43 protein-coding genes and 1 riboswitch (2 of these 44 running past the window's edge) are annotated in these 57,671 nt (G+C 35.7%); of the genes, 39 read left to right on the forward strand and 4 right to left on the reverse strand.

The genetic code is table 11. From position 1 onward, the window contains the following. From BN1058_RS02600 to BN1058_RS02675, 16 genes are all read left to right on the forward strand, one after another. Window positions 1–61, forward strand: the end of a protein-coding gene (locus BN1058_RS02600; protein WP_090852448.1) for an SGNH/GDSL hydrolase family protein. It extends 1,052 nt beyond the left edge of the window; 61 of the gene's 1,113 nt are visible here — the last part of the coding sequence; its start codon lies off the left edge, out of view; its stop codon occupies window positions 59–61. A gap of 125 nt (window positions 62–186) precedes the next feature. Beyond that, window positions 187–666 (forward strand): VanZ family protein, encoded by a 480-nt coding sequence (locus BN1058_RS02605; protein ID WP_176694426.1) that lies wholly within the window; start codon window positions 187–189, stop codon window positions 664–666. Window positions 667–896: 230 nt separating this feature from the next. Continuing rightward, on the forward strand, window positions 897–1,664 hold the full coding sequence (locus BN1058_RS02610; protein WP_090852454.1) for a transposase: 768 nt from the start codon (window positions 897–899) through the stop codon (window positions 1,662–1,664). 274 nt (window positions 1,665–1,938) lie between these two features. Beyond that, window positions 1,939–2,283, forward strand: coding sequence for a helix-turn-helix domain-containing protein (locus BN1058_RS02615; RefSeq protein WP_090852482.1), 345 nt, complete (start codon window positions 1,939–1,941; stop codon window positions 2,281–2,283). 44 nt (window positions 2,284–2,327) lie between these two features. Beyond that, a complete protein-coding gene (locus tag BN1058_RS02620) occupies window positions 2,328–3,149 on the forward strand; it encodes an IS3 family transposase (protein WP_255307037.1) in 822 nt (273 codons plus the stop codon). A gap of 78 nt (window positions 3,150–3,227) precedes the next feature. Further along, the gene (locus tag BN1058_RS02625; RefSeq protein WP_176694427.1) at window positions 3,228–5,855 is read left to right on the forward strand and encodes an ATP-binding protein; all 2,628 of its coding nucleotides are present in this window, start codon (window positions 3,228–3,230) and stop codon (window positions 5,853–5,855) included. After that, on the forward strand, window positions 5,852–6,550 hold the full coding sequence (locus BN1058_RS02630) for a response regulator transcription factor (RefSeq protein ID WP_090852465.1): 699 nt from the start codon (window positions 5,852–5,854) through the stop codon (window positions 6,548–6,550). The genes BN1058_RS02625 and BN1058_RS02630 overlap by 4 nt, the downstream gene beginning before the upstream one ends. A 174-nt stretch (window positions 6,551–6,724) precedes the next feature. After that, window positions 6,725–7,966: an MFS transporter gene (locus BN1058_RS02635; protein WP_090852468.1), complete on the forward strand. Its 1,242-nt coding sequence runs from the start codon at window positions 6,725–6,727 to the stop codon at window positions 7,964–7,966. Window positions 7,967–7,993: 27 nt separating this feature from the next. Next, complete coding sequence (gene fdrA / locus BN1058_RS02640; protein WP_090852471.1) at window positions 7,994–9,736, forward strand: acyl-CoA synthetase FdrA; 1,743 nt, start codon at window positions 7,994–7,996, stop codon at window positions 9,734–9,736. Window positions 9,737–9,814: 78 nt separating this feature from the next. Continuing rightward, entirely contained in the window at window positions 9,815–11,077 is a 1,263-nt protein-coding gene (locus BN1058_RS02645; protein WP_090852474.1) for a YlbE family protein, read from the forward strand. Between the two features lie 5 nt (window positions 11,078–11,082). Continuing rightward, window positions 11,083–11,958, forward strand: a complete 876-nt coding sequence (locus tag BN1058_RS02650; protein ID WP_090852477.1) for an oxamate carbamoyltransferase subunit AllH family protein — start codon at window positions 11,083–11,085, stop codon at window positions 11,956–11,958. A 4-nt stretch (window positions 11,959–11,962) separates the two neighbouring features. Further along, the gene (arcC, locus tag BN1058_RS02655) at window positions 11,963–12,925 is read left to right on the forward strand and encodes a carbamate kinase (protein WP_090852479.1); all 963 of its coding nucleotides are present in this window, start codon (window positions 11,963–11,965) and stop codon (window positions 12,923–12,925) included. Between the two features lie 169 nt (window positions 12,926–13,094). Next, window positions 13,095–13,439 (forward strand): helix-turn-helix domain-containing protein, encoded by a 345-nt coding sequence (locus tag BN1058_RS02660; protein WP_090852482.1) that lies wholly within the window; start codon window positions 13,095–13,097, stop codon window positions 13,437–13,439. 44 nt (window positions 13,440–13,483) lie between these two features. Continuing rightward, window positions 13,484–14,305, forward strand: a complete 822-nt coding sequence (locus BN1058_RS02665; protein ID WP_255307037.1) for an IS3 family transposase — start codon at window positions 13,484–13,486, stop codon at window positions 14,303–14,305. 338 nt (window positions 14,306–14,643) lie between these two features. Then, the gene (locus BN1058_RS02670) at window positions 14,644–16,857 is read left to right on the forward strand and encodes a beta-N-acetylglucosaminidase domain-containing protein (RefSeq protein WP_255306960.1); all 2,214 of its coding nucleotides are present in this window, start codon (window positions 14,644–14,646) and stop codon (window positions 16,855–16,857) included. Window positions 16,858–17,050: 193 nt separating this feature from the next. After that, window positions 17,051–19,606: a beta-N-acetylglucosaminidase domain-containing protein gene (locus BN1058_RS02675; protein ID WP_090852485.1), complete on the forward strand. Its 2,556-nt coding sequence runs from the start codon at window positions 17,051–17,053 to the stop codon at window positions 19,604–19,606. Window positions 19,607–19,644: 38 nt separating this feature from the next. Here BN1058_RS02675 and BN1058_RS02680 read toward each other — a convergent pair whose 3' ends face one another. After that, window positions 19,645–20,877: an NRAMP family divalent metal transporter gene (locus tag BN1058_RS02680; protein WP_090852488.1), complete on the reverse strand. Its 1,233-nt coding sequence runs from the start codon at window positions 20,875–20,877 to the stop codon at window positions 19,645–19,647. Between the two features lie 568 nt (window positions 20,878–21,445). On the opposite strand from BN1058_RS02680, the gene BN1058_RS02685 reads away from it, so the two are divergent. From BN1058_RS02685 to BN1058_RS02760, 16 genes are all read left to right on the forward strand, one after another. Further along, window positions 21,446–21,925, forward strand: a complete 480-nt coding sequence (locus BN1058_RS02685) for a PTS sugar transporter subunit IIA (RefSeq protein WP_090852491.1) — start codon at window positions 21,446–21,448, stop codon at window positions 21,923–21,925. 373 nt (window positions 21,926–22,298) lie between these two features. After that, window positions 22,299–23,750 carry an N-acetylglucosamine-specific PTS transporter subunit IIBC gene (nagE, locus tag BN1058_RS02690; protein ID WP_090852495.1) on the forward strand — a complete coding sequence of 484 codons (1,452 nt, stop codon included), beginning with the start codon at window positions 22,299–22,301 and terminating at the stop codon, window positions 23,748–23,750. Window positions 23,751–23,973: 223 nt separating this feature from the next. Next, on the forward strand, window positions 23,974–29,874 hold the full coding sequence (locus BN1058_RS02695; RefSeq protein WP_090852498.1) for a beta-N-acetylglucosaminidase domain-containing protein: 5,901 nt from the start codon (window positions 23,974–23,976) through the stop codon (window positions 29,872–29,874). Between the two features lie 572 nt (window positions 29,875–30,446). Next, window positions 30,447–31,262 carry a PRD domain-containing protein gene (locus BN1058_RS02700; protein ID WP_090852501.1) on the forward strand — a complete coding sequence of 272 codons (816 nt, stop codon included), beginning with the start codon at window positions 30,447–30,449 and terminating at the stop codon, window positions 31,260–31,262. A gap of 130 nt (window positions 31,263–31,392) precedes the next feature. Continuing rightward, on the forward strand, window positions 31,393–32,310 hold the full coding sequence (locus BN1058_RS02705; protein WP_090852503.1) for an LCP family glycopolymer transferase: 918 nt from the start codon (window positions 31,393–31,395) through the stop codon (window positions 32,308–32,310). A gap of 162 nt (window positions 32,311–32,472) precedes the next feature. Then, window positions 32,473–33,009 carry a TetR/AcrR family transcriptional regulator gene (locus BN1058_RS02710; protein ID WP_090852506.1) on the forward strand — a complete coding sequence of 179 codons (537 nt, stop codon included), beginning with the start codon at window positions 32,473–32,475 and terminating at the stop codon, window positions 33,007–33,009. Between the two features lie 388 nt (window positions 33,010–33,397). Continuing rightward, window positions 33,398–34,294: a beta-keto acid cleavage family enzyme gene (locus BN1058_RS02715; protein ID WP_090852509.1), complete on the forward strand. Its 897-nt coding sequence runs from the start codon at window positions 33,398–33,400 to the stop codon at window positions 34,292–34,294. After that, window positions 34,291–35,235: an L-carnitine dehydrogenase gene (locus BN1058_RS02720; RefSeq protein ID WP_090852513.1), complete on the forward strand. Its 945-nt coding sequence runs from the start codon at window positions 34,291–34,293 to the stop codon at window positions 35,233–35,235. Before BN1058_RS02715 ends, BN1058_RS02720 begins: the two co-directional genes overlap by 4 nt. A gap of 26 nt (window positions 35,236–35,261) precedes the next feature. Then, complete coding sequence (locus BN1058_RS02725; RefSeq protein WP_090852516.1) at window positions 35,262–35,738, forward strand: thioesterase family protein; 477 nt, start codon at window positions 35,262–35,264, stop codon at window positions 35,736–35,738. 28 nt (window positions 35,739–35,766) lie between these two features. Next, on the forward strand, window positions 35,767–36,969 hold the full coding sequence (locus BN1058_RS02730; RefSeq protein ID WP_090852519.1) for a quaternary amine ABC transporter ATP-binding protein: 1,203 nt from the start codon (window positions 35,767–35,769) through the stop codon (window positions 36,967–36,969). Further along, a complete protein-coding gene (locus tag BN1058_RS02735) occupies window positions 36,966–37,796 on the forward strand; it encodes an ABC transporter permease (RefSeq protein ID WP_090852522.1) in 831 nt (276 codons plus the stop codon). Before BN1058_RS02730 ends, BN1058_RS02735 begins: the two co-directional genes overlap by 4 nt. A 14-nt stretch (window positions 37,797–37,810) precedes the next feature. Then, window positions 37,811–38,689, forward strand: a complete 879-nt coding sequence (locus BN1058_RS02740) for a glycine betaine ABC transporter substrate-binding protein (protein WP_090852525.1) — start codon at window positions 37,811–37,813, stop codon at window positions 38,687–38,689. An 81-nt stretch (window positions 38,690–38,770) separates the two neighbouring features. Continuing rightward, a complete protein-coding gene (locus BN1058_RS02745) occupies window positions 38,771–40,489 on the forward strand; it encodes a CocE/NonD family hydrolase (RefSeq protein ID WP_090852528.1) in 1,719 nt (572 codons plus the stop codon). A gap of 338 nt (window positions 40,490–40,827) precedes the next feature. After that, window positions 40,828–41,592, forward strand: a complete 765-nt coding sequence (locus BN1058_RS02750; RefSeq protein WP_090852531.1) for a formate/nitrite transporter family protein — start codon at window positions 40,828–40,830, stop codon at window positions 41,590–41,592. 283 nt (window positions 41,593–41,875) lie between these two features. Further along, on the forward strand, window positions 41,876–43,369 hold the full coding sequence (locus BN1058_RS02755) for a PTS transporter subunit EIIC (protein WP_090855916.1): 1,494 nt from the start codon (window positions 41,876–41,878) through the stop codon (window positions 43,367–43,369). Between the two features lie 2 nt (window positions 43,370–43,371). Next, on the forward strand, window positions 43,372–44,055 hold the full coding sequence (locus tag BN1058_RS02760) for an N-acetylmannosamine-6-phosphate 2-epimerase (protein ID WP_090852534.1): 684 nt from the start codon (window positions 43,372–43,374) through the stop codon (window positions 44,053–44,055). Between the two features lie 145 nt (window positions 44,056–44,200). Here the strand turns inward: BN1058_RS02760 and BN1058_RS02765 are convergent, their stop codons facing one another. Beyond that, window positions 44,201–45,007, reverse strand: a complete 807-nt coding sequence (locus tag BN1058_RS02765; protein ID WP_090852537.1) for a MurR/RpiR family transcriptional regulator — start codon at window positions 45,005–45,007, stop codon at window positions 44,201–44,203. A gap of 191 nt (window positions 45,008–45,198) precedes the next feature. Here BN1058_RS02765 and BN1058_RS02770 point away from each other — a divergent pair, with 191 nt between their 5' ends. Next, complete coding sequence (locus BN1058_RS02770; protein WP_090852539.1) at window positions 45,199–46,896, forward strand: methyl-accepting chemotaxis protein; 1,698 nt, start codon at window positions 45,199–45,201, stop codon at window positions 46,894–46,896. A gap of 30 nt (window positions 46,897–46,926) precedes the next feature. Here the strand turns inward: BN1058_RS02770 and BN1058_RS02775 are convergent, their stop codons facing one another. Both BN1058_RS02775 and BN1058_RS02780 read right to left on the reverse strand, forming a co-directional pair. Beyond that, window positions 46,927–48,759, reverse strand: coding sequence for a YhgE/Pip domain-containing protein (locus BN1058_RS02775; protein ID WP_176694429.1), 1,833 nt, complete (start codon window positions 48,757–48,759; stop codon window positions 46,927–46,929). A gap of 2 nt (window positions 48,760–48,761) precedes the next feature. After that, complete coding sequence (locus BN1058_RS02780; protein ID WP_090852545.1) at window positions 48,762–50,825, reverse strand: efflux RND transporter permease subunit; 2,064 nt, start codon at window positions 50,823–50,825, stop codon at window positions 48,762–48,764. A gap of 133 nt (window positions 50,826–50,958) precedes the next feature. Between BN1058_RS02780 and BN1058_RS02785 the strand changes: the two genes are divergently transcribed. From BN1058_RS02785 to BN1058_RS02810, 6 genes are all read left to right on the forward strand, one after another. Beyond that, window positions 50,959–51,522, forward strand: coding sequence for a TetR/AcrR family transcriptional regulator (locus BN1058_RS02785; protein WP_090852548.1), 564 nt, complete (start codon window positions 50,959–50,961; stop codon window positions 51,520–51,522). A 119-nt stretch (window positions 51,523–51,641) separates the two neighbouring features. Next, window positions 51,642–52,865 carry an NAD-dependent epimerase/dehydratase family protein gene (locus BN1058_RS02790; RefSeq protein WP_255306961.1) on the forward strand — a complete coding sequence of 408 codons (1,224 nt, stop codon included), beginning with the start codon at window positions 51,642–51,644 and terminating at the stop codon, window positions 52,863–52,865. Between the two features lie 235 nt (window positions 52,866–53,100). Then, window positions 53,101–54,840 (forward strand): methyl-accepting chemotaxis protein, encoded by a 1,740-nt coding sequence (locus tag BN1058_RS02795; RefSeq protein WP_090852550.1) that lies wholly within the window; start codon window positions 53,101–53,103, stop codon window positions 54,838–54,840. A 317-nt stretch (window positions 54,841–55,157) separates the two neighbouring features. Beyond that, window positions 55,158–56,381, forward strand: a complete 1,224-nt coding sequence (locus BN1058_RS02800; RefSeq protein WP_090852553.1) for a dicarboxylate/amino acid:cation symporter — start codon at window positions 55,158–55,160, stop codon at window positions 56,379–56,381. Between the two features lie 131 nt (window positions 56,382–56,512). After that, a complete protein-coding gene (locus BN1058_RS02805) occupies window positions 56,513–57,157 on the forward strand; it encodes a DUF3889 domain-containing protein (protein ID WP_090852556.1) in 645 nt (214 codons plus the stop codon). 207 nt (window positions 57,158–57,364) lie between these two features. Beyond that, a riboswitch (cyclic di-GMP riboswitch) is annotated at window positions 57,365–57,442 on the forward strand. 74 nt (window positions 57,443–57,516) lie between these two features. Continuing rightward, window positions 57,517–57,671: the 5' portion of a putative bifunctional diguanylate cyclase/phosphodiesterase gene (locus tag BN1058_RS02810; RefSeq protein WP_176694430.1), read on the forward strand. 2,080 nt of this gene lie beyond the right edge of the window; only the first 155 of its 2,235 coding nucleotides appear in the window; it begins with the start codon at window positions 57,517–57,519; its stop codon lies off the right edge, out of view.

Raw genomic sequence — 57,671 nt, forward strand, 5'->3', positions numbered from 1 at the left:
GCAGATTTTTGTTAGAGAAGCTGGAAAAACAATTCAAATTAAATCACTCATAACAAAATAGGTGGGACAAGGGGTCAGACGCCATGTCCCACTTCGGCTTGAATGGGACAAAGCGCCTGACCCCATGTCCCATTTAGGTCTACAAAGATGTGAATTTGGTAACCCTGTTGTTGAGGGGTGATGATAATGCAACTAAATTATGAATTAATGTTTGGTGTAGATAAGCAAATGCATTTTTTAAGTTATGGGTTGATTGCGCTATTATTAGGGATTGTAATTATTGTCTTATCAAACGAGCATACTGTTAACAGACGGATTGGTTATATCTGGATGGTGTTGGTTAGCTTTGGTGTTTTTGAAGAGTATAGACAATATATGGTCCCTAATAGAAGTGCAGAATTTTTAGATGCTATCGCCAATATGTTAGGTGTTACTACTGGACTGATCATACCATTACTTATTACATATCTAATTAAATATCTAACTAGATTTGTACCTAAGTATTTCACTATATATAGTATGGTTTTAATTTCATTACTTGTAGGACTGATCTTTATTAATGAACGGCCATTCGTCACCCTACCAACAAATGATGTGAAACGGAATAGTGAGGATTTGGGACAGGGGGTCAGGCTCCTTGTCCCATTTATAGACTTGGATGAATAATGAGACATGGGGACTGCCCCCTTGTCCCATTTAATTTTCCCTTTTGTCTGTATTAAAATATTTCATATTTGTATTTTCACATACTATTAATTAATTTTTACTAGTTTTTCAGGCAATAAAGTCAATTTTTTTTCTTTTGACATCTATATGATTCTCCAATAACTTATTGAATAAAGGAGAAATTAATTGGGACACAGGGTCTGACCCCCTGTCCCAAAGGAGGAGTATAGATGGCTAGAAAGCCGAGGGGAAAAAGTAGTAGTGGCATTTATCATGTGATGTTTCGAGGAATTAACAAACAGATTGTTTTTGAAGATGACGATGATCGATTTAATTTTTTAGCTACTTTAAAAAAATATAAAATGATTAGCGGATATACGATCTATGGCTATTGCATCATGGACAATCATGTTCATTTGTTAATAAAAGAATCTGCTGAAGAAAATCTATCAAAAGCAATACAGCGAATTAGTTCGAGTTTTGTGCTCTGGTATAACAAAAAATATGATCGAACAGGACATTTATTTCAGGGTCGTTTCAAAAGTGTAAATATAGAGGATGAGCGAGCTTTTTTGACAGTACTTCGTTATATTCATCAGAATCCTCTTAAAGCAGGACTAACGACAAATGTGTTTACAAGTAAGTGGACAAGTATAGTTGATTATCTTTATGGATCAACGCTTGTTTCTGTCGATTATGCTTTCAAATTATTTTCTTCTAATAAAGATAATGCCTATTACTTATTTAATGAATATATGCAATTATCTGATGATACATATACATGCTTGAATTTTGCCACAATCAATCGCGCAAAAGATGCCGAATTGATTGAATTACTTAAACGAAAGGGAATAGTGCAATTAAGTGAATTAAAAAAATTGGATAAAGAACAAAGGAACAAAATCATAATTGAATTAAAAAATATGAATGGCGTTTCTACAAGACAATTATCAAGAATAACTGGTATTCCTAAAACTACGATCAGTCGAATACACTAATGGGACAGGGGGTCAGACTCTCTGTCCCATTTTTTGATGTGTGATGTGTAATGGGACAAGGCGCCTGACCCCACGTCCCACCCCCCCGTCCCATCTATGAACTTTTTGAAAACGCTGACAATTTTTCTTTATTATTTTGTCGAATAGTAATATAATTGCACTATTAGAAATGTTGATTGAGGTGAAATGGGACACGGGGTCTGTGATATTATCCCCTTATAGTAGACACATAAATTATTGGGTGTTATGTTTTCGCTATAAGGGGAGATTTTTTATGACAAAAAGATATTCAAAAGAATTTAAAGAGAAAGTTGTGCAATATTACCATGATCATGAAGGTTTAGGTTATTTAAGTGTTGCAAGAGTTTTTGATATTCCCAGTGATGAAACCGTTCGAACATGGATTAAAAAGGTGGAAAAGGAAGGTTCTAATGCATTTGATTCTAAACCGAGAAAAAGTAAGATAGAACGTAAAAAACAAATAAAAAAGAATACAAAGCCAATTTCTGCAGATAAGTGGGAAGATCCCAAGACCATGGCTGAACGGATCGCATTTTTAGAAGCTGAGAATGCTTATATAAAAAAGTTAATACAGCTCAGAGAGGAGGGAAAGAAGTAAAACGAGCTAAGGATAAATTTAAGATAATTTATGATCTAGCAGCTATTTATCTTATTATTGATTTATGCTTAATAGCGAATGTATCCAAAAGTGGATATTACAAATGGAAAAAAAGAAAATCAAGGCCTATGACTGTGAAAGAAAAAGACGAAGAGAGTTTAAAGAAACTTATTTCAAAAATATATAAAGAAACAAGCTATACCTATGGTTATCCTAGAATTACGGATGAGATTAAAGAAAGCTACAAACAGAAGGTTAATCATAAACGTGTTTATAGACTGATGAAAGAAATGAATATTCAGGCTCTTAGTTTTCGGAAGAAACACAAGTATAAACAAGAGGGAAATACAGCTGAGAATATCCTCAATCGAGAGTTTGATGTAGATAAACCATTTAAAAAGTTGGCTACGGACATTACATATTTGTATGTAGGTCGTACACGCCTATACCTGTGCGCTATTTTAGATTTATATAATAATGAAATAGTTTCCTATCACATTAGTGATAAGAATGATAATGCATTGGTACTGAAAGCCTTAGAGATAGCAACAAAAAAAGGAGACGTGAAAGATACCTTAATTCATAGTGATCAAGGGCATCAATTCACGTCTTATGCTTACACTTATCAATTAAAATCATATCAAATGAAAAAGAGTATGTCTAACAAAGGTAATTGTTGGGATAACGCACCGATTGAAAGCTTTTTTGGCCGACTGAAAGAGGAATCTATTCGTATTCAGAAGCCGAGAACCAAAGAAGAAGTTTATCGTACAGTAGAATGGTATATAGATTTCTATAACAACAAAAGAAGACAAAAAGGCTTAGGATCATTAGCGCCGGTACAATACAAAGAGAGAATAGCATAATGACCCCAAACTTTTTGTGTCTACTTGACAGGGGTATGCTTACTGACCCCGTGTCCCACTGGAAGGGTGTGTTGGTATTTGCTTAGATTTTTGCGGAAGACTTCGTTAAAGCAGCAATTAATCATTTCTTTTGCTACGATTGCAGTTATTTCGATAAGCATTTTAGGTATTATTCAGATATATCAGTTAAAAGCTTTAATCGATGAAAGTAAAAATAATCAGGTTTTTTCTACAGAGCAGTTGAATTCAAGTGTGGACGACTTTGTTGGAGAACATCGGCGCGCAATTGAGACATTGGCTTTACAATTAGGTGTGCTGGAAGATGCTGATTACGAAAAAAAATTAGAATTACTTTCAACCATCAAAAAGAAGTTACCAAGTTTTAAGAATATGTATATTGGAGATACGAAAGGAACAGCGGTCGTTTTTTACCCCGAGATGAATGATCAAGGCCAGCGCAACGCTGGTAATAATTTTAGTGACCGGGATTATTATAAAAATGTTGTAGAAAATGAAAAAACCGTTGTTTCAGGAGTATTTGAAGGAAGAGTAGGGTTTGACGGACCAATTATTACTATTGTTTCTCCTATATTTGATAAAGAAGGTAACTTTGATGGATATGTTTTAGGGGCTTTGGATTTAAAAGCACTTGAAAATAAGATTGTAGCGTTTGACTATGGAGAGGGATATCCCGTTGTTGTTGATCAATCCAACCGTGTTGTCTATCATCCTAACTATAATTATCGACAACAGATTCGTAACTTATCCGATGAAGAAGTTCTTCGTAATAAAGGTGATAGTTTAAGAGGAAGCGGCTATTATTTTTCTGATTACAAAGACCAAGAAGAGTACATTAGTTATGAAACGATTCCTTCCCTAGGCTGGACTGTACTTGTTAGTAAACCAGCTTCTATCGTCATCAATGCATTTAAAGATTCCATTTTTACCATTCTTTATTTTATGGTTGTTACCACATTATTTATGATAGGTGTAGGGACATTAATTGCTACAAAATTTGATAAAACGGTTTCTGTATTACTAAATTACACGCAAAGAGTAACGGTAGAAGGAGATTCGGCTAGTAAAGAGTTACAAAAGTTAGAGGGTCAGCGACTTCCTAAAGAAATGGTTCTTTTAGCCAATCATTTTCATAAAATGGCTATGCAGATTAACGATAGTAAAAAGCAACTAGTTTATTGGAATAATCAATTAGAAAAAAGAGTAAAAGAACGTACGTCTAGCTTGGAGATGAAAAACGATGAATTAAGAGCGATTAGTCAATTAATAGGCAGTATATCTTCAAAAGAGGATATTGCTCAATTTATCCAAGTATCGTTAGAAAAGATTAAACCGATTATTAGTTACCCCATCTTATTTCTAAATCAGGATTTCTCGGTATCATCACAAGGAGTTGTACAAAATGAGAATATCCATGATTATTTTAGTCAGCAAACGAAAGGGGATAAACTGCATATAGAGCCAATTTTCGCTGAAGAAGAAAGAGTTGGTTACTTAATTGTAGATTTATTAGAAAAAGATACGATTTCTGAAAATGATCAACAATTCTTACAAACATTAGCTAGTTCTTTCGGTGTTGTGTTAAAGAATAAATTACTATTTGAGAAACAACGAACGAAACACGCGGAACTAAATGCAGTATTAACAAGTATGTCAGAAGGTGTTTTACTAGTTAAAAAGAATTCTAAAATATTATATACGAACGAATTTTTTAAGAACTTAAACAGAAATAATATTCCGAATTTTGAGGGAGAACATGAAGATGTATTTAATGATTGGATTCAGCAAGCTTTTCAATATGATGAAGATGAGTTAGATGCATATCTTAAAGAGCAGTGTGATCAATTAAAGGTTACTTTAGAAACAGAAAATCAGAAATTAGTATATATCATTTACCGATTTAATGTATTGGATGATGGCGAATTGCTTGGTAAGGGCTATCTCATACGAGACATCACCCAGCAAGAGGAAATTGATTTTCTGAAAGATAACCTTATTTCGATGGCATCCCACGAGTTCAAAACACCAATTACAAGTATTCGCGGGAGTGTAGAAACGCTATTACGAAAAGATACAGATTGGGATAAAGCTTTTCAGTTAGAGTTATTAGAAGGTGTCCATGAAGATATTGCTAGAATTGAAGAATTGATTAATGATTGGTTAGATATTTCAAAGATTGATTCTAAATCATTATATGTTAATCGAATACCAACCAAAATTAGTAAAGTAATAGAAGAAACAATACTAAGTTTTTCTGATCGTGAAGCAGTATCCATTTCGTATAATCCTGAGGCATTAAATAAATTACCTATTGTTTCTGTTGATAAAAATCGCTTTAAACAAGTATTATTAAATATTTTTACCAATGCCATTCGTTACAATGATGAAGAACAAAAGCAGATTCAAATTGAAACAGCATGTATAGATGGTGAAGTTCGTATTCGGATTTCAGATAATGGGATTGGTATCCCGGTTGAACATACGAAAAAAGTATTTGATCGTTTTTATCGAGTTGATTCTTCTGCAACAACAAGAACAGGTGGAACCGGACTTGGTCTTGCCATATGTAAAGGGATAATGGCTGCCCATGGTGGAGATATTTGGGTTGAGCCACAAGTCCATGGTAGTGGAACTACTTTTATATTAGCTTTGCCGATAACCGGTGAAAAAGGAGAGGATCAAGCATGAATCAACAAGTCGTTGTAGTAGATGATGAAAGAAAAATAGCACGGTTTATCTCTGCCAATTTAAAGTCCGTAGGTTATAAAGTAACCACTTATTTATCAGGGGTTGAACTGTTAGAGAATTTTGATTTAATTCAACCAGATATTATTTTATTAGATGTCATGATGCCCGAGATGGATGGATTTGAAGTACTCGCTAGATTAAGAAAATTTACATCCACACCTGTGATTGTACTTACCGCTAGAAGCCAAGCAAAGGATAAAGTGGAAGGACTTAATCTGGGGGCAGATGATTACTTAACGAAACCATTTTCATTAGATGAGTTGTTTGCAAGGGTAAAAGCAGTATTACGTCGAACACAACCGATAGAGCAAATGACTAATGATCAGACAGCCTTAGTTTGTGGGGCATTTAAGATTGATTTTCCTAAGCGTCGATGTTGGATTGCAGATCAGGAGTTAAAATTAACAAACACAGAGTATTCCATATTAGAACTGTTAGCTATGAATAGTGATAAAGTGGTCACGCATGAGCAGGTATTATCTGATATCTGGGGGCCAGAATATAGAGATGAAGTGGAATATTTACGTGTTGCGATTGCTAGAATCCGAGGGAAGTTAAAAAAAGTCGATAAAGAAGTTGCAAAGTTAATTGTTACTTATCCTGGAGCTGGATATTTATTGACGACTAATATATAAGCGGGACAGGGGGTCAGGCCCCCTGTCCCGTTTTTTTGGGACAAGGCGCCTGACCCCTTGCCCCAAAAATTTTAATGTTTTTGAAATGTAAGCGCTTTTATTTTTATTCGATTGTAATGGCGTATATTTTATATTTGATTTGTAAACAGAAAACGAAATAAGGGAGAGATAAATATGTCACAGTTAGAACACAATAGCGCACCAGAAGTGAAGAAAGAATTCATTCCTTACTGGTGGAAAGTAGTTTTTGTATTCTCATTAGGTTGGGCCATTATGTACGCCGATCGAACGATATTGAATCCGGTCATGCCTAACTTGGCAGCAGAATTTGGATTGACCAACTCGCAATTAGGTCTATTAAATTCAGTCTTCTTCTTAACTTATGCCGTATTACAAATGCCGTCGGGTGCATTAGGTGATAAGTTTGGTAGAAAATACGTCCTTGTTCCTGGTTTTATCTTATTTGGTGTTTTTACAGCTATATCAGGGATCGCAACTAGCTTTGCTTTTCTATTAATTGCACGTGCGATTACAGGTCTAGGAGAAGGAACGTACTACGGACCGCAATATGCCCTATCATCAGATGCAATTCCAAAGAAAAACCTTACTGTTGGTACAGCAATTATCAATAGTGGGATGGCGATTGGTATTTCGGGCGGTTATATCCTTTCGAGTTATTTAACATTGGAAATGGGCTATAGTTGGAGAGCGCCATTCTATGTGATGTCCGTTCCAACCGTTTTAGTCGGTATCATGATTTGGTTTATCATTCGTGAAAAGAGAAGAACCAATAAACAAGTTGAAGAAAATACAACAGTGGAGAAAGAGAAAATTGATTGGAGCTTCTTAAAAAATAGAAATATTATTGCCGTTCTTATTATGGTCTTTTGTTCATTATACGGATTTTTCATGGTTATCACATGGTTACCACAATATCTTCAAGTAGAACGTGGTTTTCAAGGTAGTGACGTTGGATTCATTTCTTCCCTAATTCCATGGGCGTCCATACCTGGTGCATTAATTTTTGCTTATTTATCAGATAAGCTTGGTAGACGTAAACCGTTAATCTTTTTCTTAGTACCTATTGCTGCTATTTCAATCTTTGCAGTTGCTTATATTCAAAGTATTCCACTTATGATTGTCGCTTTAATCGTTTATGGTCTAACTGGTAAGTTAGCACTTGATCCAGTATTGATTGCATTTGTTGCTGATAATGCACCTAAAAAAGTATATAGTACAATATTTGGTATTTATAACTTTGTTGGGATGTCATCATCCATCTTGGCACCTTATATTACAGGCGCAATCGTTGACGTTGCAGGAACAATGAAAACTGGTTTCTTCGTTTCGATGGTACTGCTTGGAATTGGATTTGTAGCAATGTTATTTACAACAGAAAAAAAGACAACTGTATAAGTCTAGATAAATGAAAGGAGAACATACATGTTACACACCATTATTAAGCCTAATCTATATCAAGATTCAGTAAGTTTAATGTTACTGGCAAACAAACTCTCATCAATGGATGGCGTAGAGCAAATTTCTATTATGATGGGAACACCAGCTAACAAGGATATTTTCAAGAATACAGGTCTGTATACACCAGAACTAGATGATGCCAAACCATCTGATATGTGTATTGTTATTCGAACAGAGGACCCTGAAATTATCGATACTGTATTAGAGCAGATTGATAGTTTTATACAAGATCAATCCTCATCTGGTTCAGCCAATGATTATGAAAATGTTCGTACATGGGATCGTGCACTACAACAATTACCAGATGCAAATATGGCCTTACTATCTATTCCTGGTCAGCATGCAGCAACTGAAGCGCATAAAGCATTAGATCGTGGATTACATGTATTCATGTTCAGTGATAACGTATCCAAAGAAGATGAGAAGGAATTGAAAGACAAAGCGCATGATAAAGGGCTCTTAGTGATGGGACCTGACTGTGGTACCGGCATTTTATCTGGTGTGCCATTAGCTTTTGCCAATGTCGTTGAAGAAGGCAATATCGGTATTGTAGGGGCTTCTGGAACAGGGATACAAGAAGTATCATCCTTGATTGATCGTCTAGGTGGAGGTATTACTCATGCTATTGGTACAGGTGGACGTGACCTAAAAGGGGATATTGGAGCAGTAACGATGTTGGATGGAATTGCTGCACTTGAACAAGACCCTAATACGAAAGTAATCGTTGTGATTTCTAAACCACCAGAAAAAGCAGTACGTGAACAAGTTGTGCAAAAGCTTAGAGGATTATCCAAACCAGCAGTAGCTGTGTTTATGGGGGAAAAGCCAGAAGCACATGAAACAAATATCCAATATGCATACACCTTAGAAGAAACAGCACGATATGCAATTGAATTAGCAAAAGGACAAAAGGTGGATGCCTTTGATGAAGCAAAACGTCCTAATTTAACATTACATGCGAACCAAACGGCAATAAAAGGGCTCTATTCAGGAGGAACACTAGCGTCCGAAGCAGCAATGTTATTATATGAAGTTTTAGGTATTGAAAAATCGAATAATGAAGAAGGATATTTATTAAAAGCAGCCAATCACGAGGTTATTGATCTTGGGGATGACAAGTATACCAAAAATAAACCGCATCCGATGATTGATCCATCTACACGTAATACATTTATTGAAGAGGCAGCTCGTGATGAAGCGACTGGTGTGATTCTCTTTGATACTGTATTGGGTTATGGTTCACATGATGATCCAGCAGGAGAAGTCGTGAAAGCTGTAAATAATGCAAAAAGTATTGCTTCTGAACAAGGAAAGGAACTTTATTTTGTAACATCAATCTGTGGTACATCGAAAGACCCTCAAACTTTTGAAGAACAAAAAAATAAATTAATTGCGGCTAATGTCATCGTAGAGGAAAGTAATGTGAGAGCAGTTAAAACCTCTTTAGAGTTACTTGGGAAGGAGTTACCAACAACGACAACCGATTTACCTGTAGAAGAGAAAGCTGCACAACCAGAAGCAGAAGTTAGTGAAGTTTCTCAAAAAATTATGGATCTTTTAGTTAATAAACCACGTGTTGTAAATGTTGGATTGGCATCATTTGCACCTACAGTCATCAATCATGGTGGAAAGGTAGTCCAATATGATTGGCAACCAGTTGCTGGCGGTAATGAACGGTTAGCAAAAATACTTGCGAAGTTACAATAAATGATCAATTGATGCTGTTATCTTTCTGCTAGTGGATAACAGCATGATATAAAAAGAAAAATCAGAGGAGGAATTTTCATGTATAACACCATTCAAGAAGCAAACGAAGCAGTTGTAGAAAAGATGAAAAATGCCCAACCATTTTTAATAGATGTTGTCCCAGCGCATACAGTAATTCCGGAGCATAATGAAGGGAAATTATTGACACATGCTGGGCCACCAATTGCATGGGAAGATATGACAGGTCCGATGAAAGGTTCTTGTATTGGCGCTGTTCTTTTTGAAGAATGGGCAAGTGATGAAAAAGAAGCAATCGCCATGCTTGAAGGTGGCGAAATTAAGTTTATGCCAAATCATCATGTCAATTCAGTTGGGCCAATGGGTGGAATTACATCTGCCAATATGCCTGTGCTTGTTGTTGAAAACCGTGAAGAAGGAAATCGTGCCTACTGTACAATGAATGAAGGAATTGGTAAAGTACTTCGATTTGGTGCGTACAGTGAAGAAGTAGTTAATCGCCTTCAATGGATGAAAGATGTGTTAGGGCCTGCTTTATCACAAGCATTAAAACTAACACCTGAAGGATTGAATTTAAATGTAATGATGTCGAAAGCAATCACAATGGGAGATGAGTTCCACCAGAGAAATATTGCTGCTTCACTCATTTTTCTAAAAGAAGCATTACCATACTTATTAAAAATCGATATGGAAGAAGAGAAGCGTTCGGAAGTAATTAAATTTTTAGCAGATACGGATCAATTCTTCTTAAATATTATGATGGCTACTGGTAAAGCGGTAATGGATGCAGCGCGTACGATTGAAGCAGGTACCATTATTACTGCGTTAACTCGAAATGGTAAAGATGTTGGTATCCGAATGAGTGGAACTGGTGATCAGTGGTTTACTGCACCGGTAAATACACCACAAGGGCTTTTCTTTACTGGCTATACGCAAGAAGATGCAAACCCAGATATCGGTGATAGTGCAATAGCTGAAGTATTAGGAATGGGTGGATTTGCAATGATCGCAGCTCCTGCCGTAACAAGATTTGTTGGAGCTGGCGGATTTGATGATGCATTATCAACAAGTAATGAAATGTCAGAAATAGGATTTGACCGTAATCCTAACTTCCCAATTCCAACATGGGATTTCCAAGGGGCAATATTAGGGATCGATGCGCGTAAAGTTGTTGAAACTGGTATTGAGCCAGTTATTAATACAGGTATTGCTCACAAGGAACCAGGTATTGGTCAAGTAGGAGCAGGTACTGTTCGTGCGCCATTAAACTGTTTTGAACAAGCGATTGAAGCATTAGCAGAAAAACTGAATATTGAAGCATAGGCCACATGGCACATATTATAACTGCACAGGGATATAGCTCCTTTATCCCTGTGCTACTTTCTAAAGATACAAAAGGAAAAGTACTTAATAAATATGAAACGGGGTTCAATATTTTAGCAGGATCACGTTTGATTTTTATTGGTACCGAAAAAAATGGCTACTCACCGTTTGGTATTCATTTATCAAGTCAAGACTATTTACCTTATTCGAAGAAGGTAAATATCGGGGCATCTGTGACTTTCGGACCGCGCGAATTAATAATAGAAGATCTTTTTTCCATTACATTAAGAGACGATAAGGCATATGATCCTATTGTACCTATTGAGAGGGAAAAGATTACAACAGCATGGAAACAAATGATTCCAAAGGTATGGCTAGAAAGAGGTTATACGAAAATTCTTTCAACAGATTTAGCAGTGGCAATGGAAGTAATATGGGAAATGAAGGAACCAACAACTGTGGAACAAAAGATGATTAGACGATTAATTAATTGTTGTTCCCCTCATGTTTCTAATGAAGAAATGGATGCTGTATGCCATTATTTTGTTGGCAGAGGTGTTGGTCTTACACCAAGTGGTGATGATGTGCTTGTTGGTGTGGCTGCTATTTTATATGGGAAATATGGACCTCGTCATCCTTTTATAAAGGGGATTAAAAAGGTTAAAGACAAAGACAGAACGACAATGGTTAGTCAAACGTTCTATCAATATGCATCAATAGGAGCATTTCAATCTACGATTCTATCAACCATGCATGCTCTATCTAGTACAAATGAATCGTTAGTGGCTGCTGTTAATCAATTATTAGAAAGTGGGCATAGTTCGGGTTTTGATACGTCGTTTGGTATGTACGTTGGACTAATAGGTAGACAGGAGGAATAGTGAAATGAACAAAAAGCGTATTTTGATTGCGCTAGGTGGTAATGCTATCTTGCAATCAAAACAAGAAGCAACGTATGAAGTACAACGAAATAATATTCAGCAAAGTTGTGAGATCATTGCTGATTTAATTGAACAAGGTCACGAAATTGTTGTAACACATGGTAATGGCCCACAAGTAGGGAATATTTTGCGTCAACAAGAGGAAGCAAAGGATGTTGTACCGCCATTTCCATTGGATGTTTGTAATGCCGAGAGTCAAGGATTTATTGGCTATATGTTAGAACAAGCTCTGCGAAACGAGATGATCAAACGAGGTATAAACAAGGATGTCACAACGGTATTAACAGAATCAGAGGTTTCATCAAATGATAGCGCTTTCTCTAATCCCGAAAAACCAATTGGCGTTTTTTATTCTGAAGTAGAGGCGAAACAATTATCCCAGGACAAAGGTTGGGTCATGAAGGAAGATAGTAATCGCGGTTATCGTCGTGTGGTCCCATCCCCTAAGCCTATGAAAATTATTGGAAGTCAATTAATACAAGAGTTGGTAAATAACGAAAAGATCGTTATTGCTGCTGGTGGTGGCGGTATTCCAGTTGTGAAACAGGAAGATGGCACGTATAAAGGGATTGAAGCAGTTATTGACAAAGATAGAAGTGGCAGTCAATTAGCGAAAGAAGTAAACGCTGATGTATTTATGATTGTAACTGATGTTGATCATGTGTTTGTACATTATGGAACACCAAAACAAAAAGCATTGAGCGACGTTAGTGTAGAAGAAATCAAACAATATATTGCTGATGGGGAATTTAGCGCAGGAAGTATGGGCCCTAAGGTAGAAGCAGCACTATCGTTTGCTGAAAATAACGGACATTCCATCATCTGTTCCCTAAACAAAGCACATCAAGCAATCAACGGCTCAACAGGAACTCATATGGGAGAGAGGGACAGACACCTTGTTCCATAAAAAGAAATAATGGGACAAAGTGCCTGACCCCTTGTCCCAATCCAAAAAATGACCTGAAGTTTAATTCAGTGTCATTTTTTTGTGTTTAGAGGGGTCAGTGATATTATCCCCTTATAGTAGACACATAAATTATTGGGTGTTATGTTTTCGCTATAAGGGGAGATTTTTTATGACAAAAAGATATTCAAAAGAATTTAAAGAGAAAGTTGTGCAATATTACCATGATCATGAAGGTTTAGGTTATTTAAGTGTTGCAAGAGTTTTTGATATTCCCAGTGATGAAACCGTTCGAACATGGATTAAAAAGGTGGAAAAGGAAGGTTCTAATGCATTTGATTCTAAACCGAGAAAAAGTAAGATAGAACGTAAAAAACAAATAAAAAAGAATACAAAGCCAATTTCTGCAGATAAGTGGGAAGATCCCAAGACCATGGCTGAACGGATCGCATTTTTAGAAGCTGAGAATGCTTATATAAAAAAGTTAATACAGCTCAGAGAGGAGGGAAAGAAGTAAAACGAGCTAAGGATAAATTTAAGATAATTTATGATCTAGCAGCTATTTATCTTATTATTGATTTATGCTTAATAGCGAATGTATCCAAAAGTGGATATTACAAATGGAAAAAAAGAAAATCAAGGCCTATGACTGTGAAAGAAAAAGACGAAGAGAGTTTAAAGAAACTTATTTCAAAAATATATAAAGAAACAAGCTATACCTATGGTTATCCTAGAATTACGGATGAGATTAAAGAAAGCTACAAACAGAAGGTTAATCATAAACGTGTTTATAGACTGATGAAAGAAATGAATATTCAGGCTCTTAGTTTTCGGAAGAAACACAAGTATAAACAAGAGGGAAATACAGCTGAGAATATCCTCAATCGAGAGTTTGATGTAGATAAACCATTTAAAAAGTTGGCTACGGACATTACATATTTGTATGTAGGTCGTACACGCCTATACCTGTGCGCTATTTTAGATTTATATAATAATGAAATAGTTTCCTATCACATTAGTGATAAGAATGATAATGCATTGGTACTGAAAGCCTTAGAGATAGCAACAAAAAAAGGAGACGTGAAAGATACCTTAATTCATAGTGATCAAGGGCATCAATTCACGTCTTATGCTTACACTTATCAATTAAAATCATATCAAATGAAAAAGAGTATGTCTAACAAAGGTAATTGTTGGGATAACGCACCGATTGAAAGCTTTTTTGGCCGACTGAAAGAGGAATCTATTCGTATTCAGAAGCCGAGAACCAAAGAAGAAGTTTATCGTACAGTAGAATGGTATATAGATTTCTATAACAACAAAAGAAGACAAAAAGGCTTAGGATCATTAGCGCCGGTACAATACAAAGAGAGAATAGCATAATGACCCCAAACTTTTTGTGTCTACTTGACAGGGGTATGCTTACAGACCCCCTGTCCCAAATCACGAAAATTTCTATCGACATACAGATAGCATAATACGGCTACGAATGCATATATTAAACAGTGTGATGAAAGGATAAAGGAAAATTAGGGATTAGAGGGTAAATATCGCTTTTTCGAAAAAAAAAGGAATTAAGTTAAAAGCAGGTGTGTCATAGTATGAACGCTAAAATACGATGATATGGGTTGTTAACCACATGTTGACAACGTAATTTTCCTTGAATAGAATGAAAGTGAAAAATTTAGTTTCATAGTATAAAAATCCAAAGGAGGGAAAGTGTGAATACTAATTTAGTTGATTTCTCGAAAAAAATGTTGTTTTCAAGTTTGGCTTTACTAACTTTTGTGTTTTTATTCACAGGTGTAAACCAAGCATCAGCAAAAGATGTGGGTGAGATTACTATCAATCCTAAACCACAGGAAATTCAAAAGGGAGATAAAGGGTTCCCACTAACACCACGCGTCGGCATCGTAGTTGGAGAAGAGACAGATGAACATGCAGTAAGTGAGCTAGAGGCTGTTTTGAAAGATTCCGATGTCAAAAAAATCAACCGCTTTCAACCGGGTGAAAAAGTAAATACGCCAGTGACGATTTGGGTAGGTGGTCCATCAGAAAATGAAGCATCTGTAGATGTATTGGAAAACTTGGATGTGAATGGACCAGAAGCCTTAAAAGAAGAAGGTTATGTACTTGCTACGGGCAAAAATAAAATTGTGCTAGCAGGGAAAGACAAGACTGGAACCTACTATGCAGTCAAATCGTTTAAACAACTTATTCAAGCAAAAGAAGGTAGAAACTGGGTTCCGGAAGTGGAAATAAGAGATTGGCCTGAAATGCCAATTCGAGGATCAATTGAAGGTTTTTATGGCCCACCTTGGACACATGAAGATCGTTTAAAACAAATTGAATTTTATGGTGAAAACAAATTAAACACGTATATCTATGCACCAAAAGATGATCCATATCATCGGGAAGACTGGAGAGAACCTTATCCAGAAGAAGAGCTAGCAAAGCTTACAGAGTTGATTGACAAGGCGAATGAAAACCATGTGAAGTTTACCTTTTCTCTATCACCTGGACAGTCGATCTGTTATTCCGGTGACGAGGATTTTGAAAAACTAACTGCTAAGATGGAAAAGATGTGGGATTTAGGTGTAACATCCTATGCTATTTTCCTGGATGATATTAGTCAAGAGTTACATTGTGAAGCAGATGTAGAGAAATTTAGTGATGATGAAGATCCAATTGCCGCTGCGCATGCTTACTTGTTAAACCGATTTAACGAAGAGTTTATCCAAACACATGAAGGAGCAGAGCGTTTAATTACCGTACCTACGGAATACGCAGGAAATGGAACGACACTTTATCGCGAGCGATTCGCTGATTTGCTTAACAATGAGACCGTTATCATGTGGACTGGCCCGGATGTCGTATCCGAACAGATCACAGCAGAAGGAGCAGAGGAAGCGCATAATGTTTTCAAACATGACTTACTTCTATGGGACAATTACCCAGTAAATGATTTCGATCGTAATAGCCTGTTCCTTGGTCCATTAGTGAAAAGAGATAGTAATTTAACAGAACACGGTGTGGTAGGCGTAACGGCAAATCCAATGAATGAAGCGGAAGCATCCAAAATTCCATTGTTCACCATTGCTGACTATACATGGAACCCATTTAACTATGATCCAAAAGACTCTTGGAATCGAAGCATTGAATCATTTGGTGGAGATGCGGCAGAAGCGTTAAAAGCTTTTGCAGAAAACACGTATTCTTCTACAATCAACGATCAAGAATCGTTAACATTAAAGCCGTTAATGGAAGCATTTTGGCAAGCTTATTTATCAGATGATTCAGATAATGGCGCAGAACAAATAGCGAATAAGCTAATCGAAGAGTTTAAATATTTACAGCAGGTACCTGCTGAGTTGAATCAAAAGATGGAAAACGAGAAGTTTCTATCAGAGGTTGAGCTTTACTTAGAGAAGCTAAAACTGTTTGGAGAAGCAGGGGAGCTAGCTGTCAAACATCTAACAACAGATGACGAAGAGAAAAAAGAAGAATACAAAGCGTCGATAAAATCTCTATTACAGCAAACCGATGACATGCCGCAAAAAATTGGTGATGAAGTCATTCGACCATTCATTGCACAAAGTATTTGGGGATACAATGTAAAAATAAGATCATTAGACGGTATAAACACTTATCGTGGAGCAGATGAATTAATCTTATATACACCTGAACACGGAGACACAACGCAATCTAATCCGTATGGGTATGAGGTAACAGTTGAAGATGGTGTAGTTGTAAAAAGAGGAGGAAACAATTCTGTAATCCCTGATAACGGTTTTGTACTAAGTATTCACAACAGCAATTGGATGGAAAAGAATTGGCTAGACAAATATGCAACCATTGGATCTGAAGTGCGTATTGTTGACGGCCAAGTTCTCATTACTCCGCCTGAAGATGAAAATGATACCACAAACGAATAGGTTAGCAAAAGAACTCAGAATAGCTTTTCACTGCTATATCTAACTATTCACCTATCTATATTACTAGATAGGTAGAAAATAGTAATAATCAGAATATGATCTCAAGCTTGAGTGATTACAGACTAGTTATCTGGTGAAACAAGCGCTCAAGTTTGAGATTAAAATAATAGACTATGAGTAAAGGAGATGGAGAATGAGTAGTATATGCGATAGTATTCATAAAAAGATTGCATTATGCGGTATGGTTTTACTAGCTTGTGTGTCTGTATTCGCAGGAGTAAACCAAGCATCAGCAAAGGATGTGGGTGAGATCAACATCAATCCTACACCTCAGGAGATGGAAAAGGGAGATAAAGGATTCCCATTAACACCACGCGTAGGCATCGTAGTTGGAGAAGAGACGGATGAACACGCTGTAAATGAGCTAGAGGCTGTTTTGAAAGATTCCGATGTCAAAAAAATCAATCGTTTTCAACCGGGTGAAAAAGTAAATACTCCGGTTACGATTTGGGTAGGTGGTCCATCAGAAAATGAAGCATCTGCAAATGTGTTAGAAAACATGGATGTGAATGGACCAGAAGCATTAAAAGAAGAAGGTTATGTACTCGCTACGGGCAAAAATAAAATTGTGCTAGCAGGGAAAGACCAGACTGGAACGTACTATGCGGTCAAATCATTTAAACAATTAATTCAAGAGAAAAAGGGTAGAAACTGGATTCCCCAAGTGCAAATAAGAGACTGGCCTGAAATGCCAATTCGAGGATCAATTGAAGGTTTTTATGGTCCACCTTGGACACATGAAGATCGCTTAAAACAAATTGAATTTTATGGTGAGAACAAATTAAACACGTATATCTATGCACCAAAAGATGATCCATATCATCGTGAAGACTGGAGAGAACCGTATCCAGAAGAGGAACTAGCAAAGCTTAAAGAGCTGATTGACAAAGCAAATGAAAATCATGTGAAGTTCACTTTCTCTGTATCTCCAGGTGAAACCATATGCTACTCCGGTGACAAAGATTTTGAATTGTTAACTGCGAAGATGGAAAAGATGTGGGATTTAGGTGTAACCTCTTACGCTATTTTCCTGGATGATATTAGTCAAACGTTGAATTGTGAAGCAGATATCGAAAAATTCGGTGATGATGAAGAGCCAGTTGCGGCTGCTCATGCTTACTTGTTAAACCGTTTCAATGAAGAATTCATACAAACACATGAAGGAGCAGAGCGGTTAATCACGGTACCTACAGAGTATTCTGGTAATGGAACAACATTTTATCGTGAGCGTTTTGCTGAGTTACTAAACCAAGATACGGTTGTTATGTGGACAGGTTCAAAAGTAGTACCTGAACAAGTCACAGCAGAAGGAGCAGAGGAAGCGCATAACGTTTTCAAACATGACTTACTTCTGTGGGATAATTACCCAGTAAATGATTTCGATCGTAATAGTTTATTTCTTGGCCCACTGGTAAACAGAGATAAGCATTTAACAGAGCATGGGGTTAACGGAGTAACGGCAAATCCAATGAATGAAGCGGAAGCATCCAAAATTCCATTGTTCACAATTGCTGACTATACATGGAATCCATTTAACTATGATCCAAAAGATTCTTGGAATCGAAGCATTGAATCATTTGGTGGAGATGCAGTAGAAGCGTTAACAGCGTTTGCAGAAAATTCCTATTCTTCTCCAATCAATGATCAAGAATCATTAACATTAAAGCCATTAATCGATGCATTCTGGCAAGCCTATGTATCAGGTGAAAATGTTGATGAAAAAGCCGCTGATTTGATTGATGAGTTTACGTATCTGCAAGATGTTCCAAATATATTAAATGAAAAGATGGAGAATGAAAAATTCTTATCAGAAATTGATCCATATTTAGAGAAATTAAAAGTATATGGTGAAGCTGGGGAAGTTGCTGTGAAATATGTAATGGCAACAAAAAATGAAGAAACAGAACAAGCTAATCAGTATAGAGAAGAGCTAATACGTCTGTTTAATCAATCGGAGGAAATCCCTCAAAAGATGGGTACAGGTGTCATTAAACCTTTCCTAATTAAAAGCGCATTAGAATTAGCTCCATTAGAATTAACGTTAGATCCATCTATTGATCAGTTTTGGGATGCTTATAAAGCAAATGATGTAAATAATGAAGCAGAAATGCTAATTGAACAATTTGTAGAATTGAAACAAATCCCTGAAAACATTCGCCAAAAGGTAGATAATCAAGCATTCTTGAATAGTATGGAAGATTATCTAAATAATTTAGATGTTTACGGTGAAGCTGGTGAAGTCGCTGTGAAATATGTAATGGCGAAAAAACAAGATGAAGAAACAGTAAGTGATTACAGAGATCAATTATATCAATTAATGATGGAAGCTTATCAGATGCCACAAAAAGTTGGCGATCAAGTGATTAAACCATTCTTAATTGATAGTATGTGGAGCGATTTGAATGTTGTTGACTATCGTATGTTAGACGGTGTCAATCAACCTCGTGGTGGAGGAGAATTAATTCAGTATACACCAGAATACGGAGAACGTACTGGAACAAATCAATGGGGATATGAAGTAACAGTGGTAGATGGAAAAGTAGTAAAAGCAGGAGGAAGTAACTCTATCATTCCAGAAAACGGCTATGTACTAAGTATCCACGCAAATGATTGGTTAAGAGACAATGCAACAATTGGTAAGACCATTCGCATAGAAGATAATGTTGTACTTGTTACCAATCCACAATAAATAAATGGGACGAGGGGGCAGCCCCTTCGTCCCATTTTTTAAAATAATTGTGGTAGTGTCTCGATTAAGGTATTTACCCCAAAGTAAGTAGTAAGTATGACCACAATCACGCCAAAAATGGTTAACCATATTGGATGCTTATAATCACCAATAATACGTTTATTATGTGCTGCCAGAAGTATCGATGCTAATGTAATAGGTAAAATTAGGCCATTAAATGAACTAGCTAAGATCAACAATAATACAGGACGACCGATCGAGATAAGAACGGAACAAGTGAAAATTAAAAAAATAATAATCCAAAGTTTTCGATACTTACTTAATTTTAAGTGAAAGGTTGTAAAAAATGAGATAGTTGTATAAGATGCCCCAATGGCAGAAGTGATTCCAGCTGCCCATAAAACAAGCCCAAACAAACGATAACCTATCTCTCCGGCTGCGTAAAAGAAAGCAGAAGCTGTCGGGTTACTTGGATCTAATGAAAACCCTTTGGATACTACCCCTAAAACGGCTAAATATAAAAGGATATGCATAATAGCGGTAACGCTTATCCCAAATACAGAAGACTTAGTCACTCTAGAAAGATTCTCAGGTCCACTTATTCCAGCATCAAGTAATCGATGTGCACCCGCAAATGTGATAAACCCGCCTACTGTACCCCCTACAATTGTAATAATTGAATAAAAACTTAGTTCTAATGGTACAAAGGTTCGTAATGTTGCTTCAGCAATAGGTGGATCACTTACAATTACAATATATCCAGTTAACACTATCATTAAAAGACCTAACCATCTTACAACAAAGTCCATTGCAAACCCTGCTTCTTTGGACAAAAAAATGAATATACAAAGAAGCGCTGTGATAGCTGATCCGATGTTAGCATCTATCCCTGTGAGTGCATTTAATCCTAAACCAGCCCCGGCTAAATTTCCCATATTAAAGGCAATACCGCCAAGAATGATTAAAGAAGTGATAAAATACCCTAATCCAGGGAATACAGCATTGGCTATATCTTGCCCTTTTAGTTTGGCAATCGAAATGATACGCCATATATTTACTTGAGCACCAATATTTAAAAAGGCAGATATTAAGATGACAAAACTAAAACTTGTAAGTAAAGATTCAGTAAATACAGCAACTTGTGTCACTGTGCCAGGGCCTATGGCTGAGGTAGCCATTAAAAATGATGCACCTAACATAACTTTAATTTTTTGTTTGACAGAAGAAGAATTGCTTTCTATTTGCTCTTCTTTATTGACATGTAATTTCATACGACTCATCCCTTTCCTGTCATACTAAATGAAATAGATAAATTGAAAGGAACTGCTTGGAATATAAATTCATTTAGAAAATAGATACATATTTCTAGATAAAAACTAAACGGTTTAAGACCATCCTTTCTGTACAAAATGAAACCTTATATGAATCATATCAATTTAACAATTACAATCGAATAAAAAAAGATAACGCTTACATTACAAAAACATTAAAATTTAAATGATCGGGACAGGGGGTCAGGCACCTTGTCCCATTATAAAAAATTATAAAATTAATCTGATTAAAGGTATAGACAACTATAAAATTTTATTGTATTATAAAGATAACAAATAATTACTTTGATTCATTTTAGTTGTATAAATAAGTAATAGTAACTAATTTGAACTAGTCTTTATTGATTATATTTATCTTTTATGACTACGTTTTCATGTAATTACATATGGACTCACATGTTACTGACTCGATCAGGCATGGAGTAAATAAATAGGATGTAACAATCCTTTTATTTCTCCGTGCCTTTTTTAATCTGTTAAATACTTTGTTTGAAGGGAGTACTACATAATGCTTAAGAATTTATTTAAGAAATCAGGCTTAGATATCTATTCGCCATCTAATGGACAAATTGTTCCAATTGAAGAGGTACCAGACCCAGTATTCAGTCAAAAGATGATGGGAGAAGGTGTTGCCGTTTCACCGAACGGAGGAGATATAACAGCTCCTGTTGAAGGGAAAATTGTGCAAGTTGCACCAACCAAACATGCGATAGGTATTCAAACAAACGATGGGACTGAGATCTTAATTCATGTAGGGTTAGAGACTGTTTCATTAAAAGGTGAAGGGTTTAACGTACTTGTTAATGAAGGTGATGAAGTTTCTGTTGGACAGAAATTGATGGAAGTGGATTGGGCTTTTCTAAAACAAAGTGTTCCAAGTATTATTACCCCAATCGTGATCACAAATAGTAGCAATGATAAAGAATATAATGTGACATCAGAAAAAACATGTAAGCAAGGCGAAACCGTTTTATTATCAGTAAAGTAATCTATTAATCTTTGAAGTGTAAGCGTTTAGTTGACATACACGAAAAATATTCAATACATTTAAGGGGGTGATAACGCCGAGGAAGATGATGATTGGTTGTTAAGTGTAGAAGTTGTAGGTTTCTCAAAGGGTTATAAAGCGCATTTTCATGGTATTATGGTATGCCCCCATACACTCTATGAGAGAAAATTGATGACTAATTAAAACTATTATTACATTATAGCTCTGGGGTCAGGGGATTAAATGCAGTGTACATTTATTACAAGTATTGTTTTTGACAGCGCTTTATAATTAACGGTTTTTTGTACTTATTTTATTTTGTAGGCTTAAAAAAAAATGATTAAAAAAAAGAAAGTTATAGGGAGGAATACTCATGGTAATGAAATATATTCAAAATATTGGCCGTTCACTAATGCTTCCAGTTTCTGTATTACCAGCAGCTGCGATTCTAATGGGTATCGGTTACTGGATTGACCCTTCAGGTTGGGGTGCAGATAGTTCGGTTGCGGCATTCTTAATTAAAGCTGGTGGATCAATCATTGATAATATGTCCATCTTGTTCGCTGTCGGTGTAGCTTTAGGGATGTCAAAAGATAGAGATGGTTCTGCTGCATTAAGTGGTTTAGTTGCATTCTTAGTTGTAACTACACTACTATCAACAGGTACTGTTGCTCTATTACAAGGTGTAGAAGCTGGAGAAGTTAACGCAGCATTTGGTAAAATCAATAACCAATTTGTTGGTATTCTATCAGGTATTGTTGCTTCTATTATGTATAATCGATTTAGTCATGTGAAATTGCCTGATGCATTAGCATTCTTTAGTGGTAAGCGTCTTGTTCCAATCACGACTGCAGTCTCCATGTTAGCTGTATCTGGAGTTCTATTCTTTGCATGGCCTGTAATCTACACAGGATTGGTTTCATTTGGTGAATCAATCAGTGGTTTAGGTGCAGCTGGTGCAGGTATTTACGGTTTCTTCAACCGTTTGTTAATTCCAACTGGTTTACACCACGCATTAAACTCTGTGTTCTGGTTTGATGTTGCAGGTATCAATGATATTGCTAATTTCTGGTCTGGTACGGGTGAAAAAGGTGTAACAGGTATGTACCAAGCTGGTTTCTTCCCAGTAATGATGTTTGGTCTTCCAGCAGCAGCACTTGCTATGTACCACACTGCTAAGACAAGCAGAAAGAAAACTGCAGCTTCTCTATTATTAGCGGCAGCAGTAGCATCTTTCTTCACAGGTGTAACAGAGCCACTTGAATTCTCATTCATGTTCTTAGCACCAGTACTTTATGTTGTACACGCAGCTTTAACAGGTTTGTCTCTATTTGTAGCATCATTGTTTAATTGGACTGCAGGTTTCGGTTTTAGTGCCGGTTTTGTTGACTTTGTTTTAAGTTCAAGATTACCATTAGCTAACGCTCCATTCATGTTGATTGTTCAAGGTTTAGTCGTTGCAGTTGTTTACTATGTAATTTTCAGATTCTTGATTACAAAAATGGACCTGAAAACACCAGGTAGAGAAGACGACGATCCAGAACAAACAGCAGGAAGCACTACAGGTTCTTCTAATAGTGATTTTGCTGCAATGGCAAAAGAAATTTACGCTGGTTTAGGCGGAGATGATAACGTAACTTCAATTGACAACTGTATTACTAGACTTCGCCTTGAAGTAAAAGATATGGATAAAGTTGACCAACAACGAATTAAAAATACTGGTGTAGCTGGTATCAATGTAGTTGGTAAAAACGGTATTCAAGTTATTGTTGGTACACAAGTTCAATTCGTTGCAGATGAAATTAAGAAAATTCGTCGCGTATAAGTGAATTGTACGTTTATAAACGAAGCGATTAGCTTCATTTAAAGATTGATTATTAATATGTAGTAGTTTAAGACACCTCGTCAAAAAGGGATATTTATTGTTCCAAACAATGAGGTGTCTTTTTCTATAACATTGTAGGCGCATAACATAATTATATTGGACAGCATGAAGCTCTTACTCTGTAGATAAATAGTATATTTAAAAAAGTAAAAGGGGTATAAATGTGGCAAATCAGATAAAAAAATGTTTGATTGTTTTAATGGCTGTCGTACTAGTTACTAGTGGGATTCCAATTGGTCATCCAGTATATGCAAATGAACAAAGTCAAAATTCAGATCGTTATGAAATTTACCCAACTCCACAAGACATTCAGTATCACGAGGGTGAATTTGTTATACGTACAAATGCAAATGTAGTATTTGAACGTACAATTGATCAACCAACAAAAGATCGAACAAATGAAATATTTGATGCGAAAAAGGTATCACTTTCTGAATCTGATCATCTAGTTGAAGGAACTACAAATATTTTAGTAGGAACAGAAGGTTCAGAAGGATTTGTAGACAAATATTTCGATGAGAATGTCTCTTCAAATGCAGATTTCTTCCAAAAAACAGACTCCTATATTTTATATGTAACAGATGGAACGATTGCAATCTTAGGAAAAAATACAGATGCAGCTTTTTATGGTGTGACAACCTTAAAGCATATTTTAAATCAAATAGAGGGCAAAACGATTCATAATTTACAAATAAATGATTTTGCTTCCACGAAGGTAAGAGGATTTATTGAAGGGTACTACGGTATTCCTTGGACAGATCAAGATAGAATTTCTCTAATGGAATTTGGTGGGGATTTTAAGATGACATCTTATATTTTTGCACCAAAGGACGATCCCTATCACAATAGTCAATGGAGAAAACCATATCCAGAAGAACGTTTAAATGAAATAAAAAAAATGGTAGATGCAGGTAAAAAGAATAAGGTGAAGTTCGCATTTACCATCCATCCATATATGCATAACGGCATAAATGAGAGTAATTATGATGAAGGTATTGAAGCAATTAAAGATAAGTTTAACCAACTGTATGACATTGGTGTTCGACAATTTGGTGTTTTAGGTGATGATGCTGGTGGTATTTCACCTGAATTAGTTGTACGAGTGATGAACGATTTAGACGAATGGGCAGAAAAGAAAGGTGACATTTACGATTTTATTACTGTACCAGCTGGCTATAACACGGCATGGGCTAATTGGAATGAACTAGATGTACATGATGCAGGCTTTTCTGAAGATACCCATATAATGTGGACTGGTGACAGTGTGTTAGGTCATATCACGCAACAAACGATCGATAATTTTAAAACGAGAAATCGAACGGAAGAAGAAGGTCCACGTCGTGATCCAGTATTTTGGCTTAATTGGCCAGTAAACGATGTTAATATGAATCGCCTACTTATGGGTAAAGGTGAAATGTTAAATAAAGGTGTAACTGGGTTAGGTGGTGTTGTATCCAACCCAATGCAGGATGCAGAACCTTCTAAGGTAGCACTCTTTGCTGTAGGTGACTATGCTTGGAACGTCAATGATTTCAATGAAGATAAAAGTTGGTACGATTCATTCAAATATGTTGATGAAAATGCAGGCGACGCACTTCGTACACTCGCAAGACATATGCAAGACCCTAAACCTAACAGCCATGGGTTAGTACTAAGTGAGTCAGAAGAAATAAAACCATTACTTGAACAATTTAATCAAAAATATAATGCCAATGAGTCTATTATTGATATTGGTAATACGTTAATTGAAGAATTTGAAAAAATAGCTAAAGCTAGCGATACATTTATGCAGAACTCTCAAAACGAGCGAATGAAGGAACAAGTGGAACCTTTTGCTAAATCATTAAAAGACTTAGCACATGCATCCATTGCATTTATTAACACCGCTATTGCATTAGAAAATAATAATGATAATGCAGTTTGGGCTAACTTTTCACAAGGAAAGGCAGCTTATGATTCAAGTAAAACACATGATAGACCAGTCATTAACGGAACGAAAAAAGCACTGCCAGGTTCTAAACGGTTAATTCCATTTGCGGAGAACTTAAAAGAAAGTCTATCTTCAGAAGTTAACCAACTCCTCAATGTGGAACAATTGGTGATGAAGCCAATTTCTAATTATGGAAATGGGGACATCTATCAAGGGAAATTAGAAAACCTTATTGATGGCGATGATAGTTCAAAAGTTTGGTTTAATCGTTATATTGCGCAAGGTGATTATGTAGGCATCGAGTTTAATAAACCAATTTCTATTAAAGGTTTAAAGGTATTACAAGGGAAAAATGCTGCAGATAAAGATGCTTTCTTTTATGGGAAATTTCAATACTTTGATGCTGAGACAGAACAATGGAAAGATACGACTGGTACTTCTCACGGTGAGTATAAAAATGTAGTAGAAGAATCAGGCTTAGATATTACAACAACAAAAGTACGTTTTATTGTTGATCCATCAAAACCTATTAAGGGAGAAGGAGAAAACAATCCAAAATGGGCGGCCTTTAGAGAATTTTCAATAGAGACTGAAGAAGAGATAGATACAGAACCATTAGAGCCATCTCTTATTAGAACAGATGATTGGATTTTCCATGGTGGAACAAATGATGTAAGTGCATTAACAGATGATAATTCTTCAAGTTATATTTACTATGACCCTAGAAATAATCCAAATGATGTGACTTTAGAAGGCGATTATCTTGGCTTGGATTTAGGTAGAAAAATTAAACTAGGTAAAGTAAACATTGAGCTTGGTGTACCTAATAATCTGAATGATAAATTTGAGGAATTTGATTTACAGTACTCTACGGATGGAGAAACCTATCAAACCTATAAATCATATTCAAATGTGACGGAATTAGAAGAGGATTTAACGAGCGAAGAAATTACTGCACGCTATGTCCGTATAAAGAATACAAAGGAAATTACGCGTTGGCTTGGATTTAGAACATTTAAAGTAGAGGCTGCTAAATATAATCTGGATGCATATACAAATGCTAATACGATTGATTTAAAATCAAGATTTGATAAAGATAGATTTGAATTACAGCCAGCCCAAGGTATTACGCTAAAAGATGGGGAATATGTCGGACTTAAATTAGATCGCATTCATGATCTAAATCAAGTAACGACGGATCTATCAGCAAGCGCTGCAGATTTGCAATTACAAGTTGCTAAAAATGAATATGAATGGACAACTGTTGATGACCCTACCAATGTTCCATCTGCTCGCTATATCCGATTGTTGAACACAACTGGAAGCGATGTGACATTTGATATTAATGCATTTGTTGCCACATCAACAGAATATGAACCACTTCATATAGAAGATTTTACATTTAATGAACCAAATGGACTGGACCAATCGGTTGATGGTGACCTAACGACAGCGACTGTTTTTAAAGATCACCAACGTCAAGGGAAGCATTTAATCTATGATATTGGTCAAGAAATTGACTTAGATCAATTAGAAATTTATGTACATGACTCAACGTTAGATTTCATCTATGACGGTATTGTATCTGTTTCAACAGATAAGAAAAATTGGGAGAAAGTGATGGAAATAGGAGATCAAGAGCCTAATGACAATCGAAATGCTGATATCAATGACTCTTTCCCAAATCATAAAGTATCATATAATACGGTTTTAGCTGAAAATATAAACAAGCGTGCAAAATATATTAAGATTGAAACGACACAAGATGTGAATCGTTGGGTACAGATTAACGAATTAGTTATAAATGATGGTAAATATTATCCGGTTGCAAATAATGCAACATTTGATGCGACGGTTATGGAAGAAAAAGGTGGAGAACCATCCAATTTAATAGATGGTGATTTAAACACGATGTACATTCCATCTGAAGGCAATGGAAAGCTAACCTATCATATTTCCGAAAATAATGATAGAAATTCCATTACTATTTTACAAGGTAAAGGGAATGCTGGTACAACAGTGAAAGCAAGAATGGCCGATAAAGCAACCCCTGAAAATGATGAGCTTGTCACATTAGGAACGTTAAATCAATCATTAAATCGTTTTGTGATTCCATCTGAAAAGCTGCTTTATGATATTGAGATAGATTGGAACGAAGAAATTCCACAAATCTATGAATTATCTTTAACAGAAACATCAGATACTTCTGTTGATAAAACAGCTTTACAACAAGCAATTGATCAAGACATTGACACGTCAACATTAACGACATCAAGTGTTAATGCGTATCAGGAAGCACTTAGCTTAGCTCAACATATTCTTGATAATCCGTATGTTGCCCAAATTTCAGTTGATAGTGCGAAAATTGCGCTAACTAACGCGATCGATCAAGTTGAAACAAAAGGTGACGCAAGTGTATTACAAGAAGCAGTTGAACAAGCTAGAGATTTAGACAAAACACTTTATACTGAGTCATCATGGAGTGAACTTGAACTTGTACTTCAAGAGGCTGATGAAAAACTTTCAAATCCAGATAATTTATCTGTAACAGATGTGGAAACATTAACAAATAAAATCAATCAGGCTAAAGACAATTTGAAGTATGAAATCATTAGCAAAGAAAATGCAATGATAGCGCTAGAAGATGCAAAGGCATTTAATAGTACCATCTCTAATCCAGATGAGACCTATACACAAGAAAGCTATCAAGCATTTATTGATGCAATTACAGCATTAGAGGCATTGTTGGAAAAAGATGAGACGACAGCAGTTGTTCCAACAAAATTTGTCGAAGCAAAAGAAACGTTAGAAAATGCCAAAAATAGTTTGGTAGATATAGCTGAGTTGTCTAATTTACTTGATGAATCAGATGCTATTTTAGAGAACGAGGCATTATATACAGCTTCGTCTTTCCAAGCATATCAAGATGCAATAACTACAGGAAAAGAAGTAGCAAAAACCGGTACAGAAGCACAGGTTCAAGAAGCGATCACCACAATCAAAGAAATGAAAAAAGATTTAGCATTTGCTGGTGATACGTCATCACTTAAATCTGCTGTGGAAGAATATGATCAATTAGCTGCAGATCATTATACGGAAGAATCATTTAATACATTTGAAACAAAATTAAATGAAGCGAAAGCGATGCTTGAAGCAAATGATGCAACAGATAAAGAAATTGCTCAAATGACCGAACAACTTAAAACAACGTATAATGATTTGGTCAATGTGAAACATTTAAAAGAGAAAATTGCTCAAGCACAAGCGTTTAATGAGTCAAATTATACACCAGCTTCTTATCAAACGTTGTCCGATGCGCTTCAAGACATGGAAGCAAAAGGGATTTTGAAAAATGGTGATGCAGATGCTGTGCAATCTGCAATTGAATCTATTTCAAGTGCAATGGAACAACTTGTTATGGCAGCTGATCATGAAAAAGTAAATGCCCTTCTTAAGTCTATGAAAGATATAACGATAGACAATTATACAACAGAATCAGCTAAGGACTTTAAGGAAGTACTGGATGAATTAATTGCATTTTCTGATTCAGACAATGCAAGTGCAACAGATTTTGCAGCATTAAAGTCATCTATGCTTAATGCAAAGGATAGTTTAGTTTCTGTAAAAGAATTAAAAACCGAACTTCAAGAAGCAAAAGATATAAATGCAAAAGATTACGTGGCATCTAGTTACAGTAAACTAGTTAACGCTATGGAACAAGCGGAAAATCTATTAGCTAATGGAACAGAAGCAGAAATTTCTGAAGCGATAGATCAAATAAATGTTCTAAGTGCAAATCTTCTATCCAAAGAAGCACTACAATCTGCTAAAGAAGCAGTGGAAAATGCAGAAGAATCACTGAATAATGAGGATTTTGATAAGGCAACAAAATTAGTTAATAAATTACCTGATTCTACCGAAAAGGAAAACTTGTTATTAGCATTATCTCAATTAGAAGATCAGGTTGGGCAAGGGAACAATAAAGAAGATGGCTCCTCTGAAGATGAGGGCCAAGATAAGAATGAAGAACTACCAAATACGTCTACAAACATGTTCAATTTAATTGCTTTTGCGCTACTGCTGATAGTGGGTTCAATCGTTATGCTTTCGGTAAAAAGAAGAAATAATAAGTAATGTGAAAGAGCCAGTTTATTAAACTGGCTCTTCCTTTAAATTAAATGATCTAATGATTGTTTTAAAAACAAATGGATAAAACAATTTTGTGAAAAAACGTACATTTTTATTAGTTTTTTTAACAGCTTAGGAGACTAATTTTCCTAAGGGGTTAGCTGAAGTATAAAAGTTATTGCTGTTAGCTAAAAAAATATTAAATATCTTGGCTATTTTAGTCGAAATGTATTAAAATCAAATCATGGAACTAAAATATTTACAACATGTTAATAGGTAATTTTACCATTCATAATTGTTGTATTTGGCTTTGCATTACTTGCAGGAAATAACCTAACTAGCTTATTTTGTGTACTATGATTATTGCTGTACACCATTTTTTTATCCCATAACTAGGTAATAGACATTTTGGCTACGTGCACATTAAAGGTTCTAAACACGCTGCAAATGTAATTATTTAGCATAAATTAAGTTATGTAAGCGTAGTAATTTATAATTATATTTGTGCCTTTTATTGGGATGATATGTAATTTGTGATAAAGGGATATTTCCTAGCAAATTGTAAGGAGGTTGCTTCAATGAAATTAAAGAAAATTTTAAATAACAATGCGGTATTGGTGGTAGATGGCAACCAAGAAAAAGTCGCAGTCGGCACAGGAATTGCTTATGGTAAAAAGAAAAATGATGTCATTAATAAAAATAAGATAGAGAAACTATTTGTAATGAAAGAAAATGAAAAATTACAACAGCTTCTTAGCAGAATTTCTGAGGAACATTTCATTATCTCGGAAGAAATTATTTCTTACGCAGAACAAACGATTGGTATGAAGTTGAGTGAGCATATCCATATCACATTAACCGATCATGTGTCATTTTCTATTGAAAGAATTCAAAATGGTATGCATTTAAAAAACAAATTATTAAATGAAATCAAAATCTTATACAAAGAAGAATTTGAGATAGGTTTATGGGCATTAAAAAAAATGAAAGAAAGACTAGATATTGATATGCCGATTGATGAAGCAGCTTTTATTGCATTACATATTCATACCATGAAGCTCTCAGGAGGGAATTATAAAGAAACGGTAAGACAGACCACGATTGTAAGTGAAATGGTTCAAGTCATAGTAGATTATTTAGGTTTAAAAATAAAAGAAGATGATATTTCCTATCAGCGACTGATCACGCACTTGCGCTTTGTATTACATCGAGTCAAACATAGTGACCAATATTCAATGGATCCAGAAATGCTAACGATGATTAAAGACAAGTTTTCTCAGTCCTATCATTGTGCGAAAGAAGTGAGTGAACAGATAGCAGCTACTTATCATATTGATTTTCCAGAGTCAGAATTAGGGTATATTGCTATCCACTTAGAAAGACTTAGAGAGTAGAGTTTCATTTTTTTATAGAAGTTTAGTAAAGAAAGTGAATGCTAACAAGTCTTGTGTGAGATGAAATTTCTGGTATAATGGAATGGTGTTGGAAATATTGTATATTTTTTATAGATAGGAAGATTGTAGAATGGGTCATCCAAAGCAACGTCGTTTTAATAAAAAAGTGTGGATAGTAACACCGATAATTATTGTTCTTGTATTAGGGTTAGGAATGGGTGCTTATGCATGGTCGGTTTATGATAGTGTGAAACAAACGGTAAATGAAAAAATGCATGAGCCAGTTTCATCAATTAATACAAGCTTAACAGAGAAAAAAATGAGATCAACAGAACAAATTAATGTATTATTACTAGGTGTAGATGAAAGAACAAACGATAGTGGACGTTCAGATGCGTTATTAGTCATGACGTTAAAACCAAAAGAAAACAAAATACAGCTAGTTAGTATACCACGTGATACACGAACAATGATTATTGGTAAAGGATATAAAGATAAAATTAATCATGCGTATGCTTTTGGTGGCGCAGACATGTCCGTTAATACAGTGGAAAGTTTTCTAGATATTGAATTAGATTATTTTGTTCGTATTAATATGGAAGGTTTAAAAGAATTAGTTGATGCATTAGGTACAATTACTGTTCAAAATGATATTGCCTGGAATGACGGGAAGTATGATTTTACAATTGGCCCAGTAGAAATGGATGGAGACAAGACGTTGCATTATGTACGGATGCGAAAAGATGACCCAGCCGGTGACTTTGGACGCACGACAAGACAACGTAAAGTGATTGAAGCAATTGTGAAGCAAGGTGCAACGTTAGATAGTGTAACTAAAATTAATGATTTAGTAGATATATTAGGTAATAATATGACGACAAGTATGACTTTTGATAATATGAAGGCATTATTTACAGGTTATCGAAACACAATCAAAAACATTGAAAGTTATCAAGTCAAAGGAAGCGGAACAACGATTGATAATATTTATTATTATATCGTTCCACAAGCAGAAATAACAAACGTACACAAAATGATTGCAGAATAATGGGACAGGGGGTCAGGCCCTCTGTCCCATTATTTGTTGAAGTGGGACAAGGTGCCTGCCCCCCCTGTCCCAATCCTTTGTTCCATTTTTCACTTGAATATAGACCGTCTGGATAGTATAGTAAAAGTGAAATATTGAATTTTAAAAGGAAAAGGTGTTCAAATGGGACGTTTGTCTAGAAAAGTGGAAATTCTTAATGCAGCATCAAAGATAGTTAGTAAACGTGGCATTTTTAATTTGACATTAGATGCTGTTGCTGTAGAAGCAGGAATAAGTAAAGGGGGCTTGTTGTATCATTTCCCTTCCAAAGAGGCATTGGTGGAAGGAATGGTAGAACATCTTGCTAAAAATTACCGTGAGAAAATAGCCAACAATGCGAAAGAAGATGAAAATGAACGTGGTAGGTGGATACGTTCTTATGTCGATGTTACGTTTAATCAAACATATGAAAATAAAGACATGAACGCTGGATTACTGGCTGCAAAAGCTGTTAATGCTGACCTTTTAGACCCTATTCGGAAATTATATGAAGAGTGGCAAGAGAGTATAGAAAATGAAGGAATTGATCCAATGAAAGCAACCATTATTCGTCTAGCAACAGACGGAATCTGGCTTGCTGAGTTGTTTGATATTTATCATATTGAAGAAAAGAAAAAGCAAGAGGTGTATAAAGTTTTATTAGAATTAATCGACGAATAATTAGTATGCAATGGTAAGGGCATTTGTCAAAAAAAGTATTAGACAGATGTTCTTTTTTTTTATCATCAGCCGAATCCTTCCTACATCCTATTCCATCATTTTGCAAAACATAAAGGATATATATGTATGTTTTGACTATATTTGTTTATATTATTTACTTTTATGAAGAAAAAGTTTAATTTTTTTATAAAAAACGCTTACCCCTTGCTACATAAGGAATCAGAACTGTTTTAACTAAATTAGAAAGCGCATTCATCATGGAGAATTTTCTGTTTTCTCCTTGAAAGAGTACCGTCCGGATGGTATAGTTTTGATTGTGCATTCGACGAAGACAAATTTAAATCGACAATTTTGTGACTAAGAAATAAACGAAGAGGAGTGGTGAACATTGGCTAAAAAAATTATGCTAACTGCTGCAGTAACAGGTGCAGGTGATACAACGAATAAAAGTTCACATGTCCCTGTTACCCCTAAAGAGATAGCAGAGGCAGCAATTGAATCAGCTAAGGCTGGTGCGACTGTTGCACATATTCATGCACGTGATCCAAAAACAGGAGGTATTAGTCATGATGTAAATCATTATCGTGAAATCGTAGATCGTATTCGTGATGCGGAAACTGACGTTATCATTAATATTACATCTGGCGGTGGCGGCGATTTTATTCCTAGCTTACAAACACCAGCAGCTGGAGGAGCAGGAACAGATATACAAACACCTGCTGAGCGACATGAACCAGTAGGTGAATTACTGCCAGAAATGTGTACGCTAGATTGTGGATCTGTCAATTTTGGAAATATGCTTTACATGAGTCCTACGGATTGGTTACGTGAACAAGCAAAACTTGTTCAACAGGCTGGTGTGAAACCCGAATTGGAATGTTTTGATACAGGACATTTACGTTTTGCAAAACAGTTAATCAATGAAGGATTGATTGATGGTGATCCGATGTTTCAATTTTGCCTGGGTATTCCTTGGGGAGCAGAGGCAGATACAGAAACAATGCTCTATCTGAAAAATCGAATTCCTGAGAATGCGCATTGGTCTGCATTTGGTATCGGACGTATGCAACTACCAATCCTTTCGCAAGCAGCATTACTTGGTGGAAATGTCCGAGTAGGTTTAGAAGATAACCTTTACTTAAGTAAAGGAGTGCTTGCAAGAAATGATCAACTAGTAGATAAAGCTATGAATCTATTAGATCAAAATGGAATAGAAGTACTTTCTCCAGCTGAAGCAAGAGAGCAATATGGCTTGAGAAACCCGAATGTAGGAGGAATAAAATGACAACAATAAATAAAGTTGCAGTAATTGGGACAGGAGTAATTGGGAATGGCTGGATTGCCCGTTTCCTTTCTCAAGGACATGAAGTAATTGCATATGATCCAGCACCAGGCGCAGAGGAGCGTACGATAAAAGTATTAGAAAATGTTTGGTCAAGCTTAGAAAAAGTAGGAATGGCTGATCATGCTTCAAAAGATAAACTAACATTTGTAAATACAATGGAAGAGGCAGTTGCTGAAGCTGATTTCATACAAGAGAATGTTCCTGAGCGAGAACAATTAAAAAAAGATGTTTTATTAACGATAGATAAACACGCAAAAGCAGATGCAATTATCGGCTCTAGCACCTCTGGCATTATGCCATCTACACTACAAGCTGGGCTTACACACCCTGAACGACTATTAGTAGCCCATCCTTTTAATCCTGTCTATATCTTACCTTTAGTTGAACTAGTAGGTGGCAAAGAAACAAGTGATTCAAAAATGGAAGAAGCAAGACAATTTTTTGTTTCCCTTCAAATGAAACCACTGATCATCCAAAAGGAAATTGAAGGGCATGTTGCAGATCGATTAATGGAAGCATTATGGCGAGAAGCGCTTCATTTAGTAAATGACGGTATTGCTACTACCGAAGAAGTGGATGCGGCTATTATTTATGGAGCAGGACTTCGTTGGGCACAAATGGGGCCATTTTTAACGTTCCATTTAGCTGGTGGCGATGCAGGGATGCGTCATATGTTAGAACAGTTTGGTCCTGCTTTACAATTACCATGGACAAAATTAAAAGCACCCGAATTAACGGATGAATTAAAAGAGAAAGTCATTAACGGCTGTGAAAATCATGCTGGTCAGGCATCTGTTTCAGAATTAGAACAAAAACGTAATGAATTTTTAGTGAAATTACTTGATTTAGTAGAGGATTATTGGCCAGCATCAAAAATTTAAATAATCAAAACATAAGAGGTGAAAACATGCCATCAGATACTTTTCAATACAATGATGTCGTACAGCATGAATGGGTTGACTATAATGGTCATATGAATGATGCTGCCTATGCAAAAGTTTTTAGTTTGGCAGTTGACGCTTTTATCGAACATATTGGCTTAGATGAACAAACACGAGATACACTTGGTTATTCTATCTTTACGTTAGAAACACATATATGTTACTTGCGTGAAGTATTAGAAAATCAACCAATTCAAGTTAGGCTACAATTATTAGATTGTGATAAAAAAAGACTACATGTGTTTTTTGAAATGCAAACAGAAATAGATGGAGCGTCTGTAGTTGTAGCTACTAGTGAGCAGATGTTAATGGGAATGAACATGGAGGAAGGAAGACCTTCAGCTTTTCCAGAACGTGTTGAACAAAACATTAGCGCAATATGGAATGTCCATAAACATTTGAAATCCCCTAAAAAAGCTGGAAGACAAATTGGGATCAATTGATGTCAGATAAAAATAGAGGAGTATGTTTATGAAAAAAATAGAAGTAAATAAATTAACAAAAGTGTTCGGTTCTCATCCTAAACAAGGATTGAAACTATTAAATGATGGAAAGCAGAAAGATGAGATTTTAGCTGATACTGGAATGACTGTAGGGGTTAATCAAGCATCATTTTCAGTTGAGCCTGGTGAGATTTTTGTAATTATGGGTCTTTCAGGAAGCGGTAAATCCACATTGATTCGACTAGTCAATCGCTTAATTGAATCAACAGATGGGGAAGTACTGATTGATGGTGAAGATATCACAAAAATGGACAAGCAAAATCTCATTGAAACAAGACGTAAAAAATTAGGAATGGTTTTTCAAAAGTTTGGATTATTACCACACCGTAATGTCCTTCAAAATGTTGCTTATGGTTTAGAATTACAAAATGTATCCAAACAAGAGCGGGAAGAAAGAGCAGAACAAACACTAAAAGATGTTGGTTTGCAAGGCTATGAAGAAAGTATGCCAAGTCAATTAAGTGGCGGGATGCAACAACGTGTTGGGTTAGCAAGAGCACTAACAAATGATCCTGATATTCTTTTGATGGATGAAGCATTTAGTGCACTAGATCCGATTATTCGTACAGAGATGCAAGATGAACTCTTAAAATTACAACATAGACTTAATAAAACTGTATTATTTATTACACATGATTTAGATGAAGCTTTAAAACTTGGTGATCGTATCGCCATTATGAAAGATGGACGAATTGTACAAATTGGTACTGCGGAACAAATTTTAGAAAATCCAGCAAATGATTATGTTTCTCAGTTTGTCAAAGATGTCGATCGCTCGAAAATCTTAGAAGCCTCTCATGTGATGAAAAAACCAAAAGTACTAACAACGGACAAAGATGGTCCGAATATGGCAATCCGGAAGATGGAGGAAGTTGGTGCGTCTAGTATTTTTGTTGTAGACCGAGATGATAAATTCCAAGGTTTATTAACAATTGATGACGCGATTCGTTCTCATAATGAGCATATTCCACTAACAGAGATGTTGCGCGAGGATGTTTATACGACAGCACCGGATACACCGCTAGATGATTTAATAGGTATCGCGGCAGATGCAAAATATCCAATAGCAGTTGTGGAAAATGGTGTATTATGTGGAATCATTTCTAGGGTGTCGATTCTATCAGGATTAGTATTAGGTAAAGAAAAAGAGAATGAGGAGGCAACATCATGAATTACTTTCAATTACCATTAGAACAATGGACAAACACATTTGTAGATGGTTGGCTAATTCCAGTAACTAGTGGTTTATTTGATCAAATAAGTGAGTGGATTGCTGCCTTTATTGATGGTGTTACGAATTTATTAATTATGACGCCACCTGAGATTATTGCGATTCTTTTAGTTCTTCTAGCATGGAAAACAGCAGGGAAAGGTGTTGCACTATTCACATTGATTGGGTGTTTCTATTTAGGTTCTGTTGCTTTATGGCCTGAATCGATGCAAACGTTAGCCATTGTCCTAGTTTCAACAATGATCTCTGTCATATTTGGTGTGCCAATCGGTATACTAAGCGCGATGAACAGCGTTGTAGATAAGATTGTTAAGCCAATATTAGACTTTATGCAGACCTTACCAATATTCGTGTACTTGATTCCTGCCATTTTATTATTTGGGCTTGGAGGAGTACCGGCAGTTATTGCCACATTCGTATTCGCAGCACCTCCTGCTGTAAGAATGACCAATTTAGGAATCAAACAAGTACCTGAGGAAGTCGTTGAAGCGTCAAGAGCATTCGGATCAACTCCAAAACAATTACTATTTAAAGTGCAGTTGCCATTAGCTATTCCTACGATTATGGCTGGTATCAACCAAACCATTATGTTAGCTCTATCCATGGCTGTTGTGGCTTCAATGATTGGTGCACCAGGTTTAGGTGACACGGTATTAACAGGTATCTCAACCGTAAACGTAGGACTTGGATTAACCGGTGGATTAGGTATTGTAGTTATTGCAATTATTTTAGACCGTATCACACAAGGACTAGGTAAAAAATTATAAAAGGAGCGATAACAATGAAAAAATTAATTTTCGGATTTGTGACACTTACATTTTTATTTATTTTTGCAGGATGTAATTCAAATGGAGATGCAGCGGATGATGGATCAGGAAATGAAGAGGCAAGTCAGACAATTACCTTTGGTGTAACGCCATGGACAAGTACTGTACCGCCAACCGCTATTGCTAAAATTTTATTAGAAGATATGGGATATACAGTTGAAGAAACAAGTGCAGATGCAGGTAGTGTATATGTTGGTTTATCCCGTGGAGATATTGATGTATTTATGGACGCTTGGCTTCCGGCGCATAATACGTATTTAGAGAAATATGCAGATTCTATTGAAAATACTGCTACCAGTTATGGCCCTGCTGATGCAGGTTTAGTTGTACCAACGTATATGGAAGATATTAATAGTGTCTCTGACTTGGTTGGTAGAGAAGGTGAATTTAACAATAAATTGTATTCCATTGAAAAAGGTGCGAGTGTAACAGGTTACATTAATGATGTCATTGATCAATATGGTTTGGATATGAATCAAGTAAATTCATCAGAGGGTGGTATGTTAGCACAAGCGATGAAATCAATGGAACAAGAGGAACCTGTGCTGTTTTATGGTTGGAGACCACATACGATGTTTAATAAATTAGATATCAAAGTCTTAGAAGAAGAAAAAGATATCTTCGGAACAGCATCTGTGCATGTAATTACCAATAATGAATTAAAAGAGACAGCACCAGACGCATATGAATTTCTAAGTAATTGGAGTATACCAATTGATGATGTCGAAGCGATGATTGGTAAAATTGAAGACGAAGGACAAGAGCCAAGTGCTGTTGCACAAGAGTGGATTGACAACAATCAAGAAAAAGTAGATGCAATGTTAGCAGAATAATGAAGAGCAAATATGCTGTGCTGAAGGGAAGCTTCTGTACAGCATTTGCTTTAACCATAAATAAGGGAGAGTGGCTTTTACATGAATCAAACAAATCAAGTGATTGTCGATCGAGAAGTAGCATGTGAGTTAAGAGATGGGGTTAACTTATTTGCTAATATTTATCGCCCAAATGATGATGGACAATACCCCGTATTATTATGTCGCTTACCATACAATAAGAATCTTCCGGATTTTTCGCACCGTTATGTAGATCCAATTCGATTGGCAATGCATGGGTATATTGTTATCATTCAGGACGTACGTGGACGTTTCGCTTCAGAAGGGGAATTTTATCCTTTTGCTCAAGAAGTAGAAGATGGCTATGATAGTGTGGAATGGGCCGCATCACTACCTTATGCTAATGGGAAAGTTGGTATGTTTGGACTTTCTTATTATGGTTTTACGCAATTGTATGCCACGCTTGAACAACCAACAGCATTGAAGGCTATTTTTCCTGCAATGACAGGGAATGTGCATGGAGATGCTTTTAACCGTAATGGTGTTTTTCAATTTGCAGCTGCAGAAACATGGATATTAGATTCTGTGGCACCTGATTACTTGAGAAGAAAACAAGGCAAGGAATATGAAGAAACGATAAAAGAGATTATGTACGATTTGGATCACATGGATCAATGGCATGATTATAAGCCAATTAAAGAGTGGCCACCAGTGATGAAACACCCCGAACTACATGAGTTATTTGATGGATACATTCATAACAAATTACTGAATAAAGTAAAAGAAAAAAACTATAACTATGATCAAGCACTGGATTTACCAGCCTACCATTTAGCTGGTTGGTATGATAACTTTTTAGGACAAACAATTAAAAATTATGAACAATTAAGCAAGTACAATGCCAATCAAAAGTTAATTATTGGACCTTGGACACATGGTATGTTCCACTCGGATATCGGAGAGCGAGCATTTGGAATCAATAGTTCAGGTTATGCCATTGATGGAAAAGAAGATATCACGTCTTTACATCTGAAATGGTTCAATTATTGGTTAAAAGATGAACAGGAACAAATATTAGAAACAGATGATCCTGTTTATATTTTTACGATGGGGATAAACAAATGGCAATCAGTCAAAAGTTGGCCATTACCGAATACCATTTACACGAAATACTATTTGCATAGTAATGGGGAAGCGCAACAAAATCGTGGCACATTATCAACTGTTCCATCAACCGATGAGCCAGTAGATGGTTATGTATTTGATCCACATGATCCTGTTCCAACAACTGGTGGAGGCGTATTGTTCTATAATGGTCGAAATGCAGGACCTCGTGATCAATCGATTATCGAAACAAGAGAGGATGTATTAGTTTATACGTCTGAGGTTTTGGAGGAAACGGTTGAAGTAACAGGTTGGATTAAAGCAAATATTTGGGCGAAAACAGATGCACCAGATACTGATTTTACGGTGAAATTAGTTGACGTAACTCCTGAAGGAAAGGCTTATAATTTGGCGGATGGCATTGTTCGTGCAAAATGGCGAAATGGAACAGAGGAAGCGCAACCTTTAGCTGGTGAAATTGTGGAATATGAGATTGATCTTTGGGCAACAAGTAATGTCTTTTTACCAGGCCACTCAATTCGTATCGAAATTTCATCAAGTAATTATCCATGGTACGATGTGAATCCGAATACCGGTAAAACAACGATGGACACAAAGGAAATGGTTAAAACAAATCAAACCATTTATCATGACCAAGATCATCCATCATCCATCACCTTACCAATCATAAAATAATGGGACATGGGGTCTGACCCCATGTCCCGAACTATTTTGCTTCAAAATAATAAATGTGTGGAAGTTTCCATGTGATCCAGTATTCGTGTGTAAGGGATGTGCCAATAAATAAAAGTAGCTGCCAATCCATATATTTCAATGAAATCCCTCCTTATTCGTATTGTTATAATCTATTTCTATATAACTTGTCTAAGTACATACATGTTTTGAAAATAAATAGTAAAGACTAATGCATGTATTTAGTCGATAGAAAATAGGGGGAATACAATAGTCAATACCGTAACTTCATACCTATTTTGTCTTAAATGTTTTTAAATGTAAGTTAAGGTGGTCCAACGATGGAAAAATATGCATTATCACAAGTGGTGAAATTAGCTCATAAGAAAGAGCAAATTTATTTTCATAGCCCATTACGTTATGTTGCTCGTGCTATATTAGCAAGTATGTTTATTGGTCTTGGTGTAGTTGTTGCGTTTAAAACGGGTGGTTATTTTTATGAAGTGAACTCTCCTTTCACTAACCCACTTGCAGCCTTGACCTTTGGTGCTGCAATTATCTTAATTGCTTACGGTGGAGGTGACTTGTTTACGGGTAACACATTTTATTACACCGTAGCTGCATTACAAAATGAAATGAGATGGATCGATGTAATTAAGCTCTGGATGACAACATATGCTGGAAATTTTATTGGTGCAATTCTTTTTGCTGTTCTTCTGTATTTCACAGGGCTTTTTAGTGACGTAACAGGTAATGAGTATTTATTCAGTGTAGCCGAGAAAAAAACACATTTAACCATTTTAGAATTATTTACGAGAGCCATTGTGTGTAATTGGTTAGTTAGTTTAGCTTTTTTTATTCCGATGATGTTGAAAGGTGATGGGGTGAAAATGTTTACCATGATCCTATTGGTATTCACTTTTTTTATTTCTGGATATGAGCATAGCATTGCAAATATGGTTATTTTTTCAGTTACTCTTGTGCTAGATCATCCTGAAACGATTACATTAACAGGTGTCATTCGTAATCTATTAGTAGTTACGATCGGTAATATGGTTGGTGGTAACTTCTTCATGGGATGGATGTACAACTTTGCAAATAGGTGAACGGGACACGGGGTCAGACCCTCTGTCCTTTTTTTTATGTATAGAACTGTAATAAAAGCTCATAATAAGTTTATTGCAATAGAGAAAGTGGGACAGAGGGTCTGACCCCGCGTCCCGTTTTTGGTAAAAAAAAGAAGTAAATTTTTGTTGAAAAAAACTATTTTCAATTGTATAATGTTTTTGAAAACGATTTACAAAAAATTAAAAGAGGTGAATAACATTGAGTAAGAAGAAGAAAAACAATGTATTTTTTGAACAAGCTCAGCGATTTGGAAAATCGTTTATGTTACCGATTGCAGTATTGCCTGCCGCAGGTTTACTACTCGGTATAGGTGGAGCTTTTAGTAACGCTGCTACGATTGAGGCATATCCTTTCCTAGATGTTGCGTTTTTACAAGCAATATTCACGATTATGACCTCTGCCGGTAGCATTATATTCGGTAATTTACCGGTCATCTTTGCTGTTGGTATTGCAATTGGATTAGCGCGTTCTGATAAAGGAACTGCTGGTCTTGCTGCCTTATTAGGATTCTTGGTAATGCATGCCACCATTAATGCAATGCTTATTATTACTGGTAAGCTTGCGGAAACAAACATTGCTGGCGTTGGACAAGGTATGGTCCTAGGCATTCAGTCGTTAGAAACTGGTGTATTCGGTGGTGTTTTAGCAGGTCTTTTAGCTTATATTTTGCATAGTCGATTTAATAAAATTGAATTACCGAAGTTCTTAGGTTTCTTTGGTGGATCACGATTCATCCCGATTATTTCGGCATTCACATCCATATTTTTAGGAATTATATTATTCTATTTCTGGCCAATTGTTCAATCAGGCATTTACTCACTAGGTGATTTGGTTGATGCAACAGGTTATGTTGGAACATTCATTTATGGATTTGTTTTAAGATTACTTGGACCATTTGGTTTACATCACATCTTCTATTTACCGTTCTGGACAACCAGTCTTGGGGGCTCCATGATTGTAGATGGTTCATTAATAGAAGGAACACAACGTATTTTCTTTGCGCAATTAGCGAGTTCTGAAACAATTAATCAATTCTTTATTGGTACAGCAAGATTTATGTCTGGTCGTCATATAACGATGATGTTTGGTTTACTAGGTGCTTGTCTTGCAATGTATCATACTGCTAAGCCAGAAAATAAAAAGAAAGTGGCTGGCTTAATGTTATCAGCTGGTATCACTTCATTCTTAACTGGTATTACAGAGCCAATTGAATTTTCATTCTTATTCATTGCGCCAGTTTTATATGTTATCCATGCATTTTATGATGGTATTGCATTTATGCTTGCACACATTTTTGAAATCACAATTGGACAAACATTCTCTGGTGGTTTTATTGACTTCTTGTTATTTGGTGTCCTGCAAGGTGCAGAGAAAACAAATTGGTTTATCGTTCCAATTATTGGGATTCCTTGGTTCTTCCTTTATTACTTTACATTTAAAATTGTTATTAAGAAATTCAATTTCAAAACACCTGGACGCGAAGACGAAGCAATGGAGGACTACTCTTTTTCTAAGACTGAAAGAGCAGCTCTAATTATTGAAGCACTTGGTGATAAGAAGAACCTTAAAGATATCGATAACTGTGCGACTCGTCTACGTGTAACTGTTCATAATGGTGAAAATGTAGACCAAGAGAAATTGAAGAAAACAGGTGCAAAAGGTGTCATTGTAAGTGGAAATGGTGTCCAAGTTATATATGGTCCTGAAGTATCTGTAATCAAAAATGAGGTAGAAGAAGCGTTAGGAGATATTTAAACATGGAAATTTTTGAAGCATTAAATAAAAAGCTAGTTGTATCCTGTCAAGCTTTGGAGGATGAACCACTTCACTCTTCATTTATTATGGGGAGAATGGCGGTTGCCGCACTTCAAGGTGGAGGCTCAGGAATCAGAGCAAATTCTGTCTCTGATATAAAAGAAATTAAACAACAAGTTGATCTTCCGGTGATTGGAATCATTAAACAAGATTATCCGGATAGTGAAGTTTTTATTACAGCTACGCAAAAAGAAGTAAAAGCTTTAATTGAAGCGCAAACAGATATGATTGCGATCGATGCAACATTAAGAAAACGACCAAATAATGAATCATTAAAGGATTTGGTTGATTTAGTAAAAGAGCAAGCTCCCCATATCAAATTAATGGCGGATTGTTCTACTGTAGAAGAAGCAATGGAAGCGGAACGATTAGGCTTTGATTGCGCGTCAACTACATTAGTTGGTTATACGAAGGAAACAGAAGGTCAAAATATTGCAGACGATGATTTTAAAATCTTTAAGCAATTTATTGATGCGGTAAATATTCCTATCGTTGCAGAAGGAAAAATTGACACACCTGAGAAGGCAAATACAGTATTGGAATTAGGTGCAACATTTGTTGTGGTTGGAAGTGCCATTACAAGACCGCAATTAATTACAGAAAAATTCTATAATGCAATAAAGTAAAACATAAACAGTGGGAGTTCTAATCATCTCCCACCGTTTATCTGATGAAACCTACACTTAAATATAAATTATTTGCTCATTTTAAAATGAGATAGTACTCCCTATTTATAAAATATAGGAATGAATTGCTGCATTCAATTCATTTCTATATTTTTTTGTATTCATCTAATGCATGCAATGTTTCTTGATATGCTTTCATATACGTTTCATTTTCAGCCAAGAGCATACTGAGAATATCTAGAGAATAAAGAATCGATAATTGACTGTTCAGAAAGCCCAAAGCTTGGTAACGATTAATACTAGATGTGTACAGTGCAAGGTCAGAATTTTTAGTTAAAGGTGTTTCAGAGTAATTAGTTATCGAAATGACGCTGGCTTTTTTTCGTTTCGCAAGTTCTATAGCTTCAAGAATTTCTTTTGTCTGCCCAGAGCTAGAAATGGCTATTACAACATCTTTGGAAGTGAGAATGGATGAAGCAATGATCATCGAGTGAGAATCAACATATGCATTAATATTTAAACCCATTCGGCTTAAACGGAATTTTAGTTCTTCACCAGATAATCCTGAACTTCCAAGACCAAATACATGCACTTTATTGGCTTTAAGAATCCAGTTAATTGCCTCTTGATAGGTTTCCATTTTTGTTAATGAGTTCGTCGATTGAATAACTGATTCGTAAATAGAATTGACACTAGTAATAGCATTGTGAGCCGTACTGGTTTCTTTTACTGCATCCCTGAGTAGTATTTTGAATTCCACAAAATTGGCTGCACCTATTTTTTTGCAAAAGCGAGTAATGGCAGCATCCGATACTTCAATTTGTTTCGCTAATTCCTTAATATGTATATTAAGTAATTCTTGATTATGTGTCATTACATAATTAGCAATTTTTTTCTCTGTTTTACTCAATGTGTGATATTTTAATTGAATCTTATCTAGGATTGTTTGCATAAATGAATCCTCCAAGCTAATATACTACCACCATTATACATTAGGATTTGTAAACGGGACAGGGGGTCTTGGGACAAAGGGTCTGATCCCTCGTCCCAATTAAAATTTTTAAAAATTCGTAACTTTTGTCACATACATATATGTTTAGTATCTTTATACTACTTTTAGTTTAAGGGTGGGAGTGGAGTATCATGAGACGAAGTGTAACAACGAAAATTACTGTTATTGTCAGCTTGATTGTTTTTATTAGTATTAGTATATTAGCTGTGATTAACTATCGATCGAGTTATAATCAGGTGTTACAAGCTGCAGGTGTTGAGTTAACAGGATGTGCTAATATTACAACAGGAATTATTAATGCCGAAGCACTTTATCAATTAGTAAATGGAGATAACAACTATTTACATACAGTAGAGAAACAAATTGCGTGGACGATTGAACATAAAGATATTTTTGAAACGCATTATATACTTTCTTTTGAAGGCAAGGTAGTAGCAGCAGATGAACAGTTAAAAAAACAAGGATTCTCAAATGGTGATTCATTTCAAATTGATCAAGAAGCAATTGACCATGTGAAACAAGGACATACCTATTATACTGATGTATATGAGTTTAAAGGAATGGAGCGAGTGACAGGATTTGCTCCAATTTATCGAGACCATGATCCATCAAAAGAAGTGATTGCTATTAATGCAATAGATTTTGAAGGTTCTATTGTTGGTCAACGTACATGGGAAATGGCAAAACCGACTATCTTGATTAGTTTATTGTTACCTATTTTAGCAGCGATGATAAGCCTTATTTCAGTGAGAAAAATGGTGCATCCAATTCGTCAAATTAGCCAACAGGTTAACCAAGTAGCCAATGGAAAGCTTGATTTAAAACCGCTAACAATCCACACAAAAGATGAATTAGGGCTACTAGCAACAGATATCAATAGAATGACTGAATCCTTACATCAAGTTATTCACCAAGTTACAACAAATGCAATACAAGTAGCAGCTACGTCGCAACAATTATTTGCTAGTGCAGAAGAAACAAGTCGATCGACTGAAGCAATTAATGATGCAATACAAGAAGTAGCTAGTGGGGTAGAGCGACAATCAGAGAATACCAAGACTGCAGACTCTAATCTAACTACCATTTCTAAGCAAGCGCAGTTAATTACAGAAAAAATTCAAGCGGTAGCAAGTGCCTCTAACGAAGCAGAACGATTGTCGCAGTCAGGGCGGAATACAGTAAGAAATACGATGGAGCAAATGCAAACGATTGAAGATAATACTACTACTATTAGCAATGCTACAAGTCAACTAGATCGAAAAGCAAAAGAGATTGATGAAATTATCACGCTTATTAATGCCATATCAGAACAGACCAATTTGCTTGCATTAAACGCTTCAATTGAAGCTGCCAGAGCTGGTGAGCACGGTAAGGGTTTTTCCATTGTGGCCGAAGAAGTGAGAAAGTTAGCAGAACAAACGAAGCATGCGACAGAACAAGTAGCACAACTCGTAAGTGAAGTGCAAGAGCATTCGCAACATGCTGTAGAGTTTACGATAAAAGGACAATCTAGTGTGCGTAATGGTATGAAATCGATGAAAGAAACAAATGAAGCTTTTGAACATATTTCAACAACAACTGTAGATACAACACATCATTTAGATCAATTGGCTACTGACGTACAAACGTTTAAAGAGCAGATGAGGAAAGTGGTGAAGGAAGTAAATAATATAACGGTCATTGCACAACAATCATCAAAAAATGCAGACAAGATAGCAAGTGCGGGTACAGAGCAAACAATACGCATGCAAGAGATGATAGATGTTTCAAAAGAATTGGCCATGATATCTGAAAAACTACAAACAAGTATTGATATGTTTGATGCATAAAATGAGACGAGGGTCTGACCCCTCGTCCCGTTATCTAAATAGATCTAATACTTTTTCCCAGAAGCTTTTTTGCTCTTGTTTTTGTTCTATGTTCTCGGTTGTTTCTTCGTCCTGTTTGCTTTCAATGCTTTCTGTTCGAATGACAAATTGTACACGTTCGACATTTTTGTTTTCTGAAGAGACAAAAGATATTGGTTCATAGTCCGATTTATCGTATTGTTCTAACATGGCATCTATTTCATTTTTTATTTCATCTGGTAAATCAGCTGTTGATGCTTTTAATTCTTCTGTTCCGCTATGAAGCTTGTTAGCACCAGAGGCTAATTCATTTGTTCCATTTGTTAGTTCGCCTATCCCTTGATCAACATCACTATAGGAAGTAGTAAGTTGATCCATTCCATCGGTATATTCTAATAATCCAGCATGGAAATCACCATAGTTGGATGCTAATTTATTTAGACCTTGTTCCAGTTGTGCAAAGGAATCACCGACATCCATTGCTTCTAATGTTTTTGCTAATTCGCTGGCAGTTGTTGATAAATTATCAGCCATTTGCTGAAGGGAGCTACTTGTTTGATCTAACGCAGGATTAACTGCATCAAACACAGTTCTTACTTGATCATACGTTTCTTTCGCTTGCATGGCAGCCTGATAAGTTTCCATCATTTCTTTTGCAACTTTTTTATTTGGATCTTCATCGGAAAAGGAAGCTACAACAGCTTGCATGTTTTGCAATTTTTCTTGCATTTCTTTTTTAGAATTCGGAGCGTTTGGTAAGGGTTGCATTGCTTGATCCAGACTCTGATAGCCATTGGTATAATTCTTATTCAGCTTGTTCAGTTCACCAGCGGTTTGCTCTAGTCCTTTAGCCATTTTTTCTAATCCTTGCTGCAATGTTTCTAACTGACTAAGATCAGGTGTTGCCGCACTACCCCCGACCGATTGACTCATTTGTCTTAATGATTGACCAATCGTGTTCGAAGCATCGATCAAGGAAGACGATGAGTTATCCGCTTTAATTAGTCCGTTTTGAAACGAAGCGGAACCATTGGCTAGTTGGCTCGCACCATTATCAAGCTCAGAAAGGCCATTACTTAATTCCCCAACCCCGTTGTTTAGCTCTTTAATCGCATCACTTAAGCTTTTAAAATCATTTGTAAGCGCCTCTGTATCTGGTGACTCAATAGGCATAGATGAAGGTAATGCAGCAATTTCAAATCCTTTCATTTCAAAATGCATTACATCTGCTTCAAGGGTGAATGCTCCACTTTTTTCAGGCATCGCCGTCCAAGTAATAGTTAAATCTTCTCCCGCATTTGCGATAGAACCTTCTTCTGTTTGAATGTGTTTAAAAACATCAGATCCAGCTGTAACTGAAATTTGTAATAAATAGTTGTCGAAAAACGTTTGGTTTACTGCTTCATTTTTACTTGTATTCATTTTTATTTCCAAATGGCCAGTTTTACCAGCTAATTGATTTGGACTTATTTTCTTTCCATCTAAACGATAGTCGATTTGAACCTCCCACGGAAGTGCTTGATCATTCATATTTCCCTGGTAATAAAATTCACCTTCATCATCTGCTTCTACTGTAATTGTACGATTTTCTTGTCTAATTGGCTCTAAATTTGTTAAGTTTTTAATATTTGTATAATCGCCATGATCTGTAATTTGACCTGGCTCTGTTACATCTAAAATATTAACAACATAAATATCTTTTAGAAGTCCTTCTGCACTAAGGGTAGCGTAGACAACTTCTTCTTTAGACTCTACCATGCCATTACCATTCGTTGCATTTGCGATCGCAGAAGGAAAGGCCAACATCATTATAATCATTATTAAAAATAGTTTCCTTATTTTCATTATCATTTCTCCTTAAAAAAGTTTGCTTTCCAAGATGTTTTGCGAATAATCGTGTCAAACGTAAACAGCATAGCTGGTAAGAAAAACACGACTAAAATAAATGCAAGCAATGCCCCTCTACCTAGTAATAATCCAATAGAAGATACAATTGGATTAGAAGAGGTCCATGCTAAGATAAAGCCGACACTAGATAAAATGGAAGCAGAAATAGATATGGAAAATATCTTCTGGTTGATTGTATGTTTTATTGCTTGGAATGCAGGCATCTGTTTCCTGTTTTCTGTGTAATTTTCAGAAAGTAGGATTGCATAATCCACTGTTGCTGCAAGTTGCACAGTACTGACAATTAAATAGCCAACATAGACTAGCGGTGTTTCCGTGAAATAAGGGATCGATAAGTTTATCCAAACCGCTGTTTGAATTGTTACTAGTAAAATGATAGGTAATGTAATGGACTTAAATGTTACTAGTAATACGATGACAATGGCTACTATTGTCATGATATTTACAATCTTATTATCCGCTGTAACAATATTTTTAATATCATATAATGTTACGCTCTCACCTAGTAAATAGTTTTCTTTATCATAGTACGTATTTACTGTTTCTTGAACAGAATCAATTAAAGAGAAGGTGATCTCTCCTTCTTTGTCTGTATCTGTATACAAGATCATTCTAGTGTAGTTATCCGAATAAAATTGTTCTGTTATGGAATCATCTAAATAATCAGATGGAATGACCGATCCTACTGTATTTGGGTAAGAAATGATACTGGTTACATGATTCATATTTTTTAACTGATTGCTAAGTGCTGTTTCTTTACCGACGTCTCCTTTTGGCACAAGCACGACCATTGGCGTTGATTTACCGAAAGTTTCCTCTATCATCATGGTATCTTGCCCAGCCCTTGTATCATCAGGGAGTTCACCTGATCCATAGATGAAATTTGTTTGACTTTGCGCGATAAATCCTGGGACAAGAATGATAAATACAATAACCAAACTTGGGATACGAAATTTCATAACGACATGGCCAACACCCTTGAAAGATGGTAACAGGCTCTTATGTTGGGTGCGGTCGATCCATTTATAGAACCATAATGTTAATGCAGGTAAGAAGACCACTACACTAATAAAGCTAAATAGGATTCCTTTTACCAAGTTAAGTCCTAAGTCTGCACCAATCTCAAAATCCATTAATGTCAATGCCATAAATCCAAAGAAAGTTGTAGCTGCACTTGCCGCAATAGCTGGGAATGATTGTTTCATCGCTCTACGCATTGCTTCTTCAATATCTGTTGTGTGTTTTCGGTGATCTTGAAAGCTGTGCAATAGAAAGATGGCATAATCAAGTGAAACAGCAAGCTGAAGGATTGGACTGACAGATTGAGTGACAAATGATACTTCACCAAGAAAAATATTTGTACCTAAGTTAATTAAAATCGAAACACCAATAGCAATTAGAAAAAATACTGGTTCTAACCAAGAGCTAGTTGATAATACTAAAATAATGATGACAATTGGGACAAGTAATGCTGCAGCGTTAAATGATTCAGAGCCAGTCATCTTTTGTGAAACAGCTGTATCAACTGCCTCACCAGCCACGGCATTCTCCTCGCCAATTAATTCATAAATTGCATTGGTTACTTCTACTTCATTACCATCAGCAATGGTTAGAGAGAATAAGGCGGTCTGATCTTTATAATAATTCTCAACCGTATCCTCATCAGCAAGTTCAATCGGAGTTTTTAAATCAATAGCATCGTCTAACCACATGACATTGGACACGCCATCTATTGCGGTTAGTTCCTGTTTGTATTGTAAGGCTTCTTGTATGGTTACATCCTTCACCATTACTCGTGTGTTCGTTACTGATTCGGCGAATTCATCTTCTAACAGGTTCATTGCTTCAACAGATGGTGCATCTTCTGGTAAATAGTCCACCATATCGTAATTGACCGAAACAAAAGATTGTAACACTCCACTGATTAAAGCAATCATAAAAAAGAGGATAACAATCGATTTTTTATATTTGATTAATAGCGTAGAAACATTTATTTTAATCATCCCTCTCTTGCATCTTCATCATTGTATTATTATAATAACGCTGTGTTGGATAAGCAACAAACAGTTTAATTTGAAACGTACATTACCCAACAGAAGACATCATATTTGTTGGAAAAAATGAGGTGGAAATAATATGAATCAAAAATTAGATCGACGAAAAAAATACACACGAATGGTTTTAAAACAAAGCTTAATGGAGATTTTAAAACAAAAACCAATTAGCTCGATCACGATTAAAGAGATTTGTGACCAGGCAGATATTAACCGCTCTACATTTTATACACATTATGGCAGTCAATATGACTTGCTTCATCAAATTGAAGAAGAGATTATTACAGATTTGAATAAGACATTAGCAAGCTACAATTATAGCAAAGAGGAAGAAGGACTTCAGATGACAATAAAACTGTTGGAATATGTAGTAGCTAATAAAGAAGTGTGTGAAACATTACTTAGTGAACACGGGGATGTTACATTTAAAAAACGTGTCATGAAAAATGCACTTGAACACACCGTTCATAACTTATTCAAAGCGTATCAAGTAGATGCAGAATTAACAGAATATATTAGTTTATTTTATGTAAGTGGTAGTATCCAAGTATTAGAAACATGGTTGAAAAATGACATGGATAAAACGCCAAAAGAAATGGCACAAATGATAAGTAATCTAGCAAATAACGGAATAAGCGGGTTGTAAAATGGGGCACAGGGTCAGACCCTCCGTCCCTTTCTCTTTTCTTATTGGCTTATTCCGGTTATACTTTGATTAGAAAAATAGTAAGCTACAACTAAAAATCTAGCAAAGGGTGGTATACATTGCGTCTAGATCAAACAAGTCTGAATTCGAAAAAAAAGATAATGGTATTGGGTGGGGATGGGTTTTGTGGTTGGCCTACCAGTCTACATTTATCCCAAGTAGGTCATGATATTGTTATTATTGATAATTTATCACGACGTAATATCGATAATGAACTAGAAGCAGAATCATTAACACCAATACAACCAATACATACAAGATTAAACGCATGGAAAGAGATCACTGGAAAATCGATTGATTTTTATAATATCGACATTGCTAATGAATATGCGGAGTTTTTACAAGTCATTCAATCAGAAAAGCCGGATGTTATCATCCATTTTGCTGAGCAACGCTCTGCACCTTATTCCATGAAATCACCAAAGCATAAACGATATACGGTTAATAATAATATGAATGTAACCCATAATGTATTATGCGCGATTGTGGAATCATCTTTAGATATCCATTTAGTTCATTTAGGAACAATGGGTGTGTATGGATATGGCACAGCAGGATTAAAAATTCCAGAGGGATACCTTGATATGGAAGTGAAAAAGGAAAATGGAGAACGTGTGGAGCAGCAAATACTTTATCCAACTAATCCTGGCTCCATCTATCATATGACAAAATCACAAGATCAATTACTTTTCCAATATTATAACAAAAATGATGATGTTCGAATCACTGATTTACATCAAGGAATTGTTTGGGGAACGAATACAAAGGAAACGAATTTAGATGACCGTCTCATTAATCGGTTTGATTATGATGGAGATTATGGAACGGTATTAAATCGATTTTTAATGCAGGCTGCTGTTGGCTATCCAATTACAGTTCATGGTACTGGTGGTCAAACACGTGCATTTATTCATATTCAAGATACCGTTCGTTGTATTCAACTAGCAATAGAGAATCCACCAGCTCGTACTGATCGGGTGTTCATCTTTAATCAGATGACAGAAACGCATCGAGTAGCAGATTTAGCAAAGCTTATTAGTAAACTAACGGGTGAAGAAATAGCTTATGTGCCTAATCCTCGTAAGGAAGCGGCTGAAAATGAACTACATGTTAAAAATGATCTATTTTTATCCAAAGGGTTACAACCTATTACATTAAATGAAGGTTTGTTACAAGAAGTGACGAAGGTAGCCAAACGATTTAAAGACCGGGCAGATTATGAGAAAATTCCTGCAACTAGTTTGTGGACGAAAGAACAAAAACCTGGTGTACCAGAAGTTTAAAATAGCGGGGCAGGGGGTCAGACCCCCTGCCCCGTTTTTTTTGGAAAAATAATTCTACCGTCTCTTTATAAATAGAAAATCATGTCGATAAATGTAATATAACAGTACAAAGTCTGGATTATACTGAGAAAACAGTTAGGAATTGGAGGTTATTAAATATAAAAATCTAGCTAGTATATTCTATTATTTTTAACACTTTTAAATGTAAGAAAAAAGTTAAGAAGGAGTTTATCAAATGAAACTTAGATCCATTAAATCTAAATTAATCGCTATCTCTATACTGCTTTTAACGATTCCTTTGATTGTCTTAGGCATGTTAAGTTATCAGCAGAGCAAATCAAGTTTGGATGAAGCTGGTGAAACCAATTTAAAAAACAGTGTAGAACTAACCCTTTTATTAATCGATAATTTGAATGAAGAAGTGGAAAAAGGGACGCTCTCATTAGAAGAGGCACAAGAGAGAGTAAAGGTCGCGATACTGGGTGAAAAACAAGCAGATGGAACCCGACCATTGAACAAAGACATTAAGATCGGTGAAGACGGATACATATTTGTATTAGATAATCAAGGGACAAGTGTTGCGCAACCTAACATAGAAGGCCAAAACACATGGGAACTTGAAGACTCAAATGGTGTAAAATTTGTTCAAAAAATGATTGAACGAGGAAATAATGGTGGAGGCCTAACTTATTATGATTTTTCCCATCCAGATAATGAAGACCAAATTGTTCCTTGGATAGCCTTTTCTAAGACGGATCCTAATTGGGGATGGACCGTAAGTGCTTCTACGCACATGTCTGATTTCAATTTAGCAGCAAAAGATATTCTACGTTTAGTTCTTATCACAATAGGTGGAACATTGGTTATTGGTATTCTTATTATTTGGCTCTTTTCCAATCGTATAGCAAAACCGATCAGAAAAGTAACAGAACAAATGAAGTATCTATCTGATGGAGATTTAACAGTTGAACAATTACAGCTTAAATCTAAAGACGAGACTAGCAAACTAGCAGATGCCATGAATCATTTGCAAGATAGCTTAAAAGAAATCATAACGAATGTGTCGAAAACTTCCGAATTACTCACTAATCATGGGGATGAACTAACACAGTCAGCCAATGAAGTGAAAGAAGGAACAGAACAAGTGGCTGCCACAATGGAGGAGTTGGCCTCAGGCTCTGAAACACAGGCGCAACATGCCAGTGACCTTTCTTCTAATATGAGTTCTTTTACGCATTTAGTGGAAACAGCTAATACGGAAGGAAAACAGATTCATCAAACATCAAATAACGTGTTAGAGATGACCAATCAGGGTAGCGATTTAATGAGAAAATCAAGCAATCAAATGGAAAATATTCACCGTATTGTAGAAGATTCTGTTCAAAAAGTCGCAGGTCTAGATGGTCATTCAAAAGAGATTTCTAAGCTAGTATATGTAATTAAAGATATTGCTGAACAAACAAATCTACTTGCGTTGAACGCTGCCATTGAAGCTGCTAGAGCTGGGGAACATGGGCAAGGATTCGCCGTGGTTGCAGACGAAGTTAGAAAACTTGCTGAACAAGTAAGCCATTCTATCACTGATATTACAGGAATTGTTGATGGGATACAGAATGAAACGACAGCGGTTACGAATTCATTGCAGGATGGTTATAAAGCAGTTGAAGAAGGAACGAAACAAATTAAAATCACAGGTGAAACATTTGATAAAATAGATCATAATTTATCAGAAATGACTAATGGAATTAAGAAAATTTCAGAGAATTTAACACAAATTACGACTAATAGTCAACAGATGAATGTATCTATAGAAGAAATTGCTTCTATTTCAGAAGAATCAGCTGCTGGAATAGAGGAGTCTTCTGCTTCAACGCAGCAAACGAATAGTTCAATGGAAGAAGTTGCAAATCGATCCCATGAGCTATCCCAACTTGCTGATAAACTCAATAAATTAGTAAGCCAATTCAAAATTTAAACAGAAAATAGAATACTATTAATTGTAGACAAAACCGTGCAAATGAGGGCTCTATTCCTTGCATGGTTTTGTTTTTTATATAAATAAATAGTATAAAAAATACTCTTAGAATAAGTTACCTAGTCAATTAATATTGACAAAACGACATCATTTATATTTTAATTAAAAGGCATTGTTATAGTTGAAACAACTACCTTACCTTAAACATCTACTCAATGATATATTCTTTCCTTTTTTCTTTTCTTAACTATTCAGGAATGATATGCATACTTAAAAAAATACAGAAAGAAGTGTACGCTATACGAGGAGGAACCAATATGAAATTAACAGTGAAAATTATTATAGGGCTGGTTTTGGGTGCGGTTGCAGGATTAGGATTACATCTCTATGCACCTACTAGCTTTGAACCAATAGATACGTATTTCTTTAGTCCTTTAGGAACTATTTTTCTAAATCTAATTAAAATGCTTGTTGTACCAATTGTTTTCTTTTCTATTACATTAGGAACAGCTTCGATTGGTGATCCAAAGAAATTGGGACGTATTGGTAGCAAGGCGTTATTGTTTTTTCTAGTAACAACAACGATTGCTATCACTATTGCAATGGGAGTTGCTGTTCTTTTTGAGCCTGGAAACGTCGTTGGTATTGAGACAGCTCAAGCATCTTATGAAACAGCAGAAGCTCCTTCCGTTGTTCAAACATTTACAAGTATTATTCCTACCAATCCTATTCAAGCAATGGTAGAAGGAAATATGCTGCAAATTATCACTTTTTCTGTTTTTATTGGTTTTGCATTAGCCATTTTAGGGAAAAAAACAGAAGCGCTTTATCGCGTATTAGAACAAGGTAATACGGTTATGATGTTTCTTGTTAATATTGTGATGAAATTTGCACCTTATGGGGCATTTGGATTATTAGCATCTGCTATGGGTTCGTTAGGATTAAGTGGTGCAAAAGCGATGTTATTGTATATGATAACCGTGTTTGTTGTACTAATGATTCATGCTATGTTTACGTATGGTATGGCGGTTGCTGTAATTGGTAAGCGAAATCCGATTCGTTTCTTTAAGGCATTTATTCCAGCCATGACGGTAGGGTTTAGTACATCAAGTAGTAGTTCGACACTCCCCATTTCAATGAAGGTTGCACAGGAAGAGCTAAATGTACCCAAATCAATAAGTAGTTTTGTTCAACCGCTAGGTGCAACCATTAATATGGACGGAACCGCAATTATGCAAGGGGTGGCTACCATATTCATTGCACAGGTTTATCAAACAGACTTGTCCTTATCTCAACTAGTAATGGTTGTTTTAACTGCTGTACTTGCTAGTATTGGTACAGCCGGTGTCCCGGGAGTTGGATTAGTTATGCTAGCAATGGTACTAAACCAAGTATCATTACCAGTGGAAGGTATTGCATTAATTATTGGTATTGACCGAATATTGGATATGACGCGAACAGCGGTTAATATAACTGGTGATGCGGCATGTGCTGTTATTGTATCAGAAACAGAGAAAAAATGGATGAAAAAGGCTTCTTAAAATCCGAGCCGATTAATTGCTTTTTAAATTAATCGGTTTTTTTACACTTGAAATGATAGGTTTTTGTCACAAATAAGTGGAATAAGGGCATAAACTACTGTATATCAAAATGTGTTTTCAGGAGGAAGATTATGTATCCTTATTATTATGGTCACTTCAATCAAGTAAATCCGCACGTTTATGGTTATCCAGTGGATCCAAGGTATGGCTATATATATCCCATGCAATCAGAAAGACAGAATAAAATTAGTGGGCAAGCAACATGGACAGACGGTGGTAAGGTAACTCAATGCGGTTTACCTTGGTCATCTAATCAATATATGACGGTTGCTGTTGGCGTTCATGCACCTTATGAATGTGGTCAAAGCTTAAAAGTGAAAAACCTTTCTACAGGCAGAGAAGTTATTGTGACAATTGTAGATAAAGTACCTGGCTATTCTAATAACAAAATTAACTTACATCGGTTAGCTTTTGAAGCATTAGGTGCAAATTTAAATCAAGGAGTTATTGCGATTGAATTTGAACCTTCACCAGCACTAGAACAAGAGAAATGGGGAAAATATCTTTTAGAACTTATCCAGGTAGCTTACCCCAATTATAATGTAGTCGATTATAGCTTTAAAGAGCGGACCAAACCAAATCAAAATCAAACCAAAGAAATATATGAATATATCCTACAATCACCGCAAGAAAAATTAAAAGTGCAAGGGATAGTGAAATACAATCCAGAAACAGAGCGGGTTCTATCCTTTAATATAAAAGAAGTAAATCATTAATTACTAAAAAATATAAAAAAATTACCCAAGTTAATGTATTTGTTAAAAATTAATGAATAGATTAAAATAGTTAGACTAAAACAAACTTAAAAAATAGCAAATTTATTTTCATGTAATTATTAACAGACTAGTAAAAAAGTAACGTTTATTATTGGAATTCATGATAAAATAGAACTATAATTAATAAATGAAGCACCGTACTATCTTACTGAAAAATGGCAAACTTATTGAAAAATAAGGACGCAAAGCTCCAGGCCTGAATAAAATGGCGGCTGAGCTACCAATGAGATAACTAGCTAAAGGTTATTTCTTATGGAAATAACCTTTTTTATAGTATTTTTTTAAAGGTCGGGATGTTGATGTTTAATACAAAACGAAGAATCATAGCGTCAATAACTAGTCTAGCTGTATTTTATATACTATTTGTATGGTTTATTCAAGATATGGAATGGCTTCATCGGTTTGCAACGATCGTTTCTATTTTTATTTATTTAATTGGACTAAAATGGCTGTA

Origin of the sequence: Paraliobacillus sp. PM-2 (assembly GCF_001368815.1) — a bacterium.
Classification (GTDB): Bacteria; Bacillota; Bacilli; order Bacillales; family Amphibacillaceae; genus Paraliobacillus.

What these genes read in the sequence shown, in the direction of transcription:
- BN1058_RS02605 (WP_176694426.1), top strand. Translation starts at nt 187, where the DNA reads ATGCAACTAAATTATGAATTAATGTTTGGTGTAGATAAGCAAATGCAT.
- BN1058_RS02610 (WP_090852454.1), top strand. Translation starts at nt 897, where the DNA reads ATGGCTAGAAAGCCGAGGGGAAAAAGTAGTAGTGGCATTTATCATGTG.
- BN1058_RS02615 (WP_090852482.1), top strand. Translation starts at nt 1,939, where the DNA reads ATGACAAAAAGATATTCAAAAGAATTTAAAGAGAAAGTTGTGCAATAT.
- BN1058_RS02630 (WP_090852465.1), top strand. Translation starts at nt 5,852, where the DNA reads ATGAATCAACAAGTCGTTGTAGTAGATGATGAAAGAAAAATAGCACGG.
- BN1058_RS02635 (WP_090852468.1), top strand. Translation starts at nt 6,725, where the DNA reads ATGTCACAGTTAGAACACAATAGCGCACCAGAAGTGAAGAAAGAATTC.
- fdrA (WP_090852471.1), top strand. Translation starts at nt 7,994, where the DNA reads ATGTTACACACCATTATTAAGCCTAATCTATATCAAGATTCAGTAAGT.
- BN1058_RS02645 (WP_090852474.1), top strand. Translation starts at nt 9,815, where the DNA reads ATGTATAACACCATTCAAGAAGCAAACGAAGCAGTTGTAGAAAAGATG.
- BN1058_RS02650 (WP_090852477.1), top strand. Translation starts at nt 11,083, where the DNA reads ATGGCACATATTATAACTGCACAGGGATATAGCTCCTTTATCCCTGTG.
- arcC (WP_090852479.1), top strand. Translation starts at nt 11,963, where the DNA reads ATGAACAAAAAGCGTATTTTGATTGCGCTAGGTGGTAATGCTATCTTG.
- BN1058_RS02660 (WP_090852482.1), top strand. Translation starts at nt 13,095, where the DNA reads ATGACAAAAAGATATTCAAAAGAATTTAAAGAGAAAGTTGTGCAATAT.
- BN1058_RS02675 (WP_090852485.1), top strand. Translation starts at nt 17,051, where the DNA reads ATGAGTAGTATATGCGATAGTATTCATAAAAAGATTGCATTATGCGGT.
- BN1058_RS02680 (WP_090852488.1), bottom strand. Translation starts at nt 20,877, where the DNA reads ATGAAATTACATGTCAATAAAGAAGAGCAAATAGAAAGCAATTCTTCT.
- BN1058_RS02685 (WP_090852491.1), top strand. Translation starts at nt 21,446, where the DNA reads ATGCTTAAGAATTTATTTAAGAAATCAGGCTTAGATATCTATTCGCCA.
- nagE (WP_090852495.1), top strand. Translation starts at nt 22,299, where the DNA reads ATGGTAATGAAATATATTCAAAATATTGGCCGTTCACTAATGCTTCCA.
- BN1058_RS02700 (WP_090852501.1), top strand. Translation starts at nt 30,447, where the DNA reads ATGAAATTAAAGAAAATTTTAAATAACAATGCGGTATTGGTGGTAGAT.
- BN1058_RS02705 (WP_090852503.1), top strand. Translation starts at nt 31,393, where the DNA reads ATGGGTCATCCAAAGCAACGTCGTTTTAATAAAAAAGTGTGGATAGTA.
- BN1058_RS02710 (WP_090852506.1), top strand. Translation starts at nt 32,473, where the DNA reads ATGGGACGTTTGTCTAGAAAAGTGGAAATTCTTAATGCAGCATCAAAG.
- BN1058_RS02720 (WP_090852513.1), top strand. Translation starts at nt 34,291, where the DNA reads ATGACAACAATAAATAAAGTTGCAGTAATTGGGACAGGAGTAATTGGG.
- BN1058_RS02725 (WP_090852516.1), top strand. Translation starts at nt 35,262, where the DNA reads ATGCCATCAGATACTTTTCAATACAATGATGTCGTACAGCATGAATGG.
- BN1058_RS02730 (WP_090852519.1), top strand. Translation starts at nt 35,767, where the DNA reads ATGAAAAAAATAGAAGTAAATAAATTAACAAAAGTGTTCGGTTCTCAT.
- BN1058_RS02735 (WP_090852522.1), top strand. Translation starts at nt 36,966, where the DNA reads ATGAATTACTTTCAATTACCATTAGAACAATGGACAAACACATTTGTA.
- BN1058_RS02740 (WP_090852525.1), top strand. Translation starts at nt 37,811, where the DNA reads ATGAAAAAATTAATTTTCGGATTTGTGACACTTACATTTTTATTTATT.
- BN1058_RS02745 (WP_090852528.1), top strand. Translation starts at nt 38,771, where the DNA reads ATGAATCAAACAAATCAAGTGATTGTCGATCGAGAAGTAGCATGTGAG.
- BN1058_RS02750 (WP_090852531.1), top strand. Translation starts at nt 40,828, where the DNA reads ATGGAAAAATATGCATTATCACAAGTGGTGAAATTAGCTCATAAGAAA.
- BN1058_RS02755 (WP_090855916.1), top strand. Translation starts at nt 41,876, where the DNA reads ATGTTACCGATTGCAGTATTGCCTGCCGCAGGTTTACTACTCGGTATA.
- BN1058_RS02760 (WP_090852534.1), top strand. Translation starts at nt 43,372, where the DNA reads ATGGAAATTTTTGAAGCATTAAATAAAAAGCTAGTTGTATCCTGTCAA.
- BN1058_RS02765 (WP_090852537.1), bottom strand. Translation starts at nt 45,007, where the DNA reads ATGCAAACAATCCTAGATAAGATTCAATTAAAATATCACACATTGAGT.
- BN1058_RS02770 (WP_090852539.1), top strand. Translation starts at nt 45,199, where the DNA reads ATGAGACGAAGTGTAACAACGAAAATTACTGTTATTGTCAGCTTGATT.
- BN1058_RS02775 (WP_176694429.1), bottom strand. Translation starts at nt 48,759, where the DNA reads ATGAAAATAAGGAAACTATTTTTAATAATGATTATAATGATGTTGGCC.
- BN1058_RS02780 (WP_090852545.1), bottom strand. Translation starts at nt 50,825, where the DNA reads ATGATTAAAATAAATGTTTCTACGCTATTAATCAAATATAAAAAATCG.
- BN1058_RS02785 (WP_090852548.1), top strand. Translation starts at nt 50,959, where the DNA reads ATGAATCAAAAATTAGATCGACGAAAAAAATACACACGAATGGTTTTA.
- BN1058_RS02795 (WP_090852550.1), top strand. Translation starts at nt 53,101, where the DNA reads ATGAAACTTAGATCCATTAAATCTAAATTAATCGCTATCTCTATACTG.
- BN1058_RS02800 (WP_090852553.1), top strand. Translation starts at nt 55,158, where the DNA reads ATGAAATTAACAGTGAAAATTATTATAGGGCTGGTTTTGGGTGCGGTT.
- BN1058_RS02805 (WP_090852556.1), top strand. Translation starts at nt 56,513, where the DNA reads ATGTATCCTTATTATTATGGTCACTTCAATCAAGTAAATCCGCACGTT.